The organism is Azospirillum sp. BE72, from assembly GCF_031455875.1.
Taxonomy (GTDB): Bacteria; Pseudomonadota; Alphaproteobacteria; order Azospirillales; family Azospirillaceae; genus Azospirillum.
Genome location: NZ_JAVDTO010000001.1, coordinates 946,423 through 1,004,093, shown reverse-complemented (window position 1 = coordinate 1,004,093; position 57,671 = coordinate 946,423). Strand labels below are relative to the sequence as shown.

Genomic DNA, 57,671 nt, shown 5'->3' with positions numbered 1-57,671 from the left:
GTCGAGCCCCAGCACCAGCCCCGGCCGCTCCGGCGTGCCGCGGTAGCGGTGGGAGGCGACGCAGAAGCTGCGGTGATAGCCCGGCAGCGTCGCCGCATGCCGCTCGGCAAAGGGAAAGCCGGGATTCCACATCAGGGAGCCATAGCCGAACACCCAAAGGTCGCTGCCGGGTTCGACCGCGATGTCGGCGGACCAGGCGGGACGCGGAAGCTGCGAATCGGGAGCCATCGGGTGTGAAGAATGTCCAGAGGCGAATCGGCGATGCCCAAACCTAGCATGCGCCTTCCGGGGTCGCTATAAGGGTACGGAGATGGAACGGACATGCCACCGATGCGACCCACCCCCACCACTTCCGTGCCGCGCCGCCTGCTGACCGGGCGCAGGATCGCCATGATCCTGCTGCTGATGGTCCTGTTGCTGCCGGCCGTCGTCTATACCCTGTGGTGGTGGCAGGCGGCCCGCGCCGTGCGTGGCGGACTGGAGGACTGGGTCGCCGCACAGCGCGACAACGGGGCGGTGGTGGAACATGGCGGCTTGACCGTCGGCGGTTTCCCCTTCGCCCTGCGGGCTGAACTGGAGACTCCGCATCTGGCCACCCGCGGCGCCGATTGGCAGGGCACGCGCCTGGTGGCGGAGGCGGCTCCCTGGAACCCCACCCGGATCGCCCTGACCTTTCCCGGCGAACAGCGCCTGTCGGTGGTGCAGCCCGGCCAGCCGCCGGTCGACATCCTGGCTCCGCAGGGCGGCAGCGGCGACCTGACCATGCGGATGTCGGGCACGCTGGAGCGGCTGGCCCTGCGCTTCACCGGCCTGACCGCGCAGGTCGCCGGACAGGCGATGCCGGTCGCAGCATTGGATGTCGCCGCCGCCCAGCCGGACCAGCCGCCGGCCGAGCGCACCGCCGCCGGCCTGACGCTGACCCTGTCCGCCGATGGCCTGACCCTGCCCGACGGCTTGCTGCCCACGCTGGGCCGCGAGGTGAAGCGGACGGAGCTGACCCTGCGCGTCATGGGCACCCCGCCCCGCCCCGAACCGGCCAGCCTGTCGGCCTGGAGCCGCGACGGCGGCACGGTGGAGGTCGATCGGCTGGCGCTGGACTGGGGTCCGCTGGGTGCGGTGCTGTCGGGCACGCTGGCGCTGGACGCGCAGTTGCAGCCGCAGGCGGCGCTCACCGCCGAGATCCGCGGCGCCCCCGCCATCCTGGACGCGGTGAAGCCGATGATGCGCCCGAACGAGGCCGCCATCGCCCGCACCGTCCTGACCATGCTGGCCCGCCCGACCGGCCCGAACGGCGAGCCGGTGGTCACCGCCCCCGTCACCGTGCAGGACCGCGCCCTGTTCGTCGGCCCGTTGCGCGTCGCCGCCCTGCCCAGGGTCGTGTGGTGACAAAAGCGGGGCGCTGCCTTGCGGAACCGGCGGAAATGCAACACCCGGCGGGCGGCGTGACGGTTCCGTGACTCCGCCCCCTTGTTTCACACTCCGCATCGGGTCAAATTGACGCAGCTCCTGTCGCGGCTGCCATGGTGCGTCGGTCGATGTGTCGGTTCCTTGCCTATTGCGGCGAGCCTGTGTTCCTGGAAACGCTGGTCTGCACGCCCTGTCATTCCCTGATCGAACAGTCTATGCACGCCGCCGAGGCGAAGACCGAGACCAACGGTGACGGTTTCGGCGTCGGCTGGTACAGCGAGCGGACCGAGCCCGGCCGCTATTGCGAGATCCGCCCGGCCTGGTCGGACGAGAACCTGCAGTCGATCTGCAGCCATGTCCGCTCCCACCTGTTCTTCGCCCATGTCCGGGCCGCCACCGGCACGGCGGTCAGCCGCGCCAACTGCCACCCCTTCAAGGCCGGGCGCTTCCTGTTCATGCACAATGGACAGGTCGGCGACTGGCCCCGCCTGCGCCGCAAGGTGGAGGCGATGATCCCGGACGAGCTGTACGGCGCCCGCACCGGCACCACCGACAGCGAGGCGATCTTCCTCGCCGCCCTCGGCCAGGGGCTGGAGCGGGATTCGGTCGGCGCCTTCCAACGCGTCCTGCACGCCATCCGCGACGAGATGCGGGCGCTGCACATCACCTCTCCCCTGCGTTTCACCGCGACCTGGACCGATGGCGAGCGGGTGTGGGCCGTGCGCTGGGCGTCGGACGACAAACCGCCGAGCCTCTATTGGCGGCGCGGCGACAACGGTCTGATCGTGGTGTCGGAGCCGGTCGACTCCCAGCGCGACCAATGGCGCCCGGTCCCGCCCGGCGGCGGGCTGGTCGCACGCATCGGCGCAGCGCCGGAGATGTTCACCTTTCATTGAGGGGGGATCCTTGCAGGCTTAGACCCCCACCTATCCTCCCCCGCTGGGCGGGGGAGGGATTGGACCTTTGTCGGCGTTCAGCGGCAGTCTCCTCCCCCGCCCAGCTCTCGCACAAAGCTCCGCTTTGTGCTGACGCGGCAGGCGGACCGAAGGTCCGCTGAGAGCGGGGGAGGATTAAGGTGGGGGTCTAACGTCGCAAGGCTCCTACACCCCTCATCCCCCCAGCAAGCGCTCCTTCGGCAGCAGGATCGTCACCGCCGTCCCCCGGCCCGGTGCGCTGTCCACCTCAACGCCGCCGCCATGCAGTTCGGCGAAGCGGCGGACGATGGGCAGGCCCAGCCCCACCCCCTCATGCTGGCGGACAAGCGAGCGTTCGGCCTGGGTGAAGGGGTTGAAGAGGCGGCCCATCAACTCGGCCGGGATGCCGGGGCCGTCGTCGCGCACGGTCACGCCGACGAAATTGTCGCGGTCCTCCACCGACAACGCGACATGGCCGCCGGGCTGGGTGAACTTCACCGCATTGTCCAGCAGGTTCAGCACCATCTCGCGCAGCCGGCGGCGGTCGATGCGCATGCGGAAGGCCGGACAGGGATGGACCGTCACCGCCAGCTGCTTGACCGCCGCCTTCGGCGCCAGCAGGTCGGCGCAGCCGGTCAGCAGTTGCGGGACGTCGACGTCGCTCTCCTGGATTTCGATCGAGCCGGTCGAGCCGCGCGTGTAGTCCAGGATGTTGTTGACCATGGTCAGCAGCGACCGGCCGCTGTCCTCGATCAGCTTCACATATTCCAGATAGTCGGGGTGGCCCAGCTTGCCCATCCCCTCCCCCGCCAGCACGTCGGCGAAGCCGATGATGGAGTTCAGCGGCGTGCGCAGTTCGTGGCTCACCACCGCCAGGAAATCCAGCTTGGCGCGGTCGGCCTTGCGCGCCGCCTCCAGCGCGTCCGACAGTTCGGCCGTGCGTTCCGACACCCGCCGCTCGAGCTCGCGGTTCTGCTCCGCGGCGCGGCGGTAGAGCTTGCGGATCTCCACCATGTTGCGGACGCGGTGCAGCAGTTCCCAGGCGATGAAGGGCTTGGTCAGGAAGTCGTTGGCGCCAAGTTCCAGCGACTTGCGCCGGGTTTCCTGGTCGGTCTGGGCGGTCAGCACCAGCACCGGCACGTAATCGCCGCCGAAGACCGGCTTCAGCCGCTCCATCAGTTCGAAGCCGCTCATGTGCGGCATGCGGATGTCGATCAGCAGCAGGTCGAACGGCTCGGCCGCGCAGAGGTCCGGCACCTTGCGCGGATCGGTCTCGCCGAGAACGCGGGTGTAGCCGTCATGGCTCAGGATTTCGCGCAGCAGGTCGACGTTGGACTGGTTGTCGTCCACGATCAGGATGCTGGCGTCCCTGACCTGCTGGGCGAGCGCCGGGTCGAACTGGCTCCTGTTCATTGGGGAGCTTGCACCTTTGACCATCCACACGGGCAATCAGAGTTGCCTCCAAACGGATCAAATGCAATCGAAATGATCAGGAAAGGCGGCTTGCGTGACCGCCGCGGTCATGCCCGCTTGTCCCAGCCGCCGCGCTCGTTCTGCTGCCAATAAGTCAGGCCATGGCCGGCGGCCTTGCAGGCCTTCCAGCGCTGGCGGGCGGCCATCACCGCCTCGTCGTCGTTGCCGTCGAACAGGTCGCAGACGAGGTCGTAGCTCTCCATCCGGTCGCTGACGCAGCCGTCCACCGTGACCAGCACGGTGGCGCCGTTGGGGTTCTCGTCGGCATCGGTCAGCCACACCGGCTGCTTGTCGGCGAAGCCGTCGCGCGCCGCCCCATGCGGCAGGAAGGAGCCGGGATCGTAGGTCCACAGATGCTGGTTCAGCATGTCCACCCGCTCCGGCGAACCGGCGAGCACGACGGCGCGCCAGTTCCGCTCAAGAACTTTCTCCAGGATCTTGGGCAGCGCCTGCTCCATCGTGCGCCGTTGCAGGTGGTAGAAGCGGACTTCGGTCATGGCTCCTTCACGCACACATCAAGCCTCTGCCATCAACCGTCTGCCATCAAGCCTCGTGGAAGTCCGCCACGAAGCGGTCGAGCAGGCGCACGCCGAAGGCGGAAGCGCCCTTCGGCACGGTCGCGCCGTCCTTCTTCGCCCAGGCGACACCGGCTATGTCGATGTGCGCCCACGGCACGTCGTTGACGAAGCGCTTCAGGAACTGCGCGCCGACGATGCTGCCGGCGCCGCCGCCCGACCCGGTGTTCTTCATGTCGGCGGCCGGCGATTCGATTTCCTTGTCATAGGCGTCGCCCAGCGGCATGCGCCACACCGGCTGGCCCACCTTCAGGCCGGCGGCCGTCAGGTTCATGGCGAGGTCGTCGTCGTTGGCGAACAGGCCGGCATGCTCGTGACCCAGCGCGACGATGACGGCGCCGGTCAGGGTGGCGAGGTCGATCATCAGCTTGGGCTTGTAGACGTCCTGCGCGTACCACAGGCAGTCGGCCAGCACCAGGCGGCCTTCGGCGTCGGTGTTGATGACCTCGATGGTCTGGCCCGACAGCGAGGTGACGATGTCGCCCGGACGCTGCGCCGTGCCGGACGGCATGTTCTCCACCAGACCGACGATGCCGATGGCGTTGACCTTCGCCTTGCGGGCGGCGAGCGCGTACATGGTGCCGATCACGGTGGCGGAGCCGCCCATGTCCCACTTCATGTCTTCCATGCCGGCAGCACCCTTGATCGAGATGCCGCCGCTGTCGAAGGTCACGCCCTTGCCGATGAAGGCGACCGGGCGCTTGTCGTCGGCATCCGGATTGCCGTTCCAGCGCATGACGACCACGCGCGGCTCGAAGGCGCTGCCCTGGGCGACGCCGAGCAGGGCGCCCATGCCGATCTTGCGCAGCTTCTTCTGGTCGAGGATCTCGACCTCGACGCCGAACTGCTCCAGTTCTTTCGTCTTCTCGGCGAGGCTTTCCGGATAGATGACGTTGGCCGGCTCCGACACCAGATCGCGGGTGAAGCGGATGGCGTCGGCCAGCGTGTCCAGCTTCTTGAAGGCGGCCTTGGCGGCGCCGTCTTCCTCGACCAGCAGCGTCAGCTTGCGCAGGTTGGGCTTCGGCTCCTTCTTGTCGGCCTTCCGGTCGTTGGTCCGGTACTTGTCGAACTTGTAAGAGCGCAGCTGCGCACCGAAGGCGATCTCGGCCGCCGCGGCGGCGGGCGACTGCGTCGCGCCTTCCGGCAGTTCGACCAGCAGCGCCGCCTCTTCGGTTGCCTTGTCCAGGGCGACGGCGATGGCGCCGCCGGCGGACTGCAGGACCAGATCGGTCAGGTCGGCGCCCTTGCCGATGCCGACCAGCAGGATGCGGTCCAACTCGGTCCCGGCCGGGGCGAGGAGCGTCAGCGTCTCGTCCTTCTTGCCGTTGAAGCGGGCGGCGGCCATGGCGCGGGCCAGCGCCCCGCCGGTCTTCTGATCGAGCTCGCGCCCGATCGGGCCGAGGCTGCGGTCGGCGGCGACGGTCACGGCGAGCACGCCGGACGCAGGCAGGGACGGCTTGGCGAAGGAGAACTTCATCTGGTCCTCTTGGGAGGTGGGGCGGATATGCCCGGACGAATTCAGTGGCGGAAAGCCTACCCCACCGATAAGGAGCGCGCCACCCCGGCTGTCAAGTGCGGGGGGAGTTGGCGCTTTGCGGAGCGAGACCCCCACCTAACCTCCCCCGCTCTCAGCGGACCTACGGTCCGCCTGCCGCGTCAGCACAAAGCATAGCTTTGTGCGAGAGCTGGGCGGGGGAGGGACTGCCGCCACCCTCCCGAACAAGCACCAATCCCTCCCCCGCCCAGCGGGGGAGGGTTAGGGTGGGGGCATCGGTAGCCGACGCCCCCCTCACTCACGCATCGATCGCCTTGCCCAGCTCGACCGGATCGACCTCGCCCTGCTCCACGCCGACGTCGGACACGTTTTCCTCCGACACCGTTTCCTCCGCGCGGCGTTCCAGCACGGCGGCGAAGAAACCGTCGGTATCGTGCTTGGCCGGCGTCAGGCGCAGGTACGGACCCTCGACCGGCGGGGCGCCGGCCTCCTCCTCCGCCCACACCTCGGCGACGGGCTTCACGATGAAGTCGTGGTGGGTCTGCAGGAAGGCCTCGACCTGGGCTTCGTTCTCGTCATGCAGCATGGAGCAGGTGGCATAGATCAGCCGCCCGCCCGGCTTCACCAGACGCGCGGCGCTGTCCAGGATGTTGGCCTGAAGCGGCAGCAGCTGTTCCAGCCCCGGGCCGAGCTGGCGCCAGCGGGCATCCGGATTGCGGCGCCAGGTGCCGGTGCCGGAGCAGGGAGCGTCCACCAGCACGCGGTCGAACTTGCGCTTGTGGCGCTTCACCCAGGGATCGCGCTCGCTGGTCAGCGGGTGCGCCTCGATGTTGTGCAGGCCGGCGCGGCGGAACCGCTCGGCGGCGCGCTTCAGGCGCTTGTCCAGCACGTCGCAGGCCACGACGCGGCCCTTGTTCTTCATCAGCGCGGCGATGGCCAGCGTCTTGCCGCCGGCCCCGGCGCAGAAATCGACCACCTGATGGCCGGGCTTCGGCGCGACGGCCAGCGCGACCAGCTGCGAGCCCTCGTCCTGGATTTCGACCAGACCGTCCTTGAAGGCATCGACGCTGCCCAGCGGCGGCCGGCCCTTCACCCGCAGGCCGAGCGGCGACCAGCGCGTGGTCTCCGCCGTGATCTGCGCCTTGGCCAGCGCCTTGATCGCGCTCTGCTGGTTCGCCTTCAGCGGGTTGATGCGCAGATCGAGCGGCGCCGCCTCCAGCAGCTTCTCCATCTCCACCCCAAACCGGTCGCCGAGCGAGGCGCGCATCGCCGCTTCCGCCCATTCCGGACACTCCACCCGCACCGTCTCCGGCATGTCGGGGTGGTCCATCGTGTGGCTTTCCAGCTTGCCGACCATCGCCAGCTCGTCGTCGGTCAGGCGGGCGGGGGCGAATTTGCCGCCGCTGAACATCTCCAGCACCACGCCGGCGTTGCGGTTCTCTTCCAGCAGCAGATAGGCCAGCACGCGGGCGCGTGGGGTGGGGCGCTCGTAGCCGGCCCACTCGATCCACCAGCCGAGCCGCGCGTGGCGCCGCAGGATCGCGTAGGCCATCTGGGCGACGGCGGTGCGGTCCTTCGACCCGATGTAACGGCGGTTGCGGAAATAGGCGCTCATCACCGCGTCGGCGGGGCGAGGGGTCTCGTCGATCTCGGTCAGCAGATCGATGACCGCCTGGAGGCGGGCGGCGGGTGTCATGGCGTCTGGTCCCTTGGGGTGTCTCATGGCGGCGAACAGGACCGGGGCCGGCATGTTCCGGTTCGATGATCCGGATTTCGGGCGGTCCTTCGCGTATGGGCTGTCGATACCGCGTTTGGTGCGCGCTGTCACGCTTCGCCGCCGCGCGGCTGCCCAGACGGCGACTCGGAGGCGGTCCGATTCCCCTCCCCGTGACAACCGGCCGCGACCTATCCGAAAGTGCAGGTTGGATATTGACGACTCGGGGTAACCACCGGCACAAACGAACGGGTAATGTGACCTTGCCGTGACCGGACCGGCCCTGTGGCCGGCGGGCGGCGGGGTCTTCGACGGACATGACGGATTTTTACGGCGGAGTGCGCGATGGCGGCTGCGATTGGGGTTGCGTGTGCGCGTGTCTTGAAGCAGGCCGGGCGGGCTTCGCTGGTCGCGGGCCTTCTGGCGACGCTGGCGGCCTGCGCCGGAACCACCCCGACGATCGAAGGGCAGCGCCCGACGGCACAGCGCCCGACGCTCGATCAGGTGGCCCCCGATTTCCGCCATCTCCCCGGCTGGATCGACGACGACCATGCCCAGGCGGTTCCCGCCGTGCAGCGCACCTGCGGCTGGGTGAGGAACCAGCCCCCCGGCAAGCCGCTGGGGCAGTTGCGCGCCGCCGGCACCACCGACGACTGGCGCGCCATCTGCGCCGCCGCCCGCGACCTGGCCCCCGGCGACAGCGAGGCGGCCCGCCGCTTCTTCGAGGCCTTCTTCGCCCCGCGCGACGTCAGCAACGGCGAGGACGGCCTGTTCACCGGCTATTACGAGATCGAGCTTCGCGGCAGCTGGACGCGCACCGAGCGCTACAACGTCCCGCTCTACCGCATGCCGCCGCGCGGCAAGCGCGGACTGCCCACCCGTGCCCGGATCGAAGCCGGCGCGCTGAAGGGCAAGGGGCTGGAGTTGATGTGGGTGGATGACCCGGTCGACGCCTTCTTCCTGGAAATCCAGGGCTCCGGCCGGGCGATCATGGCTGACGGGTCGGTGGTCGGCATCCATTACGGCGGCCAGAACGGTCACAGCTATTACCCGATCGGCCGCCATATCATCGACCGCGGCGACGCCACGCCGGAGCAGATGTCCTTGCAGACGATCCGCCGTTGGCTGAAGGACCATCCGGCCGAGGCCCAGCGGGTGATGAACCTCAACCCCTCCTACGTCTTCTTCAAGGTGAAGCCCGAGGTCGGCGCCCGCGGCGCCCGCAACATGGAGCTGACGCCCGGCCGCAGCCTTGCCGTGGATGCCGAGCATATCCCGCTGGGCGTGCCGCTGTGGCTGGAGGTGCGCGACGCCCCTGTGCCGGGCGGCGCCATCAAGCGGCTGGTGATGGCGCAGGACACCGGCGGCGCCATCAAGGGTCCGGTGCGCGGCGACCTGTTCTGGGGCCACGGGGCCCAGGCGGAGGAAGGGGCCGGCGTGATGAAGGCGCGCGGCCGCTACACCATGCTGGCGCCGCGCAACCTGTCGGTCGAGACCGCCCAGCGGAAGTGAGGACGGCGGAAGCGATGACGGTGGGTGGCGACATCCGGCTGGAACGGCTGACCGCCCTGCCCGACCGGGATGGGGCGCTGGCGGCGCTGGAGGAGATCTTCTTCGCCTCCACCACCCGGACGGAATTCGCGTCGGATGCCAAGCGCGCCGCCTTCCTCGACACCTGGACCGGTTGGTACGTGGATGATGCGCCTCGGGACATCTGGATGGCGGTGACGGCGGACGGGTTGGTGGTGGGCTACCTCACCGGCTGCAAGGACAGCGCAGGCACGCCGGAACTCGCCCGGCGCATCCCGAAATACGAGGTCTTCGCCGACCATTTCGCCGCCTACCCCGCCCATTTCCATGTCAATGTCCGGCCGGGCTGGCGGGGGCACGGGCTGGGCCGACGGCTGGTCGACCGCTTCGCCGAAGATTGCCGGGCCGACGGCCTGCCCGGCGTGCATCTGGTCACCGCCGTCTTCGCCCGCAATGTCGAGTTCTACCAGCGCGCCGGCTTCACCGACGCCTGCCAGCGCGGGCCGCTGCTGTTCTTGGGCCGGCGCCTCGACACCTGACTTCGGCCCCTGACTTTGAAGGCATGGCTGTGCTAGGCAGAAGGCAACTCCCTGCCGGAAAGCCCGTTGCCATGACCCGCCCGCCCCTGCTGATCGAAAGCCCGCAGAACCCGCAGTTCAAGCTGTGGGAATCGGCGCTGGAAAGCCGCGGGCTGAAGAAGAACGGCAAGTTCCTGCTGGCCGGGCTGAAGACGGTGCCGGAGGCGTTGCGCCAGCACCCCCAGCGGTTCGAGCGCATCCTGTTCACCGACCCGGCACAGATATCGTCCTGGCGCCTGCCGGCGGGGGTGGAGCCGGTGCAATTGGCACCATCCCTGTTCCGGACGTTGGACGTGTCGGGCACCGGTTTTCCGCTGCTGGTCGGCGCGGTGCCGAAGATGCAGGCCATCGACCTGTCGCAGCCGCCGCAGGGCTTGGAGCTTCTGTGCGCGCTGGGCGATCCCAGCAATCTGGGTGCCCTGCTGCGCAGCGCAGCATCCTTCGGCGTGTCGCGGATCGTGCTGCTGGAGGGGGCGGCCCATCCCTTCCACCCCAAATGCCTGCGCGCTGCATCGAACGCGCAGTTCGCGCTGACCCTGCTGCGCGGCCCGCGCTGGAGCGCGGTGAACGAGGCGGCGGGGCCGCTCTATGCGCTGGATGGCGGGGGAGAGGATTTGACCCGCTTCGACTGGCCGGCGGACATGCGGCTGATCCTGGGCGAGGAAGGCCAGGGCGTGCCGGCGGACTGCCCGGCAACCCGGCTGTCGGTGCCGACGACGGGCGCGGTGGAGTCGCTGAACGCCACCGTGGCGGTCAGCGTGGCGCTGTTTGCGCGGTATGCGGCTGGTAAGGGGTAGGCTTCGGATGCCCCCACCTATCCTCCCCCGCCCGGCAGGGGAGGATAGGTGGGGGTCTAACGCCGCAAGCCCCCCCTACCCCATCACCGAAGCCAGCACCTGCACCACCTGATCCGACCCGTAGGGCTTCTTCAACACCGGCACGTCTGCAAACCGCTCCGGCACAGCCGCAGCCTCGCCATAGCCGGTCGCGAACACGAACGGGATGCCCAATTCCCGCAGCCGGTCGGCCACCGCCACCGAGGTCTCGTTGCCGAGGTTGACGTCCAGCACCCCGACCACCGGCGGATCGTCGGACAGCAGGCGCAGGGCGTGGCGGACACCGGCGGCGGTGTTGACTCGGCTGGCGCCGAAGCTCAGCAGCACGTCCTCCGTCGCCATGGCGATGATCATGTTGTCCTCCAGCAGCAGCACCGGGCCGTCGATGGAGAAGTCCGCCGCCGACACCGGCATGCTGGTCCGGCCGCCGCCGGGCAGGCTGTCGGCGACGGTCACATACTGGGCCGGGATCATGAAGTGCGCCCGCAGGCCCGACAGCGCATAGGTCACCTCGGCCACGCCCTGCAGGTCGTGGGGGACGGAGCGCTCGATCACCGTGGTGCCAAAACCGGTGCGGGTCGGCGCGCGTACCGGCGGGCCGCCATTCTCCTGCCAGTCGATCAGCAGCCGCCCGCCCTCGTCAATCGACCAATCGGCCTCGACCCAGCCGCCGCCGTCGCTGAGCGCGCCGTATTTGGCCGAGTTGGTGGTCAGCTCATGCACCACCAGCGCGAAGACGGAAAAGGCCTGGGGCGCCAGCAGAACGTCGGGACCGGTCAGCCGCACCCGCTCGCTCTTGGTCGACAAATAGGCACCGATCTCCGCGGCGATCAGCGAGCGCAGCGCGGCCGGCCCCCAATTGTCTGCGGTGATCTGGTCATGGGCGCGGGCCAGCGCCTCGATGCGGCCCGCGACGATGGCGGCGAACTGCTGCACCGTTTCCGCCCCGCTCTCGCTCTGGCGCACCAGCGCGCGGACAAGGCTGAGGATGTTGCGGACCCGGTGGTTCAATTCGGCGATCAGCAACTCCTGCCGCTCGGTCGCCTCCTTGCGCGTGCGGCCGGCGACGTCGGCCAGCCGCAGAACCACCTCCAGCAGAGTCACCCGCAGCGATTCGGCACTGCGCTGATCAAGATCGCTCCAGGGCTGCGACCGGCCGCGCACGGTCTCCTTCCAGGCCTCGAAGCTCTTGCGTGGGGTCAGGCGCGGGCCGTTGGGGCCATACTGCGCCGGCTTGGACGGGTCGCCGCCCCAGGTGATGGTGCGGACCAGTTCCTTGCGGAAGAAGACCAGATAGTCGCGCGGCGTGCGCGACACCGGGATGGCGAGCAGGCCGCAGGCGCGTTCGGTGAAGTCGCGGGCCGGCGGATGGACCGTCCCCAGCTGGTCGGTGAAATAGACCTTGCTGGGCGGGGTCCGGTGCAGGAAGCGCATGACGCCCTGCGTCTCCTCCCGCGTCGGCGTCTCGCCTTCCATCTGCAGCTGGCCGTCGATGCAGCAGGCGAAGCCGTCGCACTGAATCAGCGTGCGCAGTTCGGTGGCGAAGGTGACGAGGCTGTCCAGCGGCGATTCGCTGTCGGCCAGCATCGACATGATGCGGACATGGGCGCGGCGCACCTGCGCCTCGCGCTGGTCCTCTTGCTCACGCTCCCGGCCTTCAAGCAGAAGCGAGACCATCTGTCCGAACAGCTCGGCGGTGGTGCGCCGTTCGAAGGACAGCGAGCGGGCCTGCCGGTGGTGGCAGGCGAACAGTCCCCACAGCTTGCCGTGCCGCAGGATCGACACCGACAGCGAGGCGCCGACCCCCATGTTGCGCAGATATTCGACATGGATCAGCGAGACGCTGCGCAGCAGGCTGAGCGACAGGTCCAGCGGCTGGCCGGTGGGGTCGAGCGCCGGGATCACCGGCACCGGCGGCGCGTTCACGTCGGCGATGCAGCGCAGCCAGCTGCGCTCGTACAGGCGCCGGGCCTGCTGCGGGATGTCCGAGGCCGGATAGCGCTGGCCGAGGAAGCTGCCGATGCCGTGCACCGCCGATTCCGCGATCACCTCGCCAGCGCCGTCGGCGTCGAAGCGATAGACCATCACCCGGTCGAAGCCGGTCAGCGCCCGCATCTGGCGCGCCGCCTCCCGGCAGAAGGCGTCGAAGCCGCGGGTGTTCTGGACCCGGCCGATCATCGAGCGCAGCAGCGACCCGGAATCCTGCGGTCCCTCGCCCTCGCTGGGTTCCGCCTCGATCACGATGGTGGAGCCGGCGAGATGGACGGCGACGTCGCAGACCGGGGCGGTTTCCGAAAGCTGGATACCGAAGGCGCGTTCGACGCTGCCGTTGATGTGGGCGACCTGCAGCCTCCCGCGGATGGTGTGCAGCGCATCCGCGTTGATCACGCGCGACAGTGGCGTGCCGAGCAGATCCTCGGGCTCCACCCCCAGCCAGCGGGCGGTGTTGGCCGAAGCGTGCACGACGATCCAATCGGCCGTGACGGCGATCAGGAAACCGGTCGGCTGGATCAGACCCAGCTGGTGGATGGGTTCCCGGTCGCAATCGGTGAGGTCGACAGACCCCGAAGGAACAGGGCTGCTCATCGAGCGAAGACTTCGGACAAACGCGACCTCGAGCGGAAGCTAGACCAGTGGCGTTTGTCACGCCCTGCCAAGGGATGTGGACAACAATTTAGGCAGGACAATGGAGCGCCGCAACGCTCCAAAATGGCTATTCCTATGTTCTTATTAAGGCGCGTTAACTTAACATAGGATAATTTTTGAAGAGCTCTGCGTCTGTTTCTGCCCAGTGAATAGTCATTTTTTCGAGGAACGATTCAGATATCTCGTCACGCTCGCACAACTCCGGATCGTGAGCCGCGCAACGGTTCGCCGGCATGACGGGGAGGATGCGCAAGCAAGCGAGCCGGGAGTCCAGGCCTGACGGCGGACTCCCGGCTTGCGGAAGCTTCGGCTGGAAAAATGAGGATCAGCCGCGGCCGGCGATCAGACTGTCGGCCGCCGCACGGGCTTCGGCGGTGACGGTGGCGCCGGACAGCATGCGGGCGATCTCCTCGCGCCGCTCGTCGCCGTCCAGTTCGGCGACGCCGGTGGTGACCTGCTCGCCCTTCTGCGACTTCTGCACCTTCAGGTGGACGGCGCCGCGCGCCGCGACCTGCGGGCTGTGGGTGACGACCAGCACCTGCAGGCCATGGCCCAGCGTTTCCAGCCGCTCGCCCACCGCCGCGGCGACGGCGCCGCCGATACCGGTGTCCACCTCGTCGAATACCAGCGTGCCGACGGTGGAGGTCTGGGCCAGCACCACCTTCAGCGCCAGCATGAAGCGCGCCAGTTCGCCGCCTGAAGCGATCTTGTTCAGCGCACCCGGCGGGGAGCCGGGGTTGGTCGCGACCTGGAAGGCGACGCGGTCGATGCCGGACGCGTTCCATTCCGCCTCGTCGAGCGGCTCGACCAGCGTACGGAACTTGGCCTTTTCCATCTTCAGCGGCGCCAGTTCGGAGGCGACCGCGATATCCAGTCGGCCGGCGGCCTCGCGGCGGGCGGCGCCCAGCGCCTCGGCAGCCTTGTGGAAGGTGGCGCGGGCCTGCTCGGCCTCCTTCGCCAGCTTGGCCAGCAGATCGCCCTGATCCTCGATCAGCAGCAGGCGGCCGGCCATCTCCTCGCGCAAAGCGGCCAGCGCGTCCACATCGACGCCATGCTTGCGGGCGGCGGCGCGCAGCGCGAACAGCCGCTCCTCCAGCTTTTCCAGCGCCCGCGGATCCATGTCGACGCCGCTGGAGACAGCCTGCAGGGCGGCGATGGCCTCCCCCGCCTCGGTCGCGGCGCGGTCCAGTGCGGCGATCACCGGGTCCAGCGTGCCGCCGGCCCGGTCGGCGATGCGGCTCAGCGTGCGGATGGCGGAGGACAGCGCGCGTTCGACACCGCGGTCGCCCGACAGCTCCGCATAGGCGGCGTTCATGCCGTCGACCAGCTTTTCCCGGTGCATCAGCACCGCGCGGGTCTCCGACAACTCCTCCTCCTCGCCGGGCTTGGGGGCGAGCGCGTCCAACTCGGCCACGGCGTGACGGAGATATTCCTCCTCCGATCGGGCGCGGGCGATGTCGGCGGCGGCGGAATGGCGCGCATCCTCGACCTGCCTCCAGGCGCGGTGCGCTGCAGAGACCTGCGCCGCCTGCGCCGACAAGCCGGCATAGGCGTCCAGCACGCCGCGGTGGGTCTGCGGGTTCAGCAGGCCATGGGTGTCGAATTGCCCATGGACCTCGACCAGTTCGGCGCCGAGCGATTTCAGCAGGCCGACGCCGACCGGCTGGTCGTTGACCCAGGCGCGGCTGCGGCCGTCGGTGTTGACGGTGCGGCGGATCACCAGCGAGCCGTAACCGGAGGCAGAGTCACCGGAATCGGCGTCCAGCCCCTGTTCCTTCAGGATGGCGAAGGCCGGGTGGTCGCCCGACAGCTCGAATTCCGCGGTGACGGAGGCCTGATCGGCGCCATGGCGGACCAGACCGGAATCGGCCCGGGCGCCGAGGGCAAGCCCCAGCGCGTCGAGCAGGATCGACTTGCCGGCGCCGGTCTCGCCGGTCAGGGCGCACAAGCCCTTGCGGAAGGACAGGCTCAGCCGCTCGATCAGGACAACGTCCCGGATCGTCAGCGACACGAGCATGGAACGTCCTAGAACAGGGAGTTCCAGGCTTTGCTGATCCACGACTTCTCGTTTCGCTCGGGACGCAGATTGGCGTCCACCAGCAGTGCGTAGCTGTCCGTGTACCATTCGCTGCCGGGGAAGTTGTGGCCAAGCACGGCCGCGGCGGCCTTCGCCTCGTCGGTCACGCCCAGCGCCAGATAGCACTCCACCAGCCGGTGCAGCGCCTCCGCCACATGGGACGTGGTCTGGTAATTTTCAACGACGACGCGGAAGCGGTTGATCGCGGCGGTGTACTGATGCTGACGCAGATAGAAGCGACCGACCTCCATTTCCTTGCCGGCAAGGTGGTCGTTGGTCAGGTCGATCTTCAGCTTCGCGTCGCGGGCGTATTTGCTGTCCGGGAAACGGCGCACCACCTCCGACAGGGCGTCGAGCGCCTGCCGGGTCATCCGCTGGTCGCGGCGCACGTCGGTGATCTGCTCGTAATAGCACAGCGCCCGCATGTAATAGGCGTAGTCGACATCCGGGCTGCCCGGATGAAGCTGGATGAAGCGGTCGAGCGCCAGGATGGCGTCGTCGTACTTCAGATCCTGATAGTGGGCGTAGGCGGCAAGAAGCTGCGCCTTGCTGGCCGAATCCGAATAGGGATGCTGCCGCTCCACCTCGTCGTAGAGCCTTGCGGCCTTCTTGAAGGCCTCCTCGCGCATCGCCGCGTCGGCTTCCGACAGAAGCTGGTCGGCCGGACGTTCGACATACGCGTCCTCCTTGGTGGAGGAGCAGGCGGTCAGGGCGGCGGACAGGAGGATGGCCGTCAGCGGCAGGCGGTACGGGCGAGGAAGCATCGTCGTCTTGGGCGCTTTCGAAGTTGCCCCTGTATAGCACGCCGGGGTGAGGGCGCCGCAAGCGGTAACGCGGGGGTGGGTCGGGCAATCGGGTTTGAGGGCCGAAATATAGAGAATCCCCTCTCCCCTCATGGGAGAAGGGCTTTGATTTTCTTACCCGAACAGCGCGTCGATGTCGGCCTGGCTGATGTTGCCGCTGTCGGGGGTGGCTTCGGCCGGGCCGTGCAGGTCCAGATCCTCGTCCTTCTTGGTGACGGACGGCGGCAGCGGCATCGCCTCGAACTCCCGCTTGTTCCACAGGCCCATCATGGCGTCGACGCGCTCCTCGATGAAGGACATGGCGCGGACGACCTTGGTGATGCGCTGGCCGGTCAGATCCTGGAAATTGCAGGCCTCGTAGATGCGGACGATCACGTCGACCATGTCGTTGACGCGGTCGTTGTGATAGCCCTCCGGCAGGGACGACTTCAACTCCGACACCACCTCTTCCAGTTCTTCGGCGCAGGCCATGATGGTGTTGGTAGCGGCCTCCGTCGCGGCGACGACGGCGCTCAGTTCCTGGCTGGCCTGCTGGAACTTGTCGTCGCCGGCCAGCGGGTGGCGGATGGCCGCCATTTCCACCTTGGTCGCCTTGATCTTGCCGGAGATGTCGGCGATCTCGACCTGGATCTGGTCGATCTGCGCCGCGTCCATGGTCAGGAAGCGGTCCAGCTTGGCGCCCAGGTCACCGATGGCGCGCAGCACCTCGGTGTTGTCGGCCTGGACCACCTGGGCCGGCACCGGGAGCGCCGCTGCGGCGGCACCGTCTTCGATCAGCGCCTGGAACGGGTGCCCGGATTTGCGGGCTTTCTGAAGCTCGGCCATGAAGGGCTTGGTCATCTGCTTCATCCTCGGTCCCGCCTCTCGGAAACGGCCGCCTATGGCCTGGGTGGTGAATATGTGGGGTGGTGGAATGTCTGGTTGCGTACCGGGTCTGCGTTCTGGAGCCGTCGACCGCGCCGCATGGGGCCATCGGCCTGCCGGACGGATCAATCGGGGGAAACCTACGGGGGAGAGACCGGCCGGACGGGCCGGCGCGGCTTCCCCGTCCTATCCGAAGAGAGCGTCGATGGCCGCCTGATCGAGCGGCGCCGGTGGCTCCGCCGCCGCGGGCGGCGGGGGCGGTGCGGCGGGCTTGGGAGCGGCCTTGGCCTTCGGCGCCGCGCCGGGCGGCTTCGGCACCGGCTTCTTCGCCGGAGCGGGCGCCGGAGCCGGGCTGTCGAACATGTTGTCGATGTCGGCCTGACTCGCCTTTACCGGTGCCGCGGCGGGCGCCGGCGCGTCGAACATGCTGTCGATGTCCGCCTGGCTCGCCTTTACCGGTGCCGCGGCGGGTGCCGGCGCGTCGAACATGCTGTCGATGTCGGCCTGGCTCGCCTTTACCGGTGCCGCGGCAGGCGCCGGGGCGCCGAACATGCTGTCGATGTCGGCTTGGCTCGCCTTCGCCGGGGCCGGCGGCGGGGGCGGGGGCGGAGGTGGAGCGGGTGCGGGCACCGGCGCGGCAACCGGGCTGTCGAACATGCTGTCGACATCGGCCTGGCTGACGCCGTGTCCGTCCAACTGCGGACCGTTCAGCAGATGCGCGTCCGGCCGGCTGTCGGTCTGCTCTTCCTTGACGACGATGCCGGCCAGCCCATCCTCGCCCCAGATGCTGATCATGGCCATGACGCGCTGCTCGATGTAGCGGAGCGCGTTGACCACCTTGCTGGTGCGCTGGCCGGTCAGATCTTGGAAGGAACAGGCGGTGAAGATGTCGTTCACCTGCGTGTCGATCTCGCCGCACATCGTCGGATCGGCCCCGCTCGCGCGCAGCTTGCCCGCCAGATCCATCAGCCGTTCGGCCGCATTCAGGATTTCGAAGGACGCGCGTTCGGTCGAGATGACGATGGCATCGAGTTCGTTGGTGGCGGAGAGGATCTTGTCGCCCGACCCGTCGGGGGGCCGCAGTGCCGCAACCTCCCGCCGCGCCTGTTCGATCGACGCCGCCATTTCCATCAGCTCGCGGCGCAGGACGCCGACATGCTTGCCGGCCTCCACCGCTTCGTTCTGCCGGTTCCAGGAGTCGCGGAACTCCTGGAGCATCGCGCGCACTTCCTCCGTCGCGGCCCCGAGGGACCGCCGGTGGAGCCGCCGCAGGAACGCCCTTCCCTTCGCCGATCGGGCGATGGCGTCCTCGATCTGCTCGAACTCCTCATCGGACAGCTGCGGAAGCTGCTCCAAACCGGTCCACTCCCCAAACTGGATTCGCCAGCCGCCCCAAGGACCGGGCGCCGGGCGGCATGTGCCGCCGTCCACCCGGACCGGTCACGATAAGCTTCGATCGCCCCTTGCGGGATTTGCCCTTGCGGGATCAGCCGCCGATGACGGCCTGGATCTTCTGCTTCAGCGTGTCGGCGTTGAAAGGCTTGACGATGTAGTTGTTCACGCCGGCCTGCTTGGCGGCGATCACGTTCTCGGTCTTGCTTTCGGCGGTGACCATGATGAAGGGCGTCGCCGCCAGCTTCGCGTCGGCGCGGATTTCCTTCAGCAGTTGGAGGCCGGTCATCGGCTCCATATTCCAGTCGGAAATGATGAGGCCGAACTTGCTCTCACGCAGCTTCGCCAGCGCCGACACACCGTCGCCGGCCTCGTCGATGTCGGTGTAGCCGATCTGGGTCAACAGGTTCCGCACGATGCGCCGCATGGTGGCGTAATCATCGACGACGAGGATCTTCATCTAGACGTCTCCGCAATAATCCGTTGCCGGTGTCTGTCCGGCCGTTACGCCCACCCGGCGCGGGGGCTGCGCCGTAATCCGGGAAGTGATGCCGACTGTAGTGCCCTAACTGCCGCCAAAAGTCATCCCCTTGGGACACACTGCATCAGCCTGGTAAAGAACGTGTTACCACGCGGGACATCATCTTGCCGAATCAGGGTCGTCCCCACGGTCGATCACGTCCGGAGCGGACGGCCGCACCCGATTCGATGCGGCATCACCCCCGATCACAACGGCGCCGTCGCCCCGGCGAGCCAGCGGCGGGCCGCCTCGTCCAGCAGGGGGGACAGCGACTCGCGCACCCGCGCATGATAGGCGTCGACCCAGGCGGCCTCCGCATCGGACAGCAGCGCGCGCTCGATTGCCGAGCGGTCGATCGGCACCAGGGTCAGCGGCTCGAACTGCAGAATCGGGCGCTCCGCGCCGGCAAGCGCGTCCTGCGGCTCCACCGGCTGGACGACGATCAGGTTCTCGATGCGGATGCCGTAGGCACCGGTCTTGTAATAGCCGGGCTCGTTGGACAGGATCATGCCCGGCTGCAGGGCCACCGTGTTGCCGACCTTGGAGATACGCTGCGGTCCCTCATGCACCGACAGGAAACTGCCGACGCCGTGGCCGGTGCCGTGGTCGTAATCCAGCCCCGCCTGCCACAGCGGCAGCCGAGCCAGCGCGTCCAGCTGCGAACCGGTGGTGCCGCGCGGAAAGCGCGCGGTGGACAGCGCGATGTGGCCCTTCAGCACGCGGGTGAAGCGGTCGCGCATCTCCACCGCCAGGGCCGGGTCAAGCTCGCCGACCGCCAGCGTGCGGGTGACGTCGGTGGTGCCGTCCAGATACTGCGCACCGCTGTCCAGCAGGAACAGGCTGCCCGGCTCCAGCCGGCGGTCGGTCTCGGGTGTCACGCGGTAATGGACGATGGCGCCGTTCGGACCGGCCCCGGCGATGGTGTCGAAGCTGACGCCGCGGAACCGCTCATTCTCACGCCGGAAGGCCAGCAGCCGCTCCACCACCGCCAGCTCGGTCAGTCCGCCCTTCGGCGCCTCCTCCGAGAACCAGTGCAGGAAACGGACGATGGCGGCGCCGTCGCGGGTGTGGGCGGCACGGGTGCCGGCCAGTTCCGCCGGGTTCTTGCAGGCCTTTGGCAAGGCGCAGGGATCGCCGTCGCGCTCCACCTTCGCACCGGCCAGATGAAGCCGGTCGACGATCCAGGCCGAGGTGCAGGTCGGGTCGGCCAGCACGCGGGCGGAGCCGCGGGCGACGGCGTCCAGCGCCGGCCCGAATTCCTCAACCGGCCGCACCCGCACCTGATTGCCCAGATGGGCGCGGGTCTGCGGCGCCAGCTTGCGCGGGTCGAGGAACAGGTCCACCGACGCATCGGCGGACAGAATGGCGAAGGACAGCGGCAGCGGCGTGCAGGGCACGTCGGCACCGCGGATGTTCAGCAGCCAGGCGATGCTGTCCGGCTGGGTCAGCACCGCGGCGGCGATGCCCGACTGCCCCAGCTCGTCGGCCAGACGGGCGCGCTTGTCGGCGGAGCTTTCGCCGGCGAATGCCTCGTCCTGCGGCACCACGGGGGTGATAGGGGCCGGCGGCTGGCCCTGCCACACCGAATCGAGCGGATTGTCCTCGCAAGGGATCAGCAGGATGCCGGCGCGTTCCAGAGCGGCGCGGGTCTTCTCCACCCAGCCGATGGTGTGCAGCCAGGGATCGAAGCCGAAGCGCCCGCCCTCGGGCAATGCCGCAACGATCCAGTCGGTCAGCGGATCCTCGACGAGATGCTTGTACTCGTACAAGTCGGACGGCACCTCGCTGCGGACCTGCAGGGTGTAGCGGCCGTCGACGAAGATCGCGGCGCGGTCGGATGTCACCACCGCATTGCCGGCGGACCCGGTGAAGCCGGTGAGCCAGCCCAGCCGCTGGGCGCGCGGCGGCACATACTCGCCCTGATGCTCGTCGCCGCGCGGAACGATGAAGCCGTCGAGATCCCGGCGCGTCAGCGCGGCGCGCAGGTCGGTCAGCCGCTGCGCCGGGCCCGGCCGGGCCGCCGGCGCTTCCGCCGCCAGGACCGCCTTCAGCGCCTGGAGCTGTTCGGCCAATGCCGGCGGCAGGGTCTCGCCCACCAGTACCAGCCACGCCGCCGGGTTCTCTCCCTCCGGCGCCGCCAGCACGCCGGCCAGCAGCGCGCGGACATCCGCGGGGGAGCGGCCGATCCCGGCCTCGGTCAACAGGGTCGCAAGGGCGTCGTCGCCACGATAAGCGCCGGAGGGAGTCGCGCTGGACACGGAACGTGTTCCTCGGAAGGGTGAAGCCTGTGGTCCCAGGCTAGGCACCCGGCCGGCCGGGCGCAAGCGGCGGGGCGGCGGCTATGCCGGTTGGGGTGGGGGTTTTGGGATGTGGAGCGTTAGACCCCCTCCTAACCTCCCCCGCTGGGCGGGGGAGGTTAGGAGGGGGGGGCAATCTCGCAAGAATCCGTCCCTAAACCGGCAACCCCGCGTCGTCCGGCAGCCCCAGCCGCTCCAGCACCCGCTTGCGGGCCTCGCCGCGCTCGATGTCGGATACGTGCAGAAGGCCGCCGATGCGGCGCAGCAGGCTGGCTTCCAGGTCGTTCAGCACGCCGTCGGCGTAGGCGACCTCCCACAGCATCTCGATGATCCAGACACGGCGGCCGGGCGGGCAGCGGTTCATGATGATGCTGACATAGTGGTGGTAGGGCGACACGTCCTCGGTGTCGAAGACCGCGGCGGACAGCAGGTCCTGCGCCTCTTCCTCGTTCAGGTGGAAGTGGCGCTGCGCGACGGAGATGATGCGGTCGCGCTCCGCCTGGGTGATGGTGTCGTCAGTGCGCGCGGCCTCGACCATCAGGGCGGCGGCGGCGGCCTGCAGGGCGTCCTCGCCCGGCTCGGCGCCGTCGTCGTCGCCTGCGAACAAGGACCGGATGCGGTTCAGCATGGTGTCTCCCCAGGTGAGTGTCGGGACATCGTCCCTAGGGGAAGTCGCAACCCGGTCCTCTGGTTTCAACGGCCCCTGGCTTAACGCTTCACCACAAGAGTGGTCCATTCCCCGACCGGGATGCGCGCGACCAGTCGCAGGCCCTGGTTGCGGTGGGCCTGGATGACGTGGCGCTCCTGCCGGTTCAGCAGGCCGGCCAGCACCGCATAGCCACCCTTCTTCAGGTGACGGCGCAGCTGCGGCGCCATGCGCGACAGCGGACGGGCCAGGATGTTGGCGGTGATCAGGGTGTATGGCTTGTGCCGGCCGACGATGCGGGTGTGGTAGCCGTCGCCGCCCTGGGCGCGGATCATGCGCTTCTGCCCGTTCAGCGCCGCGTTGATGCGGGTGACGCGGACGGCCTCCGCATCGATATCGACGGCGGTCACCGGCACGCGCCAGCGCTTGGCCACCGCCAGCGCCAGGATGCCGGAGCCGCAGCCCATGTCGAGCGCGCCGCGACGGCCGCCGCGCGGCAGCTTCAGGTGGCGCGACAGCCGGTCGAGCGCCTGCAGGCAGCCGTTGGTCGAACCGTGCTCGCCCGTGCCGAAGGCGGTGGCGGCATCCACCAGAAGCGGGATGCTGCCGGCCGGCACAATGCCCTCATGGTGGGAGCCGTGGACGAAGAAGCGGCCGGCGCGAATCGGCGGGAAGCCCTGATAGCTGTGCGACACCCAGTCGATGGGCGGCAGGTTCTCGATCGCCAGCCGCGGCTCCTCGATCCCCAGCGCCTTGGCCAGCACGGCGACGCGCGATTGCAGCCGCGCCTCGTCCGGGGCGCCGTACAGCGTCGCCTCGACCAGCCAGTTGCCGCCCTCCTCCAGTTCGAAGGTCGACACCGCATCGGCATGGTCCCCCACCGCCTCGGCGAAAACGGGCGCATGGGCTTCGGGGACGACCAGCGCGATGCGCCAGAGCGGGGTTTGCGACATGACAGGGGCTTTCCGACGACGACGCGAGAAGAAGCGGCGTTTTAGCATCAAGCCGGAAAGAGACCAAGGATTCCGGATAATGGGGGAACCCTTATCCGTGCGCTTCTACCGCCCCGACAGCCGGTCGGCGATGTCGTACATGCCCTGGGCGCGCAGGACCGACTGACGGTGGCGCACCAGGCGGCGCTCCAGCGCCTTCTCCATCGCCGCCCCGCCGAGCAGCGCGCCGTCCGCCCCCTTCAGCCGGTCGGTAAGGTCGCGGGTCAGCACCCCTTCCGCCTTCGCGTCGCGCCGGTCGAGGGGCTGGTCGCCGGCGACGCTCTGGCGCAGCCGCTCCAGCAGGACGGTCCGGCTCTGCGGCGCGCGGCCCTGCAGGGCGAGGCGGCAGACCTGGCGCAGCGACGCGGCCATCGGCGCCAGCGCCGGGTCGGGATCGCGGTCGAACAGCGCGTCGGCCAGCGCGCAGAGCCCGGCATGCAGGCTGGGCTGCGTGCCCAGCAGCTCCTTCATCGTGTCGGCGGACGCCATGATGTCGGCGATCACCCCGTCCAGCAGGGCAAGATGCCGCGGCCAGACATCGTCGTCGATCATCGCCAACAGCAGTTCCAGCTTGCCGGCCAACGTCCCGCCGCCTTCCAGCTGCTGGCACAGCAGGATCAGGAACAGCGTGTCATGCCCTGCCTCCCCCACCGACTCCTCGATCCTGTTGCTGGTGCCGGGCAGGTCGGCGGCGTCGAAGCGCGGCAGCCGGCGCCGTTCGGCCAGCGCATCGCGGGCGGTGGCGACGACCGCCTCCACCATCTGCCGCAGTTCACGGGCGCGGGCGGCATGCGACACGCCGTGAAGGTCGGCATGGTGGCGGGCCACCGCATGGATGGCGGCGCCCAGCAGCGCGCCCTGCTCCTCCAGCCGGCGGAACAGCGGCCAGGAATGCAGCAATTCGGTCGGGGTGATGCGCTGGGCGTCCAGATAGGGGCGCAGCAGCCGGCCGATGACCACCCGGCTTTCGAAACCGCGCAGGTCGTCCGGCTTGCGGCAGAGCGGCGCCCCTTCCGCCGTACCGCCCAGGGTCAGGCCCTTGCGCGCGGCCTGGGGCGCGGTCTTGTGAAGGATCACCGTTTCCAGCGACAGCCCGGCGATGGTGCGGAACTTCACCACCTTCGCCTCCTCCACCCCGGAGGCGGCAAGTTGGGAGCGGGCGGCCGACAAGGCCGCCTCCTGATCGGTATAGGCGCCTTCGATGAGCCAGCGTCCCTCGCGGCGGCTCTGCACCTCGTAACTGACGCTGCCCGTTCCGAACACGGCGGAAGACCTCCGGCTCCGTTGCAATGCTGCAATACTGGCCGGTGGCGGGGGCCGCGGCTGTGACGGCCGTCACAGTGCGGCAAACCGTCAGCCGGCCCCCTCAGCCCGCCCCCTCAGCCCGCCTTGTCGGCGGGCACGACGAAGCTGTCCATCACCTTCTTGTTGCCGGAATGGTCGAAGTCGATCTCCAGCTTGTCCTCCGACACGGCGACGACGGTGCCGTAACCGAATTTCTGGTGGAACACGCGCGCGCCCTTGGCGAAGGGCGCATCGGGCCGCGGCCGCGGTGCCACGGCATAGGCGCCCTGGTCCAGCGTGATGGTCTTCGGCGCCGGCGCCTGCCGGGTGGAGCCGCGGAACTGGAAGCCGCCGCCCGAACCTCCGCCGAAGCCGCCGGCTCCATAGGCCCCTGCCCCGCCCCCGAAACTGCCGCGCCCGCCGCTGCCGGCGAACAGGCCGTTGGCGGCCTCCGCCTCCACATTGTCCTGTGGGATTTCCTCGACGAAACGGGAGGGCACGGCGCTGACCCAGTTGCCGTAGAGCCTGCGGTTGGCGGCATGGCTGACATAGGCGCGGCGGCGCGCGCGGGTCAGGCCGACATAGGCCAGCCGCCGCTCCTCCTCCAGCCCGGCGATGCCGGTCTCGTCCAGCGCGCGCTGGTTGGGGAACACGCCCTCCTCCCAGCCCGGCAGGAAGACATGGTCGAACTCCAGCCCCTTGGCGCCGTGCAGCGTCATCACCGTGACCTGCTCGATCCCCGCGGCCTCGGCATTCTCCATCACCAGCGCCACATGCTCCAGGAAGCCCGGCAGGTTCTCGAACTCCGCCATGGCGGTGATCAGTTCCTTCAGGTTCTCCAGCCGGCCGGGGGCCTCGGGCGTCTTGTCCTCCTGCCACATGCGGGTGTAGCCGGACTCGTCCAGGATGGTGCGGGCAAGCTCGGTGTGCGGCACCGTCGCCATCAGCGTCCGCCAGCGGAAGAAGTCCTGCAGAAGCCCGCGCAGGGTGGCGCGCAGCTTCGGCTTCAACTCGTCCGTCTCGGTCAGCGCCCAGCCGGCCTCGGTCAGCGACAGCCCCTGCGCACGCGCCGCGGTGTAGAGGGTCTGCATCGCCGCCGGGCCGACGCCACGCTTGGGCAGGTTGACGATCCGTTCGAAGGCGAGATCGTCGTCACCGGAATTGACCACGCGGAAATAGGCTATCGCGTCGCGGATTTCCTGCCGCTCGTAGAAACGCGGACCGCCCAGCACCTTGTAAGGCATTCCCAGGGTGATGAAGCGTTCTTCGAACTCGCGGGTCTGGAAGCCGGCGCGGACCAGCACGGCGATCTGCGCCAGGGACGTGCCCTTGCGCTGCAGCGCCTCGATCTCCTCGCCGACCCAGCGCGCCTCCTCCTCGCCGTCCCACACCGCCTTGACCTTGACCGGCTCGCCGCCGTCGGCCTCGGTCCACAGCGTCTTGCCGAGACGGCCCTGGTTGTTGGCGATCAGGCCGCTTGCCGCCGCCAGGATATGGCCGGTGGAGCGGTAGTTCTGCTCCAGCTTGATGATGGTGGCGCCGGGGAAGTCGGTCTCAAATCTAAGAATATTCCCAATTTCCGCGCCACGCCAAGCGTAGATCGATTGATCTTCGTCACCGACACAGCAGATGTTCTTGTGAGCTTGCGAAAGTATTCTCAACCACAGATACTGCGCGACGTTCGTGTCCTGATACTCGTCCACCAGAAGATATTTGAACTTGCGGTGATATTCCGCCAGCACATCCGGATGGTTCTGGAAGATGGCGAGGTTGTGCAGCAGCAGGTCACCGAAGTCGCAAGCGTTCAGGGTGCGCAGGCGCTCCTGGTAGGCGCGGTAGATCGCCACCACCCGGCCGCCGGCCACGTCGCCGCCGTCGGCGTCGCCGAGCCGGTCGGGGGTCAGACCGCGGTCCTTCCAGCGTTCGATGGCGCCCAACACCTGCCGGGGCGGCCATTTCTTGGAATCGATGTTCTCGGCTGCCAGAAGCTGCTTGATCAGTCGCACCTGATCGTCGGTGTCGAGGATGGTGAAGTTCGACTTCAGCCCGACCAGCTCGGCATGGCGGCGCAGGATGCGTGCGGCCAGTGCGTGGAAGGTGCCGAGCCACCAGCCTTCCGGCTCGATTCCCACCAGATGGGCGACACGCTCGCGCATCTCGCGGGCGGCCTTGTTGGTGAAGGTGACAGCCAGGATCTGGAAGGCGGCGGCGCGGCGCGTCATCAGCAGATGGGCCAGCCGGGTGGTCAGCACCCGCGTCTTGCCGGTGCCGGCGCCCGCCAGGACCAGCACCGGCCCGTCCAGCGCCTCCACCGCCGCCCGCTGGGTCGGGTTCAACCCGTCCAGATAGGCGAAGCGCTGCGCCGCGCTTGGAAAGCCCGTGGCCGAAGCGGCGGCGGGGGGAGCGGCATGGCTCAACGGATCGTCGTCGTACGCGTCTGACATGGGCGGCCCGGCTTGGGGAAAAGAAGAAAAATCGGCTCAAGCATGGGAATGCTGTCTTGCGGTTGGAACGTATATAGCACAGAGCGCCCCGGCACGAACCCCGCGACAGCCCGCGTCTCCCATTCGGGTTTGCGCGGTTGCACGGCCAAGCCTAGGCCGAAGGGCGGGCGTTCAGGACATAGGACCCCAACCATCGGACGGGGGCACAATCCTCGCGCGGCCTACGCCGGCCGGCAACGAAGTCCCGCCATATTGCAACTGAGAAACATGACCAATTCAGAAGCCCCTGGTTAACGATTTCCCCTTTTCTGTCACAGGCCGTTATTCCGCCCGACCATCAAAGTTCGAATTATGTCCGCATCTTGTCTTATCCGGGCTTACGGCATATGCCCATTGCTCGACGCGAAATTTACCTAAGCGAAATTTTGCGCCGCGCAAATCGGGGGTATCTATGGATCACAACGAGGCACCCCACACCCTGACGGGGGAAGCGGGCCGGACGCGGGAGCGAGCGGTCGGGGATGCCTCGGAAGCGCCAATCGGCGCCACTTTGATCGGAACGGAACAAAAGGCGGGCTGAGACCATGGATGCCATCAACGTTTTCCTCATCGATGCCAACAAGCTTTTCCGTGAAGGCATGAAGCGCCTTTTCGAGGGCACGCCCTTCAACGTCGTCGGCGAGGCCGGCAGCCTGCGCGAGGGCCTGACGGCGCTCGGCACCGGCACCACCCCCGACCTGATCCTGATCGATCTGCCGAGCGGTGCCGACGAGGAAGTCGAGGCGATGCGCACGCTGCGCGAGGGCCATCCGTCGATCCGGATCGTCATTCTGACCAACGACCTGGAAACCCGCCGGCTGTCTGCCGCGCTGGGCGCCGGCGCCGGCGGCTACCTGCTGAAGGACATCGCCTGCGAGGCGCTGATGCAGTCGCTGAAGCTGGTGATGATGGGCGAGAAGGTGTTCCCGACCCATCTGGCCGAACTGCTGGTCAACGGGCGCACCGAGGACATGGGCGCCGAGCTGCCGACCCGCCGCAAGGGCCTGTCGCAGCGCGAGGTGCAGATCCTGCGCTGCCTGCTGAACGGCAACAGCAACAAGATGATCGCCAACCACCTGAGCATCACGGAAGCCACCGTGAAGGTTCACCTGAAGAGCCTGCTGCGCAAGATCAACGCGTCCAACCGCACCCAGGCCGCCATCTGGGCGCTGAACAACGGCATCGGCGACCAGGCCGCCGAAACCGGCGTCGCCGCCACGGTCTGACGGACGCCGTCAGATCCTCATCATAGCCCAGCGTTTCGCAAGGTCTCGCCCGCTATCCGTCCTGGCCGCCCGCCCCTTCCATCCGGGGCCGGCGGTCGGCGGGGCGGCGCGGCGCCGTTTCCGATTCCGGTGTCGTGCGGCGATCGACGCTCCCGTTCCGGTCGCGAAAGGCGCGGGCATAGAGGAAGCGGTCTAAGACGAAAAGCGAACTACAGCGTCAGAATGACCGTGCCTATGTGAACGTCCGGGCCGATGACGCCATCCCGGTGTGCCATCGCCGCAACCTTCCTGGAAATGCCCGCGATGAACGTGCTGATCGCCGACGATCACCTGTTGTTCCGAGACGGTCTGCGCCGCCTGCTGGCGCAATTCGACGCCGACATGACCTTTTTCGAGGCCAGCACCTATGACGAGGTGCGGGCGCTCTGCGACGGGACGAGACCCTTCGACCTGATCCTGCTCGATCTCGGGATGCCGGGCTGGACCGGATTCTCGGCGCTGGGCGACATCCATGTCAGCCTGCCAAAGGCCCTGCTGGTGGTGGTATCGGGATCGGAGAAGCGTTCCGACCTTCTGGCCGCGCTGGAGAACGGTGCGGCCGGCTACATCCCGAAATCCTCCAGCGCCAAGGTGCTGCTGGGCGCGCTGCAACTGGTGCTTGCCGGCGGCATCTATCTTCCCGAACAGGCGATCCGCGGCGGCGACCGCGTCGACCAGATGCAGGGCGGCTACGGCGGCGGCGCTGCCGGCGACCAGACGGACGAATCCGCGGCGCTGGGCAACGGCAGCGGCGGCGACCAGCTGACACCGCGCCAGCGCGACGTTCTGGCCCGTCTGCGCGACGGCAAGTCCAACAAGCAGATCGCCCATGAGCTGGGGCTGACGGAAGGCACGGTGAAGGTCCATGTCACCGCCATCCTGCGGCATCTGGGCGTGCGCAACCGCACGCAGGCCGCACTGACGGCGCAGAGCCTTTAAACCCTTAAGCGTTACTCTTCCACGGTCATCCCCGCGAAGGCGGGGATCCAGGAAACTCCGCAGTTCAATTGCTGAGTCGGCTGGATTTCCACCTTGGCGGGGCTGACGGGTGAAAGACGTTCATCAAGCGCATCGCGACTTGCGCGGTCCCTACCGCTGCGCCCGCTCCACCGCGGAGACCAGGGCCAGCAAAGCACCGCGCAATTCGGCGGCATGGGTGCGCGGGCGGACGGCGGCGGCATCGGGCACCGCGACGACGGTCAGCGTCCGGCAGCCGGTCAGCCGGCTTTCCAGCCGGGCGAACAGCTCCGCCGGTTCGCTTCCCTGCATCAGGGTCACCGGCACCCGCACCGCCGGCAGTTCCGCCTCCAACTCGCCAAGGCGGTCGGTCAGGTCCACGGGCCGCGGCCGGCCGAAACAGGCGGACAGGGCGTTCCAGCGCCGCCGCAGCGGCGAATCGGCCCCGACATCGTCGACGATCATCACGCCGCCGACCTGATCGGGAAAATCCAGCGCCGCCACGATGGCGAGCGGCGCCGTCACCGCACTCGCCACCAGCACCGGCCGCCGGCCGCCGCGTTCCACCAGCATCGACGACAGCCGTGCCGAGGCGGAGGCTGGCAAGGTCAGCCATTCCTGGCCCGACGGGACGTGGTCGAGCAGGCGCCACCAGGCACCCTTACCGGGATGAAGGAAGATCACTCGCCGGCCCAACGGATCGCCCGCCCGGTCCGCCGTGCGGTCGCCGGCCGTGCCGACACCGATGCCGGCATCCATCCGGTCCGACGCCGTGCCGGTCACCGCGAAGCGGACGGACTCTGCCCGTCCGGTGCGGACGGTGGAGGGATGGGTGTGAAAGAACACGTTCGGGTTCCCCGGTGCTGGCGTTCCGCGATGGGACGTTCCCACCGCCGAAGCCAACCCTAACGAAGCCGAACGCAAGTCGTCCCGTACGATAAATCGGGCAAAACCCTTAACGCGGCCCCGAAACCCGCCCTGCCCGCAAAAGGTTTCAGCCGCCGCCGAAACGGCTCAAAAACAAACCAAATTCCATTACTTGCCGGTGCTGCCTTTTGGCCGGTGCCATCGAACGCCGCTCAATGCAGCGTCACCTCCATCTCCTCGCCGTCCGGCGCCACCGCCATCGGGCGGCGCAGCTCGCCGGCCAGGCTCCGCCATTCCGGTGCTCCACCCAGCTGTTGCAGCAACTGCGCGGTGAAGGCGAAGACGGCATGTTCCAGCGGCCCGTTGTCCTCGGCGTGGGCGTTGACGGTCAGGCAGGACTCGGCCGCGCTTTCGAAGATGGCGGCGGCGGCACTGGTGCCCGGCCCGGGATCGGGCAGCGGGATGGCCTTCGGCTTTTCCCCGCTGACGCGCAGGCGCGACAGGTTGTCGGCCAGCAGGCGGGTGCGGATGGCGTTGTCGACCGCGGCGGCCATGGTGTAGCCGGCCTCTTCCTCGACGGTGGCGCGCAGGACGCGCAGGCCGGCGATCAGCCCGCGGACGACGTCGCCGCCGCTGCCGCGCTTGGCTGCCGCCGCGACGGCGGTGCCGAGGATGGCGGCGACCACCGGCGACAGCGACTCGCCCTCGCGCGGCATGTTCGGCGCATCGGCGCCGGGGTCGGTATTCAAAGCCTCGTTCATGCGGCCTCCGATCCGTATGGTCCGGAAACGGGCGGCCCGCCGGCGGTGCTGTCGGCGGAGGACCCGTCCGGACGCGTCGTCATGATGCCTCTACCGGATCTGTGGACCCTGCGGATCCGGTTCAAGGCATGGATTGCTTGAACCTCCCCCTCTTTCGCGCCGCCGGACGGGGTGCCCCATCGTTGCGGCTGGTCCCGCAATCGAAAGCCGCCCCTCTGGTCCACGGCCGGGACCGTCCCCACATCTGCGGCGAAAGGGAGGGTTCGTGTCATGCCTCTGCTCAGTCTTCTCCTCAATGCGCTGTGGTTGATCACGGGCGGCATCTGGATGGCGCTCGGCTGGCTCCTGGCCGCGGTCCTGATGGCTCTGTCCATCATCGGCCTGCCCTGGGCCCGGTCCGCCCTGACCATCGCCTATTACACCTTGCTTCCCTTTGGACAAACCGCCGTACGCCGGGATGAGTTCCGCGGGCGCGAGGACATGGGCACCGGCGCCCTGGGCTTCATCGGCAACGTGGTGTGGTTCGTGCTGGCCGGCTGGTGGCTGGCCGCCGGCCATCTGATCGCCGCGGTGGGTCTTGCCATCACCATCATCGGCCTGCCCTTCGCCTGGGCGCATCTGAAGCTGGCCCTGCTGGCGCTCTGGCCGGTCGGGACCGAGATCGTGCCGGCCGACGACGCCGACCGCCGCCGCATGCTGGGCCGGATCTGACGGTCCGGTGATCGGCCGGGGGCGGCTGTCCCGGCAGGACGCCCCCTACCGTTCCGGCGTTCCATTGCAGTACGGTCGTCTTGGCGGCGACAAAGTTACGGCGCCGTAACCGATGCTTAGGCCATTAACCGTTACTAAAGGATATGCCCCCAAAACTGTCGGAATATGTCGGCGTGGTTTCAGGCTTCCGGAACGAGGGGACATCGCTCTTCATGTCTTGGCTGTCGATCTTTTCCGGGGGCAACAAGGCGTCCGGCGACGCGAAATCCAGCGCTGGGCCGCAGAAGGAGCGTCCGTCCGCCCCGCCGACGATCGTCATCGATCACCACGACTACGTGCCGGAGGAATTCGTCCTCGGCTCCTTCCGCATCCGCCCCTATGACGGCGACCTGATCGCCAAGCAGAAGTTCGATTTCCGCCTGCAATTCGACCTTGGCGGCGATCCGGTGGACGTGTCCTGCATCGGCATGGTGGTGAAGCTGACGGAGGAGGCCGGCCTTGTCGCCCGCTTCCAGTCGCCCCAGCCCTTCTACGAACGCAAGCTGATCGAGTACATGAAGGCCCTGAAGGGCCTGTAAGCGCGCGAATATGCCCGAAGATGGTGGTGCCGGGCGCCGGCTGCCACTATATCTATGGGCATGCCGATCCGTCTTCTCCCTGAAACGCTCGTCAACCGCATCGCCGCCGGCGAGGTGGTCGAACGACCCGCCGCCGCCGTCAAGGAGTTGGTGGAGAACGCCATCGACGCCGGCGCCACCCGCATCGACGTGGTGGCGCGCGACGGCGGCAAGTCGCTGATCGCCGTCACCGACGACGGCTGCGGCATGACCCCGGACGAACTGGTCCTGGCGGTCGAACGCCACGCCACCTCCAAGCTGCCGGGCGACGACCTGCTCGACATCCGCTCCCTCGGCTTTCGGGGGGAGGCGCTGCCGTCCATCGGCGCCGTCAGCTGCCTGACCATCACCAGCCGCGCCCGCGGCGCCGACAGCGCCTGGAGCCTGACCGTCGATGCCGGCGCCAAGGGGGCGCCGCAGCCGGCGGCGCTGGCCCAGGGCACGCGGATCGAGGTGCGCGACCTGTTCGCCGCAGTGCCGGCCCGGCTGAAGTTCCTCAAGGCCTCCCGCACCGAATACGACCACATCGCCGATTGCCTGGAACGGCTGGCTATGGCCCATCCCGGCGTCGCCTTCACGCTCAGCGACGGCGGACGCGGCGGCCTGCGGCTGAGTGCGGCGCAGGGCGACCTGCTGGACGCCCGGCTGACCCGGCTGGGCGCGCTGATGGGCCGCGATTTCCAGGAGAACGCCGTGCCGGTGACGGCGGCGCGCGAGGGCGTGACGCTGGCCGGCTGGATCGGCCTGCCGACCCTGCACCGCCCGACCGCCAAGCACCAGCACCTGTTCGTCAACGGCCGCCCGGTGCGCGACAAGCTGATGGTGGGTGCCGTGCGCGCCGCCTATGCCGATTTCCTGCCGCGCGACCGCCACCCGATGCTGGCCCTGTTCCTCGACATCGACCCGCAGGAGGTCGACGTGAACGTCCACCCGGCCAAGGCCGAGGTGCGATTCCGCGACCAGGGGCTGGTGCGCGGCCTGATCGTCGGATCGCTGAAGCACGCGCTGGCCGAGGCCGGCCACCGCGCCTCCACCACCGTCGGCCTCGCCACGCTGGGCGCCCTGCGGCCGGAGCCGTCCGGCGACGCGCCGGCGGACAGCGGCTTCACCCCCTCCCCCCTGCCCTACGGACGTTCCGGCGGCGGCTCAAGCGGCAGTTGGGGCGGTTCCTACACGCCGACCGCCGTGCCCCGCGGTCTGGCGGAGCGCTCCGCCGCCTTCCAGGCGCCGACCCAGACGGGATTGCCGCCGCTGCAGGGGCGTCTCAGCGGCTTCGGCAACGGCTTCGCCCCCTCGGCCCGCCCGCCGGAATACCGCGCCCCCGACCCGTCCGCCCACAAGCCCGAGCCGCCGCTCGACAGCCACCCGCTGGGCGCGGCGAGGGCGCAGGTCCACACCACCTACATCGTGGCGCAGACCCGCGAGGGCATCGTCATCGTCGACCAGCACGCCGCCCATGAACGGCTGGTCTACGAACGGATGAAGGCCGCACTGCTGGAAGGCGGCGTGAAGCGCCAGGCCCTGCTGATCCCCGAACTGATCGAGTTGGACGAACCCTCCGCCAACCGCCTGCTGGCCCGCAGCGCCGAGCTGGCCGAACTGGGTCTGGTGATCGAGGGCTTCGGCCACGGCTGCGTGATGGTGCGCGAAGTGCCGGCCTTGCTCGGCCAGTCCGACGTGAAGAACCTGATCCGCGACCTTGCCGAGGAACTGTCTGAGCTGGGCGACGCCCTGTCGCTGAAGGAGCGGCTGGAGGAGGTCTGCGCGACGATGGCCTGCCACGGCTCCGTCCGCGCCGGCCGCACGCTGAGCGTCGACGAGATGAACGCGCTGCTGCGCCAGATGGAAGCGACCCCGCACAGCGGCCAGTGCAACCACGGGCGGCCGACTTATGTGGAGCTGAAGCTGGCGGATATTGAGCGGCTTTTTGGGCGGAGGTGAAATATATGAGTATAGCACATGATTGCAAATCTTTTTACTTCGAGATAATTTTCAGATCCCTGAGACAACTTCAGCCTATTGGAAGGATGTACTCAACCACATAGCGCAATTATTTAAAAAGCAAGACCTAAAGTGCATTCTATTCAATTGAATTTGAAGTCGCCCCATACCCCCTTTCGCATAGCCTCCCGTTTAGTGTCGCGTTATAGTGAGGCTAACGCTGAAAAGTGATTTGTGGCGTGCTGCGTCGCTCGCGCTTGCGAAGGAAGACCCTTATACTAATCCCGTAAGGAGACGAAATTGGATATTCAGAGCCCGTCAATTTCCAGCTTAATGGATGATGTTGTTAACGGTCGCGTTGTTTTGCCAGATTTCCAACGAGATTTCGTCTGGAAAGTAGAGGACATTAAAGATCTTTTGATATCCGCACTGGCGGACTACTATGTCGGAACAATGCTATATATGGATGATTTAGTTGAGACGACAGATTTTGCAACTCGTCTGATATATGGGGTGGAAAGTCGATTTCCTACCGTAGAAGCCAAGTCAATAATTAAGTTACTACTCGATGGCCAACAGCGGTGCTCTGCTATTTTTTACGCACTTTACGAGCCTAGCCTGCCGCTCTTTGGACGAAAGAGCCCTTATCGTTTTGTTCTTCACATTCCGGATGCACTTCTTAAGAAATGGGACGACGCTGTTATTGGATATGCAGTTACTAATAAGCGTGACGCTGCACGATACTCCGGAGAAGACTATATCCACTTTCGTGAATTCGTTGATGCCTCAGCGCTGATAGCACGCCTCAGTAAGAATAAATGGACAGACAAGTTCCCGGATATTTTCAATATAGTGAATGGATTCAATCAATTTAAAATTCAGATGGTAGAGCTTAAGCGAGGAACACCAATAGACACCGTTGTTGAGATATTTGAACGAATAAACAGGACCGGTATGCCGCTAAATATTACGGATCTACTAACAGCACGTCTGGTCCGCAAGGATATAAAACTTAGAGATCTTGTGGACTCTGCGCAAGAGTCTTACCAATTTGCGCAGGACGATGTTGGCATACCTTCGGAGTTCATTTTGAGAACTATATGCCTCATGCAAGGAAAAGAAATAACCAAATCAAATATACTACACCTTAGCTCCAACACTTTTTCAGAAGATTGGAAAAAAGCTTGCGGTTGCCTCGACCAAGCTTACAGAATGATGACATCAATATCGGGGGGATTTGGGGCCGCTGATTTTAAAAGATTCGCTCCATTCAAGACCATACTCATTCCATTAGCAGTAATTCTTTGGCACGTAGAAAACAGTACCAGAGGGACGGCTCCTGACTATGCGAAAGTGTCTGAATGGTATTGGGCGTCAGTTTTTGGAAACCGATACAATGAAGCTGTTAACTCCACGACATTCAGCGATTGCACACGCATGCGAGACTGGCTTCTTGAGAAATCTCCTGCGCCAGAATTTATCAGGAACTTTAACCCGCAATCGGTTGATCTTTTCGTAACGTCAAAGTCTAGCGCTACTTATAGAGGCATTCTATGCCAGATTTTACTTAATGGCGCATCAGATTTCAAAAGTGGAAAGCAGGCCACTCATGATTTGGCAAAACTTCAAGACGATCATATTTTTCCACGAGCTGGGTTTAATGATAACTCAATTCTGAATCGCACACTTATCACCTCAAACTCAGAAAAATCGAATCAACATCCTTCCAAGTATTTTGGTGCGCTTGAAACGGTGCATGGCAGAGATGGATTGTTAGATATCCTACGCTCACATTTGATGGATGAGCATTGTCTGGATGCTCTCTTATCTAATAACATCGAAGCCTTCAAGAGAAGCAGGAGAATGATCCTTAGCCGACACATTGCGACTCTCGTACCATCTGCTGACGGAATGATAAACCAGCAAAAGGAAGAGGAGATGCAGGAGGAAATCTGAATGCCCAATCCCTTTCGATATCATACATAGCCTGCCGCTTATTAAAGCGGAGCGACGGCAGGGACTTGCCAAACTGGCGCTCCTGCTGTCGCTACGCCTCTGACGCTCCTCCTCAGTACCCGACCGTGAACCGCTTGCGCTCGTGCTTCGGCGTCTCGATCTCGTCGGCCAGCGCCACGGCGAAGTCCTCATAGCTGATCCAGCTGCGGCCGTTCGCATCCGCCAGCAGCGTGTCGTCGGCCAGCCGGAACTTGCCCGTGCGCTCGCCCAGCACGAATTCGGCGGACGGCGACAGGAAGGTCCAGTTCAGATCCGGCTCGGCCTTCAGGCGGTCGAGGAACTCGGCGCCCTTGGTGGCCTCGGCCTTGTAGGCTTCGGGGAATTCCGGCAGGTCGAGCACGCGCACGCCCGGCGCCACTTCCAGGCTGCCGGCGCCGCCGACCACAAGATAGCGCGGCACGCCCGACGCCTTCACCGCACCGATCAGGCTGTCGGCATCGCCCATCAGGAACATCACGGCGCTGACCACCGCGTCATGGCCGGCCAGCAGCGGAGCCAGGGACTCGGCGTCGTTGGCGTCGCCAGTCTTCACCGTCAGGCCGGGGGCGGCGGCGACCTTGGACGGATCGCGGACGATGGCGGTTACGCTGTGGCCGCGGCTGAGCAGCTCGGCCTGGATGCGGCTGCCCGCGCGGCCGGCGGCGCCGATGATGGCGATGTTCATGGCAGGTGTCCTCTGACTAGGTTTCCAATGGTGACTTGATGCCGGTTTGGAAATCTGGTGTAAAGAAGGCACCTTTTCGTGACATGGTCACCCGTATGTAACCGCCGGGTGGCTCGCTTGGGAGTGGATGAGGATGGACAGGACCTTGCTGGGGCTGGGCGGCAAACGGCCGTCGGAGGTGGATCAGCTGCCGGACGCCTATGCCTCCGGCTGCCCGACGCGGCAGGCGCTGGACCGCATCGCCGACAAATGGACGGTGCTGATCCTGGGATTGCTGGAAGGCGGACCGATGCGCTTCAACCAGCTGCGCCGGGAGATCGAGGGCATCTCGCAGAAGATGCTGTCGCAGACCCTGAAAAGCCTGGAGCGCGACGGGCTGGTCAGCCGCAAGGTGTTCGCCACCGTGCCGGTCACCGTTGAATACGCCATCACCCCGCTGGGCGCCACGCTGGCCGAAACGTTGGTGCCTCTGCGGGTGTGGGCCGAGACCCACATCGCCCAGGTGCTGGAGTCGCGCGCCGCCTATGACCGGGACGAGGGAGACGCCCCGGCCCGGCTCGACGTTGCATGAATTCCGGTCGCCTGAACTCCTGTCACCCGGCTCCGGCGCCCGTCACTTTTCGGGCTTTTCCTCCGCTTCCGTCCGGCGCAGCAGGTAATCCAGCCCGCCGACGCGGAACCAGCGATAGCCGTAGGCCTCCAGAACCAGATGGTGGCGGCCCTCGCCGTCGGGTTCGCTGTGCTCCTCCGACAGCAGGTTGACCAGCCGGCAGGTCTCGCCGTGGCCCTCCACGTCCAGCACGATCTCGCAGGGCTTGTCCGACAGGTTGTGCAGGACGACCAGGCCGTTGTTGCGCCAGTCATAGCGCAACGCCAGCACCTCCGGCCGGCCGGTCTTCAGGATCTGGAAGTCGCCCCATCCGATCTCGGGGCATTCCTTGCGCATGCGGATGATGCGCTCGGTCCAGTTCAGCATCGATTCCGGGTCGCGGCGCTGCACCGCGGCGTTGACCCGCTCATAACCGAAGACCCCGCCGCTGATCACCGGGATTTCCGGCTCGTCCGACTTGGTGAAGCCGCCATGCGGTTCGTCCGACCATTGCATCGGCGTGCGGGCGCAGTTGCGCTCCGGCAGCGACAGGTCGTCGCCCATGCCGATCTCGTCGCCATAGCGGATGACCGGCGTTCCCGGCAGGGTGAACATCAAGCTGTAGGCCAGTTCGATCCGCCGCCGGTCGTCGTGCAGCATCGGCGCCAGCCGCCGCCGGATGCCGCGGTCGTAAAGCTGCATGCATTTGTCCGGCCCGAAGGCGGCGAAGACGGCCTGGCGCTGCTCATCAGTCAGGCGGCCGAGATCCAGTTCGTCGTGGTTGCGCAGGAAGCAGCCCCATTGCGCGGTGGCCGGGCGCGGCTTCGTCACCTTCAGCGCCTTGATCAACGGGGCCGTATCGGCGGTGGCCAGCGCATAGAACAGGTTCTGGTTGACCTGGAAATTGAACACCATGTGGCACCGGTCGCCATCGCTGCCGAAATACTCCAGATCGTCCTCCGGCAGGATGTTGGCCTCCGCCAGCAGAACGGCATCGCCGCGGCGCCACTGCACGAACTCGCGGAAGCTGCGCAGCATGCCGAACTGTTCGCGAGGCTTGGTCACGTCCGCGCCCTTCTCCGCGATGATGAAGGGAACGGCGTCCATGCGGAAGCCGGCGACGCCCAGTTGGATCCAGAAGCCCATGATCTTCAGCAGCTCGGCATGCACCTCCGGGTGGGCGGTGTTCAGGTCGGGCTGGAATTTGTAGAAGCGGTGGAAGTACCAGGCCTTGGCTTCGCGGTCGTAGGTCCAGGTCGATTCCTGCACGCCGGGAAACACCATGCCGGTGTGGGCATTGTCCGGTTTCTTGTCCGACCAGACATACCAGTCGCGATATTTGCTGTTCGGATCGCTGCGGGCCGCCTTGAACCAGGGATGCTGGTCGGAGGTGTGGTTGATCACCAGATCGATGATCACCCGGATGCCGCGCTGCTCGCAGGCGTGGGTGAATTCCACGAAATCGCCCAGCGTGCCGTATCGCGGATCGACCGTGTAGTAGTCGGCGACGTCATAGCCGTCGTCCTTCATCGGCGAGGTCTGGAACGGCCCCAGCCAAATGCAGGTCACGCCCAGCCCGTGCAGATAGTCCAGCCGGCGCAGCAGCCCCTGGAAATCGCCGATGCCGTCGCCGCTGGCGTCCATGAAGGTCGACAGCGACAAATTGTAGATCACCGCATTCTTGTACCAGAGGTCCCCGATCATGGCCGTTCCGTCCCGCGTCGTGCCGGTGGCGATCGCCGTCCCGATGCGGGATCGACAGGCGGGCAACAGCGGCAAGGCCACTTTGGTTGCGGGGCGGTGTTGCTGAATGGACTGACCGTTTGGGGCAGTAGCACTGCGGCAAAGTTGCAGGTCAGGCAACCGGTATCTGGCATGCAAAACTTTTTGCGATGGTATGCCAGTTTGCTTATGTTGCGTTACAGCATGGCCCTGGCTTGACCGTTGGACCCCATCGTCCGCGACCGATGCTTTTCGGCGTCATGCGCTGTTGACCCTGTCGATACCCCCTCCCTTGGCCCCTGCCTTACGATAAGGATGCCCCGCCATGATCGAGACCCAGGCCCTTCTGTTCCTCGCGCTGACCGGCATGATCGGCCACGCCGTCTACATGGCCAGCGGCCGGGGCGGCTTCACCGTGATCGAGCCGGAGAAGGAAGAGACCGAGGAGGAGACCATCCTGTTCACCTCCGACCGCTTCCAGCAGACGCCCCAGAAGAAGCCCGGGACTGAAAAGGGCGAGGATCGTCCCTTCTGGCTCGAATGACGGACGGACCGGGACCGCTTGTCGCGTCCCCGGCCCGTCGCCTGTCTTTTCTCCTAAGTCGACCCCTCAGGCCGATCCCTTACGCTTGTGCTCTCGGCTGTCGGTTCTTCAGCCGTTGGCGGTACCTGTCGCCACCCCGACCGGGACGCCGCGGGCTGCCTCGCCCTGTTCCTCACGGCGTGCCAGTTCTTCGTTGCGGGCATGGTGGCGGGCCAACATCGGCTTGAGGACCAGCAGCGCACAGGCCGCGGCGGTGAGGTCCATGGTGGCGGTGACGTACAGCACGGTCGCCCAGGTGCCGGTGGCTTCCATCAGCAGGTTGCCCAGCGGGACCAGCAGGGCGGCGACACCCTTGGCGCAGTACAGGACGCCGTAGATCTTGCCGGCATGCTTGGTGCCGAAGGTGTCGGCCGAGGTGGCGCTGAACAGGCTGTACACTTCACCCCAGGCCAGGAAGACCATGCCGCTGAGGATCAGGAACATCATCGGGTCGTGGCCGAACTTGCTGAGCATGATGATGCCCAGGCCTTCCAGGGTGAAGGCGACGAACATGGTCGCCTCACGGCCGATGTGATCCGAGATGAAGCCGAACAGCGGACGGGAGATGCCGTTCATCACGCGGTCCAGCATCAGGGCGAAGGGCAGAGCCGCCATGGTGATGCCCAGGACGCTGACCGGGGCTTCCTTCACGCCCAGATCGTGGGCGATGACGCCCAGCTGGGCCACTGCCATCAGGCCGCCGGTGACGGTGCCGATGAACATCGCCCACATCACCCAGAACACCGGGGTGCGGATGGCTTCGCCCAGCGTATAGTCGCGGCGGGTCTGGGCGACCTTGGTGGAGGCCTTGACGTGCTCCTTCTGCGGCATGCGCAGGAAGAAGGCGGCGGCGATGATGATCGCGCCCTGCAGCAGGCCGAACCAGAAGAAGGTGGTCTGATAGCCGCTGCTGTGGATCATCGCGGAAATCGGCAGGATGGTGAGGGCCGAGCCGGCGCCATAGCCGCCCGCCGTCAGGCCGACCGCCAGACCGCGCTTTTCCGGGAACCACTTCAGCGCGTTGTTGACGCAGGTGGCATAGACGCAGCCGACACCGATGCCGCCGATGGCCGAGCCGACATACAGCATGCTGAGCGAGCCGGCATAGCTGTCGATGACCCAGGACAGGCCGGTGAAGAAGCCGCCGGCGCCGACGATCACGCGGGGGCCGTACTTGTCGATGAAGTAACCCTCGATCGGCGTCAGCCAGGTCTGCACGACGACGAAGATGGTGAAGGCGGTCTGGATCGAAGCGCGCGTCCAGCCGTGGGTCGCCTGGATTTCCGGGACGAACAGCGTCCAGGCGTACTGGATGTTGGCCGCAGCCACCATGCAAACGATGCCGACGACGATCTGCATCCAGCGGACCGTATCGGACACCGGCGCCTGTGCCGCCGCCGGTTGTGAATTCATATGAGCCATCGTGCCTCCCAATGATCTTGCCTGAGCCGGTGGCGCGGCCCCTCTCCCGGGGACCGGCACACCAATCACGATTGCGGAATGACCCGGACGGACCGCTCTTGCTGACGGTTCCATTCCGGAACTCGGCGCGGATGCCGACAATCGCTCGGAGTTCGATTGTCCCGGTTTTGGCATGCCAGATATGTAATCTGGTATGCCAAAACCGGGGACAGAAAGACCCGGACGGACGGTCCGACGCCGTATGCACACGTACTGACCAAGTAAAACTTACACCTCGTGTCGCTCAGAATGTCCGGTCCACATCGGTTCTTGTGTCCGATCACTCGGTGCGACGCACATCCTGTAAAAAGAAGCCGTGCCGGTACCTGCACGGCCCCCTCGAACGAGGGTGTGCAGTCTTAGGAGATAGATAGATGCCGCCGTTTCCATAGAGGAACCGCATCGGCGACACATAATCTTTTACTCGGATTGTTTTGGAACTCAACAGTCCGTTTGGGCTTTCCGCATGATGGAAAAACGCCGGGGACCGCCTTGGAACGTGCGGCGTTCGCCCGACCCGGCCATGGTCCGCGGGCGCGAAAAATGAAACTCGGGCTTGGGAAGGCGAGGCGGGTGGCCGGGCGGGAAAGGAAAACCCGCCCTGGCGGGTATCAGGCCGGGCGGCGGACCGTCAGGAAAGCGACGCGGGTATCGCCGTAGCGGCGTTCATCGACGGCGGTGAAGCCATCGGGCAGAGGCAGGGGATCACGGTCGGCCACCTCGACCACGGCGAGAGCGCCGTCGGCGAGCCAGCCGGCCTTCAGCAACCCGTCCAGCGCCCGCGGCGCCAGATCCTGGCCATAGGGCGGATCGAGAAAGGCCAGCATGCAGGACCGCGGGGCCGGCGGCGGCTTGGTGGCGTCGGCGCGCAGAATCCACGCATTGTCGGTTTCGCGCAGGGCATCGACGTTGGCGCGCACGGCGTCCAGCGCCGGCCGGCCCATGTCGAGGAAACCGCACCAGGCGGCCCCGCGCGACAGGGCCTCCAGCCCCAGCGCACCGGTTCCGCAAAAGGCATCGACGACCGCGGCGCCCTCGAACTCGGGCGCCCAGTCGGCATGGGCCAGGATGTTGAAGATGGCTTGCCGGGTGCGGTCGGTGGTGGGGCGGGTGTCACGCCCGCCCGGCGCCACCAGACTGCGGCCGCGGTGCTTACCGCCGACGATCCGCACGCGGGCGCTCCGTCCGTCCGCCGGCACCGCCGCCCGACCTGTCGCCGGCGCCGCCGGCCTTAGGCCCACCCTTCGGCGCCGGACCGGCGCCCTTCGGACCCGCGGACCTGGAGCCAGCCGATTTCGGACCGGCAAACTTGCTGTCCCTCGGCTTGTCATCCCTAGGCTTCGAATCCCTGGGCTTGGCATCCCGAGACCTTGCGCTCTCGGAGCGGGCGCCCTCGGAACGCGGGCCATCCGTCTTCGCGGCACCCGACTTGAACCCGCCGGGCTTCGCCCCCCGCGGACCGGCAGCACCGGCCGGCTTGGCGGCGTCCCGGCCTTCGGGCTTGCCCGGACGGCCGGGTTTGGCCGCCGCTCCGCCGAGCGACAGGGTGCCGCGCGACGCGGTTCCACGCCGGGCGGGCTTGGTCTCTTCCACGCGGGCGGCTTCGGCCTCGTGCCGCTTGGTGGCGGACCGCGGCGCGCGCTTCGGGGCGGCCTTGGCGTCCGTCTTCGCATCCGCCCTGGCCTCGGCCTTGCCCGCCGGCCGGCCGCCTGACGTCGTCTTCGCCGGAGCGGCCTTCACCGCCGCGTCGGCTCTCGCCTTGGCGCGCTGCTTGGTGCCGGACTCGGTCGTCTCCGCCCCTTCGGGGGTGCCGAAGAAGGGGGCGATCTGTTCGCGGACGACGCGCTTCGGCACCTCCTCGACAGCGCCCTCTTCCAGCTTGCCGAGCTGGAAGGGACCATAGGCGACGCGGATCAGCCGGTTCACCTGGAGCCCCAGCGACTCCATCACCTTGCGGATCTCGCGGTTCTTGCCTTCCTTCAGGCTGACGGTCAGCCAAGCGTTGCGGCCCTGGACGCGGTCGAGCACGGCCTCGATCGGGCCGTACTTCACGCCCTCGATGGTCGGGCCCTTCTCCAGCGCCGCCAGTTGCCTCTCGTCGACCTCGCCGAAGACGCGCACGCGGTAGCGGCGGGTCCAGCCGGTGGCCGGCAGTTCCAGGAAGCGGGCCAGCTCGCCGTCGTTGGTCAGCAGAAGAAGGCCTTCGGTCGTCAGGTCGAGACGGCCGATGGAGACCACGCGCGGCAGGTCGGCCGGCAGCCGGTCGAAAACGGTCTCGCGCCCCTTCTCGTCGCGGGCGGTGGTGACCAGCCCCGACGGCTTGTGGTAGCGCCACAGGCGGGCGGGTTCCGGCTCCGGAATGACCTTGCCGTCGACCTGGACGACATCGCCGGGGTGCACCACGCAGGCGGGGCTGTCGAGCACGCGGCTGTTGACCGCGACGCGGCCCTCGGCGATCCAGCGTTCGGCGTCGCGGCGCGAGCAGAGGCCGGCGCGCGCCAGTCGCTTGGCGATGCGTTCACCGCCATTTGTGGCGGAATCGGATTTCTTGGCAATATCGGAGCGGTCCATGGCCGGACCATAGGGCCTGGACGCGCCGCCCGCAACACGAGTCCGGCACCCGGACACCGGAATCCGGTTGACGCGCCCGGCGAGCGGTTGGCACCCTGCCCGGCCATGCCCTCTCCCCGCCATATGGACCTCGCCTTCGCCGCCGCCGAAGCCGCCGCCGCGCGCGGCGAGGTGCCGGTCGGCGCCGTCGTCGTCGATCCCGCGACGGGCGCCGTTCTCGCCAGCGCCGGCAACCGGACGGAGGAGCTGTGCGACCCGTCGGCCCATGCCGAACTATTGGCGATCCGCGAAGCCTGCGCGCAACGCGGCCAGCCACGCCTGCCCGGCTGCGACCTGTACGTGACGCTGGAGCCCTGCGCGCTGTGCGCTGCGGCGATCAGCTTCGCCCGCATCCGGCGGGTCTATTACGGCGCCTACGATCCGAAGGGCGGCGCGGTGGATCACGGGCCGCGCTTCTTCACTCAGCCCACCTGCCACCACGCGCCTGAGGTCTACAGCGGCATCGGCGAGACGCGGGCGGGCGCGCTGCTGCGTGACTTCTTCAGGGACCGGCGGTAACTCCTCCCCAAGCGACGATCGGTCCGCTGGCACTCCGACCGGGCGCACAATATTGTTTCTGTAGCGCTGCAATATAATTGCTGAATGCCATGTCTATGCAGGCACAATTACCAATGGGCAAGCCTGGATGAAAATCCCAGGCGCTTAACAACCGCCGCTTCTGTTCGTGTAAAAATGATATATTCTGTTAAGTGTTTGTTTAGCGAATATATGCACATGATGGACTGACCGCTTCCAGCCATCAGGAGTTACGAATGTTGTCGTTCCGCAAGCCGCAGGACAATCAGGCGGCCGAAGAGTTGGCCCTGCTGGGCCGCCATGCGGGCGTCGGGCTGTGGGACGCGGTGATCCACAACGGCGATCCGATGCACGCGCAAAGCCAGTGGCACTGGTCGCCGGAGTTCCGCCGGCTCGTCGGCTTCGACCGCGACGACAAGGCGGGCTTCCCCGACAAGGTCGGTTCCTGGGCAGACCGGCTGCATCCGGATGATGCCAAGCCGACCTTCGACGCGTTCATGGCCTGCCTGAACGACCGCAGCGGCCGCACCGGCTATGACGTGAACTACCGGTTGAAGGTGAAGGACGGCAGCTATCGCTGGTTCCGCGCCATCGGCGGCGTCGCCCGCGACGGCAGCGGTCTGGCCCTGCGCGCCTGCGGCTCGCTGATCGACATTGATGCGGAGCGCAGGGAGCTGGAGCGTGCCAAGCTGCTCGACCGCCACGCCGGCGTCGGTCTGTGGGACGCGATCTTCCACAACGGCGATCCGATGCATGCGCAGAGCCGCTGGCACTGGTCGCCGGAGTTCCGCCGTCTCGCCGGTTTCGACCGTGACGACACCATCGGCTTCCCCGAAGGCGTCAATTCCTGGGCCGACCGGCTGCACCCCGACGATGCCAAGGGGACCTTCGACGCCTTCATGGCCTGCCTGAACGACCGCAGCGGCCGCACCGGCTACGACGTCGATTACCGGCTGAAGCTGAAAGACGGCAGCTATCGCTGGTTCCGCGCCATCGGCGGCGTCGCCCGCGACGGCAACGGCCTGGCCTTGCGCGCCTGCGGCTCGCTGATCGACATCGACGGGCAGAAGAAGGCCGAGTTGCGGCAGGCGGAGATGGACGGAGAGCGCCGCCGCAGCGTCACCACCCTTGCCGAATCGCTGGACCGCGAGGTTGGCACTGCCGCCGACCGCGCCACCGCCAACGCGCAGACCGTCGCCGCCGCGACGGAAGAGCTGTCGGCCTCCATCTCCGACATCAGCACCCGCGCCAACGAAGCGTCCGGCGCCTCGCTGAAGGCATCTGAAGAAGCGAGCCGCACCAACGCCGCGGTGGAGGCCCTCGTCACTTCGGCCGAGCGCATCGGCGCCATCACCAAGCTGATCAACAGCATCGCCTCGCAGACCAACCTGCTGGCCCTCAACGCCACCATCGAAGCCGCCCGCGCCGGCGAGGCGGGCCGCGGCTTCGCCGTCGTGGCGAACGAGGTGAAGTCGCTGGCCCAGCAGAGCGGCAGCGCCGCCGACGACATCGCGGCGCAGATCGCCTCGGTCCAGCAGGAGGCGCTGCACGCGGTCGACGCGATCCGCCGCATCGGCACGATCGTCTCCGATGTTCAGCAGATCTCCACCACCATCGCCGCCGCCGTGTCGCAGCAGGAGTCGGCGACCAAGGAGATCGCCCACAGCGTCACCCGCGTCGTCCGCGACATCGAGGTGGTGTCCCAGAACATCGCCAGCGCGTCGGAACGGCTGCGGGCTTGACACCGGCTGATCGTATTTGGGTGTGGTTCACTAAAAACGCCTCTCTCCCCTTGCGGGAGAGGGGTTGGGGTGAGGGGATGCAAACCTCTTCCGCCTTCGGCGAAATACCCCTCATCCCAACCCGCGGGTCGGCAAAACGCCGTTGGCGTTTGGCCGATCCCGCCCCACAAGGGGAGAAGGGCTTTAGAGATGGGGCGGTATCGCTCGAATTTTAAAATACGACAGCGGCAAAGCCTGAAACGGAAACGAAAAAGGGGGCGCATCACTGCGCCCCCTCTTCAGGAAAAGTTGAACTTTAACGCCCCACCGCCCGCCAGCCGATGTCGCGGCGGCAGAAGCCATCCGGCCAGTCCAGCGCGTCGACCGCCTTGTAGGCCGCGGCCTGCGCCTCCGCCACCGTGGGCGCCAGCGCGGTGACGCCCAGCACCCGGCCGCCGACCGACAGCACCCGGCCATCCTCGGACCGCTTGGTGCCGGCATGGAATACCGTCACCTTGTCCACCGCCCCGGCCTTGTCCAGCCCGCGAATCTCGGTGTTCTTGGCGTAGTCGCCGGGATAGCCGTTGGCCGCCATCACCACGCACAGCGCGGTCTGGTCGTGCCAGCGCAGGTCGATGCTGTCCAGCACGCCGTCGGCCGCCGCCACCAGCGCCGCCAGCGCGTCGGACTTCAGCCGCATCATCAGCGTCTGGCATTCCGGGTCGCCGAAGCGGACGTTGAACTCCAGCGTCTTCGGCACCGGGCCGTCCGGCGTCCGCATGATCATCAGGCCGGCGAACAGCACGCCCTTGAACGGCTTGCCTTCCGCCGCCATGCCCTTGACCGTCGGCAGGATGATCTCGCGCATCACGCGGTCCTGCAGGTCAGGCGTCAGCACCGGGGCCGGGGAATAGGCGCCCATGCCGCCGGTGTTGGGGCCGGTGTCGCCGTCGCCGACCGCCTTGTGGTCCTGGGCGGAGGCCAGCGGCAGCGCGTTCTCGCCGTCGCACAGCGCGAAGAAGCTGACCTCCTCGCCGTCCAGGAACTCCTCCACCACCACCTCGGCACCGGCGGCGCCGAAGCGGCCGCCGACCAGGGCGTCGTCGATGGCCTCAAAGGCTTCCTGCTCGGTGCGGGCGACGGTGACGCCCTTGCCGGCGGCCAGACCGTCGGCCTTCACCACGATGGGGGCGCCATGCTTGCGGACATAGGCCTTGGCGGCTTCCGGGTCCTTGAATCGCTCGTAGAAGGCGGTCGGCACCCCGTATTTCGCCAGGATGTCCTTCATGAAGCCCTTGGAACCCTCAAGCTCCGCCGCCGCCGCACTCGGCCCGAAGGCCTTGACGCCCAGCGCCGTCAGCCTGTCCACCAGACCCAGCACCAGCGGGCCTTCCGGGCCGACGACGACGAAGTCGATGGCGTTGTCCTGGACGAAGCGCACCAACGCGTCGACATCCTCCGACCCGATGGGCACCAGGGTGGCGACATCGGCGATGCCGGCATTGCCCGGCGCGCAATACAGCGCGTCGCACAACGGCGAGTTGGAAATGGCCCAGCAGAGCGCGTGCTCACGACCGCCCGATCCGACGACGAGGACTTTCATGGGGTGGCGCTCCTTCCGCCTTGTTGCGAACTGCGCGCCTTGTATCATGGCGGCGTCCCAACTCAAGAGCGCCATGACCTCCGACACCGACTCCCTGCCCCTGATCGCCCCGGAACCGCGCCCCGGCTCCAACCTGCCGGAATTCACCGTCGGCGACCTCGCGCGCCGGCTGAAGCGTAGCATCGAGGAGGAATTCGGCTTCGTCCGCGTCCGCGGCGAGATCAGCCAGCCGAAGAAGCACAGTTCCGGCCACTGCTACATGCGCCTGAAGGACGACACCGCGGTGATCGAGGCGGTGTGCTGGCGCGGCACCATGGCGAAGCTGGCCGTGCGGCCGGAGGAGGGGCTTGAGGTCATCGTCACCGGGCGGATGACGACCTACCCCGGCCGCTCGCAATACCAGCTGATCGTCGAGTCGATGGAACTGGCCGGCGAAGGCGCGCTGCTGAAGATGCTGGAGGAGCGCAAGCGCCGGCTGGCGGCGGAGGGGCTGTTCGACCCCGCCCGCAAGAAGCGCATCCCCTTCCTGCCCGACGTAATCGGCGTCGTCACCTCCCCCACCGGGGCGGTCATCCGCGACATCCTGCACCGGCTGAACGACCGCTTCCCCCGCCATGTCCTGCTGTGGCCGGTCGCCGTCCAGGGCGAGCGCGCGGCGGCCGAGGTGACGGCGGCCATCGAGGGCTTCAACCGCATCCAGCCGGGTGGCCGGGTGCCTCGCCCCGACCTGATCATCGTGGCGCGCGGCGGCGGCTCGCTGGAAGACCTGATGGCCTTCAACGAGGAGAATGTCGTCCGCGCCGCGGCGGCCAGCGCCATCCCGCTGATCTCCGCCGTCGGGCACGAGACCGACACCACCCTGATCGACTTCGCGTCCGACCTACGCGCCCCCACCCCGACTGCCGCGGCGGAGATGGCGGTGCCGGTGCGCGGCGAACTGCTGGCGCAGATCCTCGACGACGAACGCCGCCTGCTCGCCTGCGCCTCGCGCGCGGTGGAGGACCGGCGCAACCGGGTGGAGGGGTTGGCCCGCGGCCTGGGCGACCCCCGCGCCCTGCTGGAAGGCCATGCCCAGCGGTTGGACGACCGGGCCGAACGCCTGAACCTCGCGGCAGCGGCTTTGCTGGAGCGCCGCCGCACCCGTGTCGGCGAACTGGCCGCCAAGCTGCGCCACCCGCGCGAGAAGCTGGCCCAGGCCGGGCAAAAGCTGGCGTCGGAGAGCCGGGCGCTCGACTCAGGCTTGCGGCATGCCCTGACCACCGCCGGCGGGCGGTTCGAGCGCGTCGCCGGCCGGCTGTCGCTGTCCCCGGCGCGGGTGAAGCTGGACGAAGGCAGCCGCCGCGTCGCCGACCTGACGCCGCGCCTCGACCGCAGCTATGCCAAGGGCGTCGCCGACAAGGCGGCCAAGCTGGCGTCGCTGGGGCAACTGCTGGAGAGCTACAGCTACAAGGGCGTGCTGGCCCGTGGCTTCGCCCTGGTCGAGGATCGTGACGGCCGCCCCGTCACCCGTGCAGATCAGGCGACACCGGGTCTGGCGGTCAACATCGTCTTCGCCGATGACGCCAAAGTTGCTGCAACCATCGACGGCGGCGCGCCCAAGGCGGACGGGAAGACCGAGGTGAAGCCGGAGGTGAAGCCGGAGGTGAAGGCAGAACCGAAGCCCGAGCCGAAGCCGGAGAAGAAGGCCAAGCCGCGCGTGGCGCCGGTGCAGGGCACGCTGTTCTGACGGCATCGCCCTGCCGGCCGCTGCCATCTGTCGCAGGCGGCGGCTCTTCCCAGGCGGCAGCCGCCGGGACTAAAGCCATCGGCTTCATAGGCCCGCTCCGGACATGTCCGGGCCAGGCCTTCTCCCGATGGCCGATTCATGACCTCTGCTCCGCGCGACTGCGACGTCCTGGTGATCGGGGGCGGGAATGCAGGACTCTGTGCCGCCATTTCCGCCCGCCGCTCCGGCGCAGCCGTCACCCTGCTGGAGGGGGCACCCAAGGCGTTGCGCGGCGGGAACGCCCGCCATTCCCGCAATTTCCGCGTTATGCATGACGGGCCGACGCCTTGGCTCCAGGGCGGCTATCCGGCGGCGGATTACTGGTCCGACCTGGAGGCGGTGACGGATAGCGCAGCCGACGAGAGGCTGGCGCGCCTGCTGATCGCCGAGTCCGCCGGCATCGTCGATTGGATGGGCAAAAACGGCGTGCGGTTCCAGAGCGGTGCCGACGGCACCCTGCCCTATTCCCGCAAGACCGCCTTCTTCCTCGGCGGCGGCAAGGCGCTGGTGAATGCGCTCTACAACACCGCCGAAGCGCTGGGCATTACCATCCATTACGACAGCGAGGCCTGCGCGCTTCATTTGACGGCCGGGCTGCCCTCCGTCACCGTCCGCCATCCCAAGGCCATGCGGATGATCCGGGCGCGGGCGGTCGTCGTCGCCTCCGGCGGCTTCCAGGCCGACCGCGGCTGGCTGCGCGACCAGTGGGGCGACGCGGCCGACCGCTTCGTGATCCGCGGCACGCCCCATGCGACCGGAGCCATGCTGAAGGCATTGCTGGAAGACGGGGCGCAGCCGGTGGGTGCCGCCGGCCATTGCCACATGGTCGCGGTCGACAGCCGCTCCCCCGGCTTCGACGCCGGCATCGTCACCCGGCTGGACGGAATCGCGCACGGCATCGTGGTGGACCGCGATGGGCGCCGCTTCGCCGACGAGGGCTCCCACACCGGGCCGACTCGCTTCTCGGTCTGGGGGGATCGCGTGGCGCGCTGTCCGGGCGCCGTCGCCTTTTCGATCTTCGACGCGGAGATCGAGACGCGCTTCCGCCCGTCCATCTTCCCCACGATCTGCGCGGACGACATCGGCGAACTGGCGGTGAAGCTGGGCATCGATCCGGCGGCGCTGAAAGCCACGGTGACCGGCTTCAACGCCGCAATCGGCGGCGACGGCTCCGCCATGGGCATCCAGCCGCCAAAGACGCGGCTGGCCGCGCCGATCCGGGTCCCGCCCTTCGGCGCCTACCCGATGGGGGCCGGCGTCACCTCCACCTGTCTCGGCGTGCGGGTCGACGGGCAGGCGCGGGTTCTGCGGGGGGAGGGCGAGGCCATCGACGGTGTCTTCGCCGCAGGCGTCATCATGGCGCCCAACATCCTCGGCCGCGGCTATCTGGCGGGGAGCGCCATGTCCATCGGCGCGGTGTTCGGGCGCATCGCCGGGCGGGAGGCCGCGGCCTATGCCCTGCAGTGAAGACCGCCCGGAGCAGATCGCGGCAGAGGCGCGGCGGGCGCTGGAGATCTGCAACGCCTGCCAATACTGCAACGGCTATTGCGCCGTGTTCCGGGCGCTGAAATCGCGGCGGCACGTGGGGACGGCCGACATGGTCTTCCTGGCGAACCTCTGCCACAACTGCCGGTCCTGCTACCACGCCTGCCAGTATGCCCCACCCCACGCCTTCGCCGTCAACCTGCCGAAGAGCCTCAGCCTGGTCCGGCAGGACTCCTACCGCGACCATGCCTGGCCGCCATTCCTGCGGGGACGGCTGCGCCACACGGGCAAGCCGGTCATCCTCGCCGCCCTGCTGGCGGTTCTGGTCCTCTCGTTTGCAGCGTTCCTGGCGGTTCCGCCGGAAGCGCTGTTCGGACGGCATGCCGGTCCCGGCGCCTTCTACCGGGTGGTGCCGTGGGAGATCATGGCCGGACTGGCCGGGATCGTGATGGTGTGGTCGCTGCTGGCCATCGGCTTCAGCGTCGTCGCCTTCTGGCGCAGCATGGGGCCGGCGCCCTCAGGCGTGCCGCTGCTGCCGGCGGTGCGGGAGACGCTGCGCGATGCCGCCACCCTGCGCAACCTCGGCGGCGGCGGGGCCGGCTGCTTCGTGCGGGATGGCGGCCGGGACGGCGGGCTGTCCCAGGCGCGGCGGCACTGCCACCATGCGCTGTTCTACGGAGTGGCGCTCTGCTTCGCCGCCACCGGCGTCGCCACGCTGTACGACCATCTGCTGGGCAGGCAGGCGCCCTATCCGCTTTTCAGCCTGCCGGTCCTGCTGGGCAGTCTGGGCGGAGCCGGGATGCTGGCCGGCACGGTCGGGCTCGCCCTGCTGAAGCGCCGGGCCGATCCGGGGCCGGTGGCGGCCAGCGTGACCGGCGCCGATTACGCGCTGCTGGTGCTGCTGTTCCTGACGGCGGCCAGCGGATTCGCCCTGCTGGTGCTGCGCGAGACGGCGGCGATGGGACCGGCGCTGCTGGTCCATCTCGGCATCGTGCTCGGCCTGTTCGCGACTCTGCCCTATGGAAAGTTCCTGCACGCCCCGTTCCGCGTCGCCGCCCTGCTGCGGGCGGCGATGGAACGGCAGGCCGAAGCCCGCGACCGGCCCCGCGCCTGAATCAGCGGGAAAGACCGGTGCGGAGCCCTGCCTCAGACCGGGCCGGCGAAGTTCCAGCGCAGGGTCTCGCCGCTGCGGAAGGGCAGCACGGCATCGCCCTCGCTGACCAGGATCAGGTCGGGGGCGACCGACGGGCGGCGCTCCAGCACCACGCGCTCCTCGCTGACCGGCATGTTGTAGAAACGCGGGCCGTTCAGGCTGGCGAAGGCCTCCAGCTTGTCCAGCGCCCCGGCCTCGTCGAAGGCCTCTGCATAGAGTTCCAGCGCATTGGCGGCGGTGAAGCAGCCGGCGCAGCCGCAGGCGGCCTCCTTGGCGGTGACGGTGTGCGGGGCGGTGTCGGTGCCCAGGAAGAAGGGACCCTCGCCGGAAATCGCCGCCTCGACAAGCGCCACCCGGTGCGTCTCGCGCTTGGCGATCGGCAGGCAGTAGAGGTGCGGACGAATGCCGCCCTGGAAGATGTGGCTGCGGTTGATCAGCAGATGGTGCGCGGTGATGGTGGCGCCGATCCGGCCGCTGGCGGCATGTGCCCGCACGAACTGCACCGCATCAGCCGTCGTCACATGCTCCAGCACCACGCGCAGGGTCGGATGACGCTCCAGCAACGGGGCCAGGATGGTGTCGATGAACACCGCCTCGCGGTCGAATATGTCGACCGACTGGTCGGTCACCTCGCCATGGATCAGCAGCGGCATGCCGATTTCCGCCATCCGCTCCAGCACCGGGGCGATGCGGGCGATGTCGGTGACGCCATGGGCGCTGTTGGTGGTGGCGTTGGCCGGGTAGAGCTTGGCGGCGGCGAACACCCCGTCCTTGAAGCCTTGCGCCAGATCGACGGCATCGGTGCCGTCGGTCAGGTAGGCGGTCATCAGCGGGGTGAAGGCGACGCCGTCGGGCAGCGCCGCCAGGATGCGCTCGCGATAGGCCACCGCATCCGCGGCCGTCGCCACCGGCGGCTTCAGGTTCGGCATCACGATGGCGCGGCCGAACTGGCGTGCGGTGAAGGGCAGGACCGCCTTCAGCATGGCGCCGTCGCGCAGGTGAACATGCCAGTCGTCGGGACGGCGGATGACAAGGCGGTCGTTGGGCATGAATCGGGTCCCGGCGCTGGTGTCGAGGGAGGCGGTGAGCTTGGACGACGTTCTATCGCCATCGCCGCCGCATCTCAACAGAGGCGGTCCCCGGGAAGCGCTGCTCCACCCGCCGGCCGGCGTTGGCGGGTGGGGCAGCGCTCCGAACCTCGTTACTGAATGGTCGTCGAGGTCTTCAGGCCGAGGATGCCGTCGATCTTCGCGGCCTGCTCGGCGGTCACCGGCTTGCCGCCGATGCCGGCCAGCTGCTGGCGGGCGTCCGCCACGGCCTTGTCGCGGGCGGCGCCGTCCTTCAGCGCATGGGCGGCCAGCATCTGCTCGTGATACTTGCCGAGCTGGGCAGACAGCTGGTCGGACGGCTTGGCGCCCAGTTCCTTGGCGACTGCGTCGGCCTGGGTCTTGGTCACCTCGGCCTTCGGCGTGGCGGCGACCTGCTCATGCTTGGTCTTGCCGGCATCGGCCTTGGTCGCGTCGGCCTTGCTGGCGTCCGCCTTCGGCGCCTCGATCTTGGTGGCTTCGGTCTTGGTGGCCTCGCTCTTGGTGACGGCCTTCTGCTCGGCCTTCGCAGCCGGGGCGGGGGTCGTCGTCGTGGAGTCGGTCGTCGCGGCGGGGGCCGGCGTGGCCGGAACGGCCGGCGCGACCGTTGCCGCACCCGCGCTCAGCACGGGGGCCGTCGCCATCAAGGCGACGAACGCATAGGTCGAAACGGACGAGCGGATACGCGACCCAAAGACGGTGCCGGACATTTGGTTTCTCCATTTCGGTGAGCGATCCTCGTTGCGGGATCGTGCTTAGATGAACGCGGCCCCGCTGCCGTTCATTCCACACCCTTCCAAAAAATTTTCACGGCCCCGCGAAAAATTTCCCCCGCGTTTCCGGGCGCAGGTGACGGGACCGGCGAAAGGGTCTAGAAAACGCACGCTTTTCCTATTCCAAGCGCGGACCTTCTCCGATGAGCCTGATCACGCCCCGCACCCCGCCCGGAACGATGGAGCTGCTGCCGCGCCAGCAGGTGGCCTTCCAGCGCATGCTGGACACCATCCGCCGCGGTTACGAGCGGTTCGGCTTCGTCCCCGTCGAAACCCCGGTGTTCGAGACGGTGGACACGCTGCTGACCAAGTCGGGCGGCGAGACGGAGAAGCAGGTCTATTTCGTCCAGTCCACCGGCGCCATCCAGCAGGGCAACAAGCCGGAACTGGCGCTGCGCTTCGACCTGACCGTGCCGCTCGCCCGCTATGTGGCGGAGCATGAGCGCGACCTCGCCTTCCCCTTCCGCCGCTACCAGATCCAGCGGGTCTACCGCGGCGAGCGGGCGCAGCGCGGGCGCTTCCGCGAATTCTACCAGTGCGACATCGACGTGATCGGCAAGGACAGCCTGTCCGCCCATTACGACGCCGAGATCCCGGCGGTCATCCACCATGTCTTCACCGAGCTGAACTTCGGCGGCTTCACCATCAACGTGAACAACCGCAAGATCCTGCTGGGCCTGCTCGACGGCCTTGGCGTCGCCGATGCCGACACCCGCGTGCTGGTGCTGCGCGAGATCGACAAGCTGGACAAGATCGGCCGCGACAAGGTGCGCGACAGCCTGCTCGGCCTCGGCGTGACGGAGCATGCCGCCGACACCATCCTGTCGCTGATCGACATGAAGGGCACGAACGCCGAGACTCTGGCGGCGCTCGGCGCGCTCGACATCGAGAACGCCACCTTCCGCGAAGGCGTCGGCGAACTGACCACCGTCATCCAGGGGCTGAACGCCTTCCAGGTGCCGGAGGGGACGGTGCGCATCAACCTCGCCATCGCGCGCGGGCTCGATTACTACACCGGCACCGTCTATGAGACCTTCCTGAACGATCATCCCGGCATCGGTTCGGTCTGCTCCGGCGGCCGCTACGAGAATCTCGCCAGCCACTACACCAAGTCGAAGCTGCCGGGCGTCGGCATCTCCATCGGCGCCACCCGCCTGTTCTACCAGTTGATGGAGGCCGGCCTGATCAAGGACGCCGCCCCCACCGCCCAGGTGCTGGTGACGCAGATGGACCCGGCCCTGTCCGCGGACTATTTCCGCATGGCGAGCGAGCTGCGCGCCGCCGGCATCAACACGGAAATCCAGCTGGACGGCGGCAAGATCGCCAAGCAGATGAAATACGCCGACCGCGCCGGCATTCCCGTCGTCCTGCTGATGGGCTCCGACGAGAAGGCCCGCGGCACCGCGACCCTGAAGCATCTGGTCAAGGGCGAACAGGTCGAGGTCCCGCTGGCCGAGTTGGCCGCGCGCGCGAAGGCGCTGCTGGAGGGGTGAGAAGGGGCTTCCCTTAAACCCCTATTAACCATGAATCCCCTACCGTTCCGACCTACACCGATCATGTGGGTCGGGCGGCAGGGGACACGCATCCGGTATGGCAAAGGCGTGGGTGCAGGCGGGGCGCTGGGCGCGGCGGGCGGTGATCGGGGTCGCATTGACGACCACCGTCGCCGCGGCCGGCTATGCCGGATGGCGCGAGATGGAAACGTCGCGGCTCCAGGCGCGGCTGCTGTCCGGCGTCGCCCAGTCGATGACCGTGTCCTTGCGCGAAGGCCCCAACCCGGCGGCACGCTATCCCGCGCATGGTCCCTATAACGAACGCCTCGGCTACACCGCCCTGCCCGGCTATCTCGACACGCTGACCCGCGACATCTACGCGGTCGAGCAGCAGGCGGTGCTGTCCCCGGCGCTCGACCGCTTCATGGCCGGCGGCGGCTTTCCGATCTACCGGGAAAAGACCCAGGCCGGCCTGACCCTGCTCGACCGCAACGGCGTGCCGATGTACGCCGCGCGCTTCCCCGAGCGGGTGTTCGAGGGCTTCGAGGATGTGCCGGCGCTGGTCGCCGACACCCTGCTGTTCATCGAGAACCGCGAGCTTCTGAACGAGGACGAGCCGCGCCGCAATCCGGCGGTGGAGTGGGACCGCTTCGGTGCCGCGGTGGCGATGCTGCCCTTGCAGGTGATCCGGCCGGGCCAGCGCTCCCCCGGCGGATCGACGCTCGCCACCCAGATCGAGAAGTACCGCCATTCGCCGGACGGCCAGACCACCGGCAGCGTGGAGAAGCTGCGCCAGATGGCGTCGGCCAGCGTCCGCGCCTATCGCGACGGTGAGGACACCACCGAGGCGCGGCGGCGCGTCCTGGTCGACTACCTGAACTCCACGCCGCTGACGGCGCGGCAGGGCTTCGGCGAGGTGAACGGGCTGGGCGACGGGCTGTGGGCCTGGTTCGGCACCGACCTGTCGATCGCCAAGCGCGTGCTGGCCGAACCCGCTTCCGAGCCGCGCGCCCTGCGTCTGAAGGCGCTGGCCTACAAGCAGGTTCTGGCTCTGCTGCTGGCCCAGCGGCGGCCGTCCTATTACCTGATCCAGGACCGCGTGGCGCTCGACCGGCTGGCCGACGCCCATCTGCGGGCGCTGGCCCAGGCCGGCGTCATCGACCAGGCGCTGCGCGACGCCGCGCTCGCCATCCGGCTGACCTTCCGCGAGGAGGCGCCGTCGCCCCCCGCCACCTCCTTCATCGAACAGAAGGCCACCAACGCCGTCCGCGCCCGGCTGCTCGGCATGCTGGGGGTGCAGAGCCTCTACCAACTCGACCGGCTCGACCTGACGGCGCAATCGACCCTGGATGCGGAAACGCAGGCCCGCGTGGTCGAGGTGCTGGGCAAGCTGAACGATCCAGACTATGCCCGCACGCTGGGGCTGACCGGCGAGCGGCTGCTCGACGCCCGCAACAACGACCTGTCCAAGCTGGTCTATTCGATCACCCTGTACGAACGCGGCCCCGAGGCCAACTATCTGCGCGTCCAGGCCGACAACCTCGACCAGCCGCTGGACATCAATGAAGGCGCCAAGCTCGACCTCGGCTCCACCGCCAAGCTGCGCACACTGGTCACCTACCTGCAGATCGTGGCGGAGCTGCACAGCCGCTATGCCCATCTGCCGAAGGATTTCCTGGCCGACGTGCAGGACGAGGCGTCGGACAACCTGACGCGCTGGGCGGCCTCCTGGTTGACGACCGCGCCGGACCGGCGCCTGCCGGCCATGCTGGATGCGGCGATGGAGCGGCGCTATTCCGCAAGCCCAGGCGAGGTGTTCTTCACCGGCGGCGGCCAGCACAGCTTCGTGAACTTCAACAAGGACGACAACGGCCGCATCCTGACCATACAGGAAGCGTTGCGCAGCAGCGTCAACCTGCCCTTCATCCGGCTGATGCGCGACATCGTTCAGTTCTACATGGACGAAGGTGCCGACGACGGCGCCGAAATTCTGCGCACGCCCGACCACCCCGCCCGTCAGGCCTATCTGGCCCGCTTCGCCGACCGCGAGGGCTCGGACTTCCTCAACCGCTTCTACAACGACTACCGCAAGCGCACGCCCGACGAGGCGCTGGCCCGGCTGGCGACCCGCTCGCGACCGGTGCCCTACCGGCTGGCAGTGGTCTTCCGCACCGTGCGGCCCAAGGCCGGGCTTGCCGAGTTTTCCGCCTTCCTGCGCGCCCGGCTGCCGGACAAGACGCTGTCCGACGGCGAGCTGTCGGCGCTCTACGCCAAATACGGGCCGGACCGCTTCCCGCTGAACGACCTCGGCTATCTCGCCCGCGTCCATCCGCTGGAGCTGTGGCTGGTCGCCCATCTCCAGAACAATCCGAACGCCACGCGGGCCGAGATCCTCGCCGCCAGCGCCGATCAACGCCAGGAAAGCTACCGCTGGCTGTTCAAGAAGGGCATGGCGGCCCAGAACACCCGCATCCGCATCGGGCTGGAGGAGGAGGCGTTCAAGCGCATCACCGCCCAGTGGCGCAGCGTCGGCTATCCCTTCGACACGCTGGTGCCGTCGCTGGCGACCTCCATCGGCAGTTCCGCCGACCGTCCAGCGGCGCTGGCGGAGCTGATGGGCCTGATCCTGAACGATGGGGTGCGCCAGCCCACCGTGCGCATCCGCTCACTGCATTTCGCCGCCGGCACGCCATACGAGACGAAGCTGGGGCTGGGGCCGCTGAAGGGCGAGCGGGTTCTGCATCCGGAGGTCTGCGCCACCCTGCG

Annotated in this window: 46 protein-coding genes (2 of these 46 only partly in view); 20 read left to right on the top strand and 26 right to left on the bottom strand. The window is 67.6% G+C overall.

Features of this window, described 5'->3' with window-relative positions; genetic code table 11:
- A protein-coding gene (locus tag J2Y49_RS04885) for a gamma-glutamylcyclotransferase (RefSeq protein ID WP_310112851.1) crosses the window boundary here: on the bottom strand, positions 1–228 show its beginning. Its footprint begins 378 nt before the window's first position; only the first 228 of its 606 coding nucleotides appear in the window; its start codon is at positions 226–228; the stop codon falls past the left edge of the window.
- A 102-nt stretch (positions 229–330) separates the two neighbouring features.
- Here J2Y49_RS04885 and J2Y49_RS04880 point away from each other — a divergent pair, with 102 nt between their 5' ends.
- Both J2Y49_RS04880 and J2Y49_RS04875 read left to right on the top strand, forming a co-directional pair.
- On the top strand, positions 331–1,386 hold the full coding sequence (locus J2Y49_RS04880; protein WP_310112850.1) for a DUF2125 domain-containing protein: 1,056 nt from the start codon (positions 331–333) through the stop codon (positions 1,384–1,386).
- Between the two features lie 149 nt (positions 1,387–1,535).
- Entirely contained in the window at positions 1,536–2,303 is a 768-nt protein-coding gene (locus tag J2Y49_RS04875; RefSeq protein ID WP_310112848.1) for a class II glutamine amidotransferase, read from the top strand.
- 213 nt (positions 2,304–2,516) lie between these two features.
- Here the strand turns inward: J2Y49_RS04875 and J2Y49_RS04870 are convergent, their stop codons facing one another.
- The 4 genes from J2Y49_RS04870 to J2Y49_RS04855 form a co-directional block, all read right to left on the bottom strand.
- Positions 2,517–3,734, bottom strand: coding sequence for an ATP-binding protein (locus J2Y49_RS04870; RefSeq protein ID WP_310112846.1), 1,218 nt, complete (start codon positions 3,732–3,734; stop codon positions 2,517–2,519).
- 107 nt (positions 3,735–3,841) lie between these two features.
- Complete coding sequence (locus J2Y49_RS04865) at positions 3,842–4,291, bottom strand: DNA polymerase III subunit chi (protein ID WP_310112844.1); 450 nt, start codon at positions 4,289–4,291, stop codon at positions 3,842–3,844.
- Between the two features lie 46 nt (positions 4,292–4,337).
- Complete coding sequence (locus J2Y49_RS04860; RefSeq protein ID WP_310112842.1) at positions 4,338–5,846, bottom strand: leucyl aminopeptidase; 1,509 nt, start codon at positions 5,844–5,846, stop codon at positions 4,338–4,340.
- A gap of 316 nt (positions 5,847–6,162) precedes the next feature.
- Complete coding sequence (locus J2Y49_RS04855) at positions 6,163–7,560, bottom strand: RsmB/NOP family class I SAM-dependent RNA methyltransferase (protein ID WP_310112840.1); 1,398 nt, start codon at positions 7,558–7,560, stop codon at positions 6,163–6,165.
- Positions 7,561–7,923: 363 nt separating this feature from the next.
- On the opposite strand from J2Y49_RS04855, the gene J2Y49_RS04850 reads away from it, so the two are divergent.
- From J2Y49_RS04850 to J2Y49_RS04840, 3 genes are all read left to right on the top strand, one after another.
- A complete protein-coding gene (locus J2Y49_RS04850; protein ID WP_310112838.1) occupies positions 7,924–9,090 on the top strand; it encodes an MltA domain-containing protein in 1,167 nt (388 codons plus the stop codon).
- A gap of 14 nt (positions 9,091–9,104) precedes the next feature.
- On the top strand, positions 9,105–9,647 hold the full coding sequence (locus tag J2Y49_RS04845; RefSeq protein WP_310112836.1) for a GNAT family N-acetyltransferase: 543 nt from the start codon (positions 9,105–9,107) through the stop codon (positions 9,645–9,647).
- Between the two features lie 71 nt (positions 9,648–9,718).
- Positions 9,719–10,483, top strand: coding sequence for an RNA methyltransferase (locus J2Y49_RS04840; RefSeq protein ID WP_310112835.1), 765 nt, complete (start codon positions 9,719–9,721; stop codon positions 10,481–10,483).
- A gap of 75 nt (positions 10,484–10,558) precedes the next feature.
- On the opposite strand, the gene J2Y49_RS04835 is transcribed toward J2Y49_RS04840, so the two are convergent.
- The 11 genes from J2Y49_RS04835 to J2Y49_RS04785 form a co-directional block, all read right to left on the bottom strand.
- Positions 10,559–13,108 (bottom strand): HWE histidine kinase domain-containing protein, encoded by a 2,550-nt coding sequence (locus J2Y49_RS04835; protein WP_310112834.1) that lies wholly within the window; start codon positions 13,106–13,108, stop codon positions 10,559–10,561.
- A gap of 385 nt (positions 13,109–13,493) precedes the next feature.
- Positions 13,494–15,185 (bottom strand): DNA repair protein RecN, encoded by a 1,692-nt coding sequence (gene recN, locus J2Y49_RS04830; protein WP_310112832.1) that lies wholly within the window; start codon positions 15,183–15,185, stop codon positions 13,494–13,496.
- 8 nt (positions 15,186–15,193) lie between these two features.
- Positions 15,194–16,009: an outer membrane protein assembly factor BamD gene (locus J2Y49_RS04825; RefSeq protein ID WP_310112830.1), complete on the bottom strand. Its 816-nt coding sequence runs from the start codon at positions 16,007–16,009 to the stop codon at positions 15,194–15,196.
- A gap of 153 nt (positions 16,010–16,162) precedes the next feature.
- Complete coding sequence (locus J2Y49_RS04820; RefSeq protein WP_310112828.1) at positions 16,163–16,888, bottom strand: protein phosphatase CheZ; 726 nt, start codon at positions 16,886–16,888, stop codon at positions 16,163–16,165.
- Between the two features lie 210 nt (positions 16,889–17,098).
- On the bottom strand, positions 17,099–18,268 hold the full coding sequence (locus tag J2Y49_RS04815) for a protein phosphatase CheZ (RefSeq protein WP_310112826.1): 1,170 nt from the start codon (positions 18,266–18,268) through the stop codon (positions 17,099–17,101).
- Between the two features lie 130 nt (positions 18,269–18,398).
- The gene (locus J2Y49_RS04810; protein ID WP_012974572.1) at positions 18,399–18,764 is read right to left on the bottom strand and encodes a chemotaxis response regulator CheY; all 366 of its coding nucleotides are present in this window, start codon (positions 18,762–18,764) and stop codon (positions 18,399–18,401) included.
- A gap of 266 nt (positions 18,765–19,030) precedes the next feature.
- Positions 19,031–21,082: a M24 family metallopeptidase gene (locus J2Y49_RS04805; protein ID WP_310112821.1), complete on the bottom strand. Its 2,052-nt coding sequence runs from the start codon at positions 21,080–21,082 to the stop codon at positions 19,031–19,033.
- A 193-nt stretch (positions 21,083–21,275) separates the two neighbouring features.
- The gene (locus J2Y49_RS04800) at positions 21,276–21,749 is read right to left on the bottom strand and encodes a TerB family tellurite resistance protein (protein WP_310112819.1); all 474 of its coding nucleotides are present in this window, start codon (positions 21,747–21,749) and stop codon (positions 21,276–21,278) included.
- 80 nt (positions 21,750–21,829) lie between these two features.
- Positions 21,830–22,720: a 50S ribosomal protein L11 methyltransferase gene (locus J2Y49_RS04795; protein ID WP_310112817.1), complete on the bottom strand. Its 891-nt coding sequence runs from the start codon at positions 22,718–22,720 to the stop codon at positions 21,830–21,832.
- Between the two features lie 105 nt (positions 22,721–22,825).
- Positions 22,826–24,022 (bottom strand): hypothetical protein, encoded by a 1,197-nt coding sequence (locus J2Y49_RS04790; RefSeq protein WP_310112815.1) that lies wholly within the window; start codon positions 24,020–24,022, stop codon positions 22,826–22,828.
- A gap of 116 nt (positions 24,023–24,138) precedes the next feature.
- Positions 24,139–26,487: a UvrD-helicase domain-containing protein gene (locus J2Y49_RS04785; protein ID WP_310112813.1), complete on the bottom strand. Its 2,349-nt coding sequence runs from the start codon at positions 26,485–26,487 to the stop codon at positions 24,139–24,141.
- Positions 26,488–27,071: 584 nt separating this feature from the next.
- Between J2Y49_RS04785 and J2Y49_RS04780 the strand changes: the two genes are divergently transcribed.
- Both J2Y49_RS04780 and J2Y49_RS04775 read left to right on the top strand, forming a co-directional pair.
- On the top strand, positions 27,072–27,752 hold the full coding sequence (locus J2Y49_RS04780) for a response regulator transcription factor (RefSeq protein WP_310112811.1): 681 nt from the start codon (positions 27,072–27,074) through the stop codon (positions 27,750–27,752).
- A gap of 303 nt (positions 27,753–28,055) precedes the next feature.
- The gene (locus J2Y49_RS04775; RefSeq protein WP_310112809.1) at positions 28,056–28,730 is read left to right on the top strand and encodes a response regulator transcription factor; all 675 of its coding nucleotides are present in this window, start codon (positions 28,056–28,058) and stop codon (positions 28,728–28,730) included.
- A gap of 150 nt (positions 28,731–28,880) precedes the next feature.
- On the opposite strand, the gene J2Y49_RS04770 is transcribed toward J2Y49_RS04775, so the two are convergent.
- Both J2Y49_RS04770 and J2Y49_RS04765 read right to left on the bottom strand, forming a co-directional pair.
- A complete protein-coding gene (locus J2Y49_RS04770; protein WP_310112807.1) occupies positions 28,881–29,594 on the bottom strand; it encodes an alpha/beta hydrolase in 714 nt (237 codons plus the stop codon).
- 233 nt (positions 29,595–29,827) lie between these two features.
- The gene (locus J2Y49_RS04765; protein WP_310112805.1) at positions 29,828–30,376 is read right to left on the bottom strand and encodes a hypothetical protein; all 549 of its coding nucleotides are present in this window, start codon (positions 30,374–30,376) and stop codon (positions 29,828–29,830) included.
- Positions 30,377–30,646: 270 nt separating this feature from the next.
- On the opposite strand from J2Y49_RS04765, the gene J2Y49_RS04760 reads away from it, so the two are divergent.
- From J2Y49_RS04760 to J2Y49_RS04745, 4 genes are all read left to right on the top strand, one after another.
- Positions 30,647–31,087: a YccF domain-containing protein gene (locus J2Y49_RS04760; RefSeq protein ID WP_310112804.1), complete on the top strand. Its 441-nt coding sequence runs from the start codon at positions 30,647–30,649 to the stop codon at positions 31,085–31,087.
- A gap of 212 nt (positions 31,088–31,299) precedes the next feature.
- On the top strand, positions 31,300–31,665 hold the full coding sequence (locus J2Y49_RS04755) for a hypothetical protein (RefSeq protein ID WP_310112803.1): 366 nt from the start codon (positions 31,300–31,302) through the stop codon (positions 31,663–31,665).
- Positions 31,666–31,725: 60 nt separating this feature from the next.
- Positions 31,726–33,645, top strand: coding sequence for a DNA mismatch repair endonuclease MutL (gene mutL / locus J2Y49_RS04750; protein ID WP_310112801.1), 1,920 nt, complete (start codon positions 31,726–31,728; stop codon positions 33,643–33,645).
- Positions 33,646–33,945: 300 nt separating this feature from the next.
- The gene (locus tag J2Y49_RS04745) at positions 33,946–35,601 is read left to right on the top strand and encodes a DUF262 domain-containing protein (RefSeq protein ID WP_310112799.1); all 1,656 of its coding nucleotides are present in this window, start codon (positions 33,946–33,948) and stop codon (positions 35,599–35,601) included.
- A 112-nt stretch (positions 35,602–35,713) separates the two neighbouring features.
- Here J2Y49_RS04745 and J2Y49_RS04740 read toward each other — a convergent pair whose 3' ends face one another.
- Positions 35,714–36,325 carry an NAD(P)-dependent oxidoreductase gene (locus tag J2Y49_RS04740; protein ID WP_310112798.1) on the bottom strand — a complete coding sequence of 204 codons (612 nt, stop codon included), beginning with the start codon at positions 36,323–36,325 and terminating at the stop codon, positions 35,714–35,716.
- Between the two features lie 133 nt (positions 36,326–36,458).
- On the opposite strand from J2Y49_RS04740, the gene J2Y49_RS04735 reads away from it, so the two are divergent.
- Positions 36,459–36,896: a helix-turn-helix domain-containing protein gene (locus J2Y49_RS04735; protein ID WP_310112797.1), complete on the top strand. Its 438-nt coding sequence runs from the start codon at positions 36,459–36,461 to the stop codon at positions 36,894–36,896.
- Between the two features lie 42 nt (positions 36,897–36,938).
- On the opposite strand, the gene J2Y49_RS04730 is transcribed toward J2Y49_RS04735, so the two are convergent.
- Positions 36,939–38,618 carry an alpha-amylase family protein gene (locus J2Y49_RS04730; protein WP_310112796.1) on the bottom strand — a complete coding sequence of 560 codons (1,680 nt, stop codon included), beginning with the start codon at positions 38,616–38,618 and terminating at the stop codon, positions 36,939–36,941.
- Between the two features lie 343 nt (positions 38,619–38,961).
- Between J2Y49_RS04730 and J2Y49_RS04725 the strand changes: the two genes are divergently transcribed.
- Positions 38,962–39,180, top strand: a complete 219-nt coding sequence (locus tag J2Y49_RS04725) for a hypothetical protein (protein ID WP_014248193.1) — start codon at positions 38,962–38,964, stop codon at positions 39,178–39,180.
- Positions 39,181–39,288: 108 nt separating this feature from the next.
- Here J2Y49_RS04725 and oxlT read toward each other — a convergent pair whose 3' ends face one another.
- The 3 genes from oxlT to J2Y49_RS04710 all read right to left on the bottom strand — a co-directional run bounded on the left by oxlT (position 39,289) and on the right by J2Y49_RS04710 (position 43,251).
- Positions 39,289–40,632 carry an oxalate/formate MFS antiporter gene (oxlT, locus tag J2Y49_RS04720; protein ID WP_310112795.1) on the bottom strand — a complete coding sequence of 448 codons (1,344 nt, stop codon included), beginning with the start codon at positions 40,630–40,632 and terminating at the stop codon, positions 39,289–39,291.
- A gap of 659 nt (positions 40,633–41,291) precedes the next feature.
- Positions 41,292–41,852: a 16S rRNA (guanine(966)-N(2))-methyltransferase RsmD gene (gene rsmD, locus J2Y49_RS04715; RefSeq protein ID WP_310112794.1), complete on the bottom strand. Its 561-nt coding sequence runs from the start codon at positions 41,850–41,852 to the stop codon at positions 41,292–41,294.
- Positions 41,833–43,251, bottom strand: a complete 1,419-nt coding sequence (locus J2Y49_RS04710) for a pseudouridine synthase (protein WP_310112792.1) — start codon at positions 43,249–43,251, stop codon at positions 41,833–41,835. Before J2Y49_RS04710 ends, rsmD begins: the two co-directional genes overlap by 20 nt.
- Positions 43,252–43,356: 105 nt before the next feature.
- Between J2Y49_RS04710 and J2Y49_RS04705 the strand changes: the two genes are divergently transcribed.
- Together J2Y49_RS04705 and J2Y49_RS04700 are read left to right on the top strand one after the other, a co-directional pair.
- Positions 43,357–43,809, top strand: a complete 453-nt coding sequence (locus tag J2Y49_RS04705; protein ID WP_409017782.1) for a nucleoside deaminase — start codon at positions 43,357–43,359, stop codon at positions 43,807–43,809.
- Positions 43,810–44,063: 254 nt separating this feature from the next.
- Positions 44,064–45,569, top strand: a complete 1,506-nt coding sequence (locus tag J2Y49_RS04700; protein WP_310112790.1) for a PAS domain-containing protein — start codon at positions 44,064–44,066, stop codon at positions 45,567–45,569.
- Positions 45,570–45,864: 295 nt separating this feature from the next.
- Here J2Y49_RS04700 and purD read toward each other — a convergent pair whose 3' ends face one another.
- Complete coding sequence (purD, locus tag J2Y49_RS04695; protein ID WP_310112788.1) at positions 45,865–47,151, bottom strand: phosphoribosylamine--glycine ligase; 1,287 nt, start codon at positions 47,149–47,151, stop codon at positions 45,865–45,867.
- A 73-nt stretch (positions 47,152–47,224) separates the two neighbouring features.
- On the opposite strand from purD, the gene xseA reads away from it, so the two are divergent.
- From xseA to tcuB, 3 genes are all read left to right on the top strand, one after another.
- Positions 47,225–48,877 (top strand): exodeoxyribonuclease VII large subunit, encoded by a 1,653-nt coding sequence (xseA, locus tag J2Y49_RS04690; protein ID WP_310112785.1) that lies wholly within the window; start codon positions 47,225–47,227, stop codon positions 48,875–48,877.
- Between the two features lie 138 nt (positions 48,878–49,015).
- A complete protein-coding gene (gene tcuA / locus J2Y49_RS04685; protein ID WP_310112783.1) occupies positions 49,016–50,383 on the top strand; it encodes an FAD-dependent tricarballylate dehydrogenase TcuA in 1,368 nt (455 codons plus the stop codon).
- Complete coding sequence (gene tcuB / locus J2Y49_RS04680) at positions 50,370–51,515, top strand: tricarballylate utilization 4Fe-4S protein TcuB (RefSeq protein ID WP_310112781.1); 1,146 nt, start codon at positions 50,370–50,372, stop codon at positions 51,513–51,515. Before tcuA ends, tcuB begins: the two co-directional genes overlap by 14 nt.
- 32 nt (positions 51,516–51,547) lie before the next feature.
- Here the strand turns inward: tcuB and pyrC are convergent, their stop codons facing one another.
- On the bottom strand, positions 51,548–52,603 hold the full coding sequence (gene pyrC, locus J2Y49_RS04675) for a dihydroorotase (protein ID WP_310112779.1): 1,056 nt from the start codon (positions 52,601–52,603) through the stop codon (positions 51,548–51,550).
- 152 nt (positions 52,604–52,755) lie between these two features.
- On the bottom strand, positions 52,756–53,349 hold the full coding sequence (locus J2Y49_RS04670) for a hypothetical protein (RefSeq protein WP_310112778.1): 594 nt from the start codon (positions 53,347–53,349) through the stop codon (positions 52,756–52,758).
- Between the two features lie 206 nt (positions 53,350–53,555).
- Here J2Y49_RS04670 and hisS point away from each other — a divergent pair, with 206 nt between their 5' ends.
- Positions 53,556–54,905: a histidine--tRNA ligase gene (gene hisS, locus J2Y49_RS04665; RefSeq protein ID WP_310112777.1), complete on the top strand. Its 1,350-nt coding sequence runs from the start codon at positions 53,556–53,558 to the stop codon at positions 54,903–54,905.
- A 97-nt stretch (positions 54,906–55,002) separates the two neighbouring features.
- Positions 55,003–57,671 carry the 5' portion of a transglycosylase domain-containing protein gene (locus J2Y49_RS04660; protein WP_310112775.1) on the top strand. 376 nt of this gene lie beyond the right edge of the window, so 2,669 of the gene's 3,045 nt are visible here — the first part of the coding sequence; the start codon lies at positions 55,003–55,005; the stop codon falls past the right edge of the window.

What these genes read in the sequence shown, in the direction of transcription:
- J2Y49_RS04825 (WP_310112830.1), bottom strand. Translation starts at nt 16,009, where the DNA reads ATGCTTCCTCGCCCGTACCGCCTGCCGCTGACGGCCATCCTCCTGTCC.
- J2Y49_RS04740 (WP_310112798.1), bottom strand. Translation starts at nt 36,325, where the DNA reads ATGAACATCGCCATCATCGGCGCCGCCGGCCGCGCGGGCAGCCGCATC.
- J2Y49_RS04735 (WP_310112797.1), top strand. Translation starts at nt 36,459, where the DNA reads ATGGACAGGACCTTGCTGGGGCTGGGCGGCAAACGGCCGTCGGAGGTG.
- hisS (WP_310112777.1), top strand. Translation starts at nt 53,556, where the DNA reads ATGAGCCTGATCACGCCCCGCACCCCGCCCGGAACGATGGAGCTGCTG.
- J2Y49_RS04855 (WP_310112840.1), bottom strand. Translation starts at nt 7,560, where the DNA reads ATGACACCCGCCGCCCGCCTCCAGGCGGTCATCGATCTGCTGACCGAG.
- J2Y49_RS04875 (WP_310112848.1), top strand. Translation starts at nt 1,536, where the DNA reads ATGTGTCGGTTCCTTGCCTATTGCGGCGAGCCTGTGTTCCTGGAAACG.
- J2Y49_RS04785 (WP_310112813.1), bottom strand. Translation starts at nt 26,487, where the DNA reads ATGTCAGACGCGTACGACGACGATCCGTTGAGCCATGCCGCTCCCCCC.
- J2Y49_RS04880 (WP_310112850.1), top strand. Translation starts at nt 331, where the DNA reads ATGCGACCCACCCCCACCACTTCCGTGCCGCGCCGCCTGCTGACCGGG.
- xseA (WP_310112785.1), top strand. Translation starts at nt 47,225, where the DNA reads ATGACCTCCGACACCGACTCCCTGCCCCTGATCGCCCCGGAACCGCGC.
- J2Y49_RS04670 (WP_310112778.1), bottom strand. Translation starts at nt 53,349, where the DNA reads ATGTCCGGCACCGTCTTTGGGTCGCGTATCCGCTCGTCCGTTTCGACC.
- J2Y49_RS04870 (WP_310112846.1), bottom strand. Translation starts at nt 3,734, where the DNA reads ATGAACAGGAGCCAGTTCGACCCGGCGCTCGCCCAGCAGGTCAGGGAC.
- J2Y49_RS04705 (WP_409017782.1), top strand. Translation starts at nt 43,357, where the DNA reads ATGCCCTCTCCCCGCCATATGGACCTCGCCTTCGCCGCCGCCGAAGCC.
- pyrC (WP_310112779.1), bottom strand. Translation starts at nt 52,603, where the DNA reads ATGCCCAACGACCGCCTTGTCATCCGCCGTCCCGACGACTGGCATGTT.
- J2Y49_RS04700 (WP_310112790.1), top strand. Translation starts at nt 44,064, where the DNA reads ATGTTGTCGTTCCGCAAGCCGCAGGACAATCAGGCGGCCGAAGAGTTG.
- J2Y49_RS04850 (WP_310112838.1), top strand. Translation starts at nt 7,924, where the DNA reads ATGGCGGCTGCGATTGGGGTTGCGTGTGCGCGTGTCTTGAAGCAGGCC.
- J2Y49_RS04775 (WP_310112809.1), top strand. Translation starts at nt 28,056, where the DNA reads ATGAACGTGCTGATCGCCGACGATCACCTGTTGTTCCGAGACGGTCTG.
- tcuA (WP_310112783.1), top strand. Translation starts at nt 49,016, where the DNA reads ATGACCTCTGCTCCGCGCGACTGCGACGTCCTGGTGATCGGGGGCGGG.
- mutL (WP_310112801.1), top strand. Translation starts at nt 31,726, where the DNA reads ATGCCGATCCGTCTTCTCCCTGAAACGCTCGTCAACCGCATCGCCGCC.
- J2Y49_RS04840 (WP_310112835.1), top strand. Translation starts at nt 9,719, where the DNA reads ATGACCCGCCCGCCCCTGCTGATCGAAAGCCCGCAGAACCCGCAGTTC.
- J2Y49_RS04835 (WP_310112834.1), bottom strand. Translation starts at nt 13,108, where the DNA reads ATGAGCAGCCCTGTTCCTTCGGGGTCTGTCGACCTCACCGATTGCGAC.
- J2Y49_RS04845 (WP_310112836.1), top strand. Translation starts at nt 9,105, where the DNA reads ATGACGGTGGGTGGCGACATCCGGCTGGAACGGCTGACCGCCCTGCCC.
- tcuB (WP_310112781.1), top strand. Translation starts at nt 50,370, where the DNA reads ATGCCCTGCAGTGAAGACCGCCCGGAGCAGATCGCGGCAGAGGCGCGG.
- J2Y49_RS04710 (WP_310112792.1), bottom strand. Translation starts at nt 43,251, where the DNA reads ATGGACCGCTCCGATATTGCCAAGAAATCCGATTCCGCCACAAATGGC.
- J2Y49_RS04725 (WP_014248193.1), top strand. Translation starts at nt 38,962, where the DNA reads ATGATCGAGACCCAGGCCCTTCTGTTCCTCGCGCTGACCGGCATGATC.
- J2Y49_RS04765 (WP_310112805.1), bottom strand. Translation starts at nt 30,376, where the DNA reads ATGAACGAGGCTTTGAATACCGACCCCGGCGCCGATGCGCCGAACATG.
- J2Y49_RS04755 (WP_310112803.1), top strand. Translation starts at nt 31,300, where the DNA reads ATGTCTTGGCTGTCGATCTTTTCCGGGGGCAACAAGGCGTCCGGCGAC.
- J2Y49_RS04865 (WP_310112844.1), bottom strand. Translation starts at nt 4,291, where the DNA reads ATGACCGAAGTCCGCTTCTACCACCTGCAACGGCGCACGATGGAGCAG.
- J2Y49_RS04800 (WP_310112819.1), bottom strand. Translation starts at nt 21,749, where the DNA reads ATGCTGAACCGCATCCGGTCCTTGTTCGCAGGCGACGACGACGGCGCC.
- purD (WP_310112788.1), bottom strand. Translation starts at nt 47,151, where the DNA reads ATGAAAGTCCTCGTCGTCGGATCGGGCGGTCGTGAGCACGCGCTCTGC.
- J2Y49_RS04730 (WP_310112796.1), bottom strand. Translation starts at nt 38,618, where the DNA reads ATGATCGGGGACCTCTGGTACAAGAATGCGGTGATCTACAATTTGTCG.
- J2Y49_RS04760 (WP_310112804.1), top strand. Translation starts at nt 30,647, where the DNA reads ATGCCTCTGCTCAGTCTTCTCCTCAATGCGCTGTGGTTGATCACGGGC.
- oxlT (WP_310112795.1), bottom strand. Translation starts at nt 40,632, where the DNA reads ATGAATTCACAACCGGCGGCGGCACAGGCGCCGGTGTCCGATACGGTC.
- J2Y49_RS04795 (WP_310112817.1), bottom strand. Translation starts at nt 22,720, where the DNA reads ATGTCGCAAACCCCGCTCTGGCGCATCGCGCTGGTCGTCCCCGAAGCC.
- J2Y49_RS04820 (WP_310112828.1), bottom strand. Translation starts at nt 16,888, where the DNA reads ATGACCAAGCCCTTCATGGCCGAGCTTCAGAAAGCCCGCAAATCCGGG.
- J2Y49_RS04810 (WP_012974572.1), bottom strand. Translation starts at nt 18,764, where the DNA reads ATGAAGATCCTCGTCGTCGATGATTACGCCACCATGCGGCGCATCGTG.
- J2Y49_RS04860 (WP_310112842.1), bottom strand. Translation starts at nt 5,846, where the DNA reads ATGAAGTTCTCCTTCGCCAAGCCGTCCCTGCCTGCGTCCGGCGTGCTC.
- recN (WP_310112832.1), bottom strand. Translation starts at nt 15,185, where the DNA reads ATGCTCGTGTCGCTGACGATCCGGGACGTTGTCCTGATCGAGCGGCTG.
- J2Y49_RS04780 (WP_310112811.1), top strand. Translation starts at nt 27,072, where the DNA reads ATGGATGCCATCAACGTTTTCCTCATCGATGCCAACAAGCTTTTCCGT.